53 protein-coding genes and 2 tRNA genes are annotated in these 56,247 nt (G+C 63.2%); 25 read left to right on the top strand and 30 right to left on the bottom strand.

Features of this window, described 5'->3' with window-relative positions:
- Positions 1–612 (top strand): AAA family ATPase (locus AX756_RS13365; protein ID WP_068312200.1); only part of this gene is annotated, 612 nt, incomplete at its 5' end.
- A 396-nt stretch (positions 613–1,008) separates the two neighbouring features.
- Here the strand turns inward: AX756_RS13365 and AX756_RS13370 are convergent.
- The 11 genes from AX756_RS13370 to murA all read right to left on the bottom strand — a co-directional run bounded on the left by AX756_RS13370 (position 1,009) and on the right by murA (position 8,612).
- Positions 1,009–1,083, bottom strand: a tRNA-Phe gene (locus AX756_RS13370).
- A 76-nt stretch (positions 1,084–1,159) separates the two neighbouring features.
- The gene (locus AX756_RS13375; protein WP_068312203.1) at positions 1,160–1,336 is read right to left on the bottom strand and encodes a DNA gyrase inhibitor YacG; all 177 of its coding nucleotides are present in this window, start codon (positions 1,334–1,336) and stop codon (positions 1,160–1,162) included.
- Positions 1,333–2,379: a ribonuclease E/G gene (locus tag AX756_RS13380; RefSeq protein ID WP_068312206.1), complete on the bottom strand. Its 1,047-nt coding sequence runs from the start codon at positions 2,377–2,379 to the stop codon at positions 1,333–1,335. The genes AX756_RS13375 and AX756_RS13380 overlap by 4 nt, the downstream gene beginning before the upstream one ends.
- A complete protein-coding gene (locus AX756_RS13385) occupies positions 2,376–2,954 on the bottom strand; it encodes a Maf family protein (RefSeq protein WP_068312209.1) in 579 nt (192 codons plus the stop codon). Before AX756_RS13385 ends, AX756_RS13380 begins: the two co-directional genes overlap by 4 nt.
- 10 nt (positions 2,955–2,964) lie before the next feature.
- A complete protein-coding gene (infA, locus tag AX756_RS13390; protein WP_021097168.1) occupies positions 2,965–3,183 on the bottom strand; it encodes a translation initiation factor IF-1 in 219 nt (72 codons plus the stop codon).
- A gap of 346 nt (positions 3,184–3,529) precedes the next feature.
- Positions 3,530–4,375, bottom strand: coding sequence for an SHOCT domain-containing protein (locus tag AX756_RS13395; protein ID WP_068312212.1), 846 nt, complete (start codon positions 4,373–4,375; stop codon positions 3,530–3,532).
- 162 nt (positions 4,376–4,537) lie between these two features.
- Entirely contained in the window at positions 4,538–5,002 is a 465-nt protein-coding gene (locus AX756_RS13400; RefSeq protein WP_068312215.1) for an arsenate-mycothiol transferase ArsC, read from the bottom strand.
- Positions 5,003–5,005: 3 nt separating this feature from the next.
- Entirely contained in the window at positions 5,006–5,494 is a 489-nt protein-coding gene (locus AX756_RS13405) for a UPF0262 family protein (protein WP_068312218.1), read from the bottom strand.
- Positions 5,494–6,801, bottom strand: coding sequence for a histidinol dehydrogenase (gene hisD / locus AX756_RS13410; protein ID WP_068312220.1), 1,308 nt, complete (start codon positions 6,799–6,801; stop codon positions 5,494–5,496). Before hisD ends, AX756_RS13405 begins: the two co-directional genes overlap by 1 nt.
- A gap of 69 nt (positions 6,802–6,870) precedes the next feature.
- On the bottom strand, positions 6,871–7,347 hold the full coding sequence (locus AX756_RS13415) for a DUF2948 family protein (RefSeq protein WP_068312223.1): 477 nt from the start codon (positions 7,345–7,347) through the stop codon (positions 6,871–6,873).
- Positions 7,347–8,612, bottom strand: a complete 1,266-nt coding sequence (gene murA, locus AX756_RS13420; protein WP_068312225.1) for a UDP-N-acetylglucosamine 1-carboxyvinyltransferase — start codon at positions 8,610–8,612, stop codon at positions 7,347–7,349. Before murA ends, AX756_RS13415 begins: the two co-directional genes overlap by 1 nt.
- 306 nt (positions 8,613–8,918) lie before the next feature.
- On the opposite strand from murA, the gene AX756_RS13430 reads away from it, so the two are divergent.
- Positions 8,919–8,993 (top strand) — tRNA-Thr (locus AX756_RS13430).
- Positions 8,994–9,782: 789 nt separating this feature from the next.
- On the opposite strand, the gene AX756_RS13435 is transcribed toward AX756_RS13430, so the two are convergent.
- On the bottom strand, positions 9,783–10,085 hold the full coding sequence (locus AX756_RS13435) for a hypothetical protein (protein WP_068312231.1): 303 nt from the start codon (positions 10,083–10,085) through the stop codon (positions 9,783–9,785).
- A 76-nt stretch (positions 10,086–10,161) separates the two neighbouring features.
- On the opposite strand from AX756_RS13435, the gene mgtE reads away from it, so the two are divergent.
- From mgtE to AX756_RS13465, 6 genes are all read left to right on the top strand, one after another.
- On the top strand, positions 10,162–11,523 hold the full coding sequence (gene mgtE, locus AX756_RS13440; RefSeq protein WP_068312234.1) for a magnesium transporter: 1,362 nt from the start codon (positions 10,162–10,164) through the stop codon (positions 11,521–11,523).
- Between the two features lie 10 nt (positions 11,524–11,533).
- On the top strand, positions 11,534–12,058 hold the full coding sequence (locus AX756_RS13445) for an ATP-dependent zinc protease family protein (RefSeq protein ID WP_068312237.1): 525 nt from the start codon (positions 11,534–11,536) through the stop codon (positions 12,056–12,058).
- Positions 12,055–12,960 (top strand): 30S ribosomal protein S6--L-glutamate ligase, encoded by a 906-nt coding sequence (gene rimK / locus AX756_RS13450; RefSeq protein ID WP_068312240.1) that lies wholly within the window; start codon positions 12,055–12,057, stop codon positions 12,958–12,960. The genes AX756_RS13445 and rimK overlap by 4 nt, the downstream gene beginning before the upstream one ends.
- Before the next feature lie 5 nt (positions 12,961–12,965).
- On the top strand, positions 12,966–14,003 hold the full coding sequence (locus AX756_RS13455) for a succinylglutamate desuccinylase/aspartoacylase family protein (protein WP_068312243.1): 1,038 nt from the start codon (positions 12,966–12,968) through the stop codon (positions 14,001–14,003).
- 279 nt (positions 14,004–14,282) lie between these two features.
- Positions 14,283–14,567 (top strand): hypothetical protein, encoded by a 285-nt coding sequence (locus tag AX756_RS13460; protein ID WP_068312246.1) that lies wholly within the window; start codon positions 14,283–14,285, stop codon positions 14,565–14,567.
- Positions 14,568–14,617: 50 nt separating this feature from the next.
- Positions 14,618–14,992: a hypothetical protein gene (locus AX756_RS13465; RefSeq protein ID WP_068312249.1), complete on the top strand. Its 375-nt coding sequence runs from the start codon at positions 14,618–14,620 to the stop codon at positions 14,990–14,992.
- A gap of 350 nt (positions 14,993–15,342) precedes the next feature.
- Here AX756_RS13465 and AX756_RS13470 read toward each other — a convergent pair whose 3' ends face one another.
- Both AX756_RS13470 and AX756_RS13475 read right to left on the bottom strand, forming a co-directional pair.
- A complete protein-coding gene (locus tag AX756_RS13470; protein ID WP_068312252.1) occupies positions 15,343–16,635 on the bottom strand; it encodes an MFS transporter in 1,293 nt (430 codons plus the stop codon).
- A gap of 254 nt (positions 16,636–16,889) precedes the next feature.
- Positions 16,890–17,093, bottom strand: coding sequence for a hypothetical protein (locus AX756_RS13475; protein WP_068312255.1), 204 nt, complete (start codon positions 17,091–17,093; stop codon positions 16,890–16,892).
- A gap of 390 nt (positions 17,094–17,483) precedes the next feature.
- On the opposite strand from AX756_RS13475, the gene AX756_RS13480 reads away from it, so the two are divergent.
- Entirely contained in the window at positions 17,484–18,350 is an 867-nt protein-coding gene (locus AX756_RS13480; protein WP_068312258.1) for a class I SAM-dependent methyltransferase, read from the top strand.
- Positions 18,351–18,371: 21 nt separating this feature from the next.
- Here AX756_RS13480 and AX756_RS13485 read toward each other — a convergent pair whose 3' ends face one another.
- Entirely contained in the window at positions 18,372–19,826 is a 1,455-nt protein-coding gene (locus AX756_RS13485) for an aldehyde dehydrogenase family protein (protein WP_068312260.1), read from the bottom strand.
- Between the two features lie 204 nt (positions 19,827–20,030).
- Here AX756_RS13485 and AX756_RS13490 point away from each other — a divergent pair, with 204 nt between their 5' ends.
- Both AX756_RS13490 and AX756_RS13495 read left to right on the top strand, forming a co-directional pair.
- Positions 20,031–20,741, top strand: a complete 711-nt coding sequence (locus tag AX756_RS13490) for a hypothetical protein (RefSeq protein ID WP_068312263.1) — start codon at positions 20,031–20,033, stop codon at positions 20,739–20,741.
- A 195-nt stretch (positions 20,742–20,936) separates the two neighbouring features.
- Positions 20,937–22,091 (top strand): iron-containing alcohol dehydrogenase, encoded by a 1,155-nt coding sequence (locus tag AX756_RS13495; protein ID WP_068312695.1) that lies wholly within the window; start codon positions 20,937–20,939, stop codon positions 22,089–22,091.
- A gap of 386 nt (positions 22,092–22,477) precedes the next feature.
- Here the strand turns inward: AX756_RS13495 and AX756_RS13500 are convergent, their stop codons facing one another.
- Positions 22,478–22,936, bottom strand: coding sequence for a hypothetical protein (locus tag AX756_RS13500; RefSeq protein ID WP_156461496.1), 459 nt, complete (start codon positions 22,934–22,936; stop codon positions 22,478–22,480).
- A 483-nt stretch (positions 22,937–23,419) separates the two neighbouring features.
- Complete coding sequence (gene glyA / locus AX756_RS13505; RefSeq protein ID WP_068312697.1) at positions 23,420–24,706, bottom strand: serine hydroxymethyltransferase; 1,287 nt, start codon at positions 24,704–24,706, stop codon at positions 23,420–23,422.
- A gap of 202 nt (positions 24,707–24,908) precedes the next feature.
- Between glyA and AX756_RS13510 the strand changes: the two genes are divergently transcribed.
- Positions 24,909–25,670: an NAD kinase gene (locus tag AX756_RS13510; RefSeq protein WP_068312267.1), complete on the top strand. Its 762-nt coding sequence runs from the start codon at positions 24,909–24,911 to the stop codon at positions 25,668–25,670.
- Between the two features lie 15 nt (positions 25,671–25,685).
- Here the strand turns inward: AX756_RS13510 and AX756_RS13515 are convergent, their stop codons facing one another.
- The 3 genes from AX756_RS13515 to AX756_RS13525 all read right to left on the bottom strand — a co-directional run bounded on the left by AX756_RS13515 (position 25,686) and on the right by AX756_RS13525 (position 29,958).
- Positions 25,686–27,077: a sigma-54-dependent transcriptional regulator gene (locus tag AX756_RS13515; protein ID WP_068312270.1), complete on the bottom strand. Its 1,392-nt coding sequence runs from the start codon at positions 27,075–27,077 to the stop codon at positions 25,686–25,688.
- Positions 27,074–27,922, bottom strand: a complete 849-nt coding sequence (locus AX756_RS13520; RefSeq protein WP_068312273.1) for a response regulator — start codon at positions 27,920–27,922, stop codon at positions 27,074–27,076. Before AX756_RS13520 ends, AX756_RS13515 begins: the two co-directional genes overlap by 4 nt.
- 143 nt (positions 27,923–28,065) lie before the next feature.
- Positions 28,066–29,958 carry a propionyl-CoA synthetase gene (locus AX756_RS13525; RefSeq protein ID WP_068312276.1) on the bottom strand — a complete coding sequence of 631 codons (1,893 nt, stop codon included), beginning with the start codon at positions 29,956–29,958 and terminating at the stop codon, positions 28,066–28,068.
- A gap of 332 nt (positions 29,959–30,290) precedes the next feature.
- Between AX756_RS13525 and cdd the strand changes: the two genes are divergently transcribed.
- Genes cdd through AX756_RS13540 form a run of 3 tightly spaced genes read left to right on the top strand, consistent with a single transcriptional unit; the run spans position 30,291 to position 33,217 of the window.
- Positions 30,291–30,695 carry a cytidine deaminase gene (gene cdd / locus AX756_RS13530; RefSeq protein ID WP_068312699.1) on the top strand — a complete coding sequence of 135 codons (405 nt, stop codon included), beginning with the start codon at positions 30,291–30,293 and terminating at the stop codon, positions 30,693–30,695.
- 3 nt (positions 30,696–30,698) lie between these two features.
- Positions 30,699–32,009 carry a thymidine phosphorylase gene (locus tag AX756_RS13535; protein WP_068312280.1) on the top strand — a complete coding sequence of 437 codons (1,311 nt, stop codon included), beginning with the start codon at positions 30,699–30,701 and terminating at the stop codon, positions 32,007–32,009.
- The gene (locus AX756_RS13540) at positions 32,006–33,217 is read left to right on the top strand and encodes a phosphopentomutase (RefSeq protein WP_068312284.1); all 1,212 of its coding nucleotides are present in this window, start codon (positions 32,006–32,008) and stop codon (positions 33,215–33,217) included. Before AX756_RS13535 ends, AX756_RS13540 begins: the two co-directional genes overlap by 4 nt.
- A gap of 235 nt (positions 33,218–33,452) precedes the next feature.
- Here AX756_RS13540 and AX756_RS13545 read toward each other — a convergent pair whose 3' ends face one another.
- The 6 genes from AX756_RS13545 to AX756_RS13570 all read right to left on the bottom strand — a co-directional run bounded on the left by AX756_RS13545 (position 33,453) and on the right by AX756_RS13570 (position 41,900).
- Positions 33,453–35,639, bottom strand: a complete 2,187-nt coding sequence (locus tag AX756_RS13545; RefSeq protein WP_068312288.1) for a ferredoxin — start codon at positions 35,637–35,639, stop codon at positions 33,453–33,455.
- 6 nt (positions 35,640–35,645) lie between these two features.
- Positions 35,646–36,632, bottom strand: coding sequence for a thiamine pyrophosphate-dependent enzyme (locus tag AX756_RS13550; RefSeq protein ID WP_068312291.1), 987 nt, complete (start codon positions 36,630–36,632; stop codon positions 35,646–35,648).
- Positions 36,629–38,560 (bottom strand): 2-oxoacid:acceptor oxidoreductase subunit alpha, encoded by a 1,932-nt coding sequence (locus AX756_RS13555; RefSeq protein WP_197431080.1) that lies wholly within the window; start codon positions 38,558–38,560, stop codon positions 36,629–36,631. The genes AX756_RS13550 and AX756_RS13555 overlap by 4 nt, the downstream gene beginning before the upstream one ends.
- Positions 38,561–38,576: 16 nt before the next feature.
- On the bottom strand, positions 38,577–40,085 hold the full coding sequence (gene gltA, locus AX756_RS13560) for an NADPH-dependent glutamate synthase (RefSeq protein ID WP_068312294.1): 1,509 nt from the start codon (positions 40,083–40,085) through the stop codon (positions 38,577–38,579).
- The gene (locus AX756_RS13565) at positions 40,085–41,032 is read right to left on the bottom strand and encodes a sulfide/dihydroorotate dehydrogenase-like FAD/NAD-binding protein (protein ID WP_082739102.1); all 948 of its coding nucleotides are present in this window, start codon (positions 41,030–41,032) and stop codon (positions 40,085–40,087) included. The genes gltA and AX756_RS13565 overlap by 1 nt, the downstream gene beginning before the upstream one ends.
- 196 nt (positions 41,033–41,228) lie before the next feature.
- The gene (locus tag AX756_RS13570) at positions 41,229–41,900 is read right to left on the bottom strand and encodes an SOS response-associated peptidase (RefSeq protein WP_068312706.1); all 672 of its coding nucleotides are present in this window, start codon (positions 41,898–41,900) and stop codon (positions 41,229–41,231) included.
- A gap of 312 nt (positions 41,901–42,212) precedes the next feature.
- Here AX756_RS13570 and AX756_RS13575 point away from each other — a divergent pair, with 312 nt between their 5' ends.
- Complete coding sequence (locus tag AX756_RS13575) at positions 42,213–43,004, top strand: TylF/MycF/NovP-related O-methyltransferase (protein ID WP_082739103.1); 792 nt, start codon at positions 42,213–42,215, stop codon at positions 43,002–43,004.
- Positions 43,005–43,209: 205 nt separating this feature from the next.
- On the opposite strand, the gene AX756_RS13580 is transcribed toward AX756_RS13575, so the two are convergent.
- On the bottom strand, positions 43,210–44,784 hold the full coding sequence (locus AX756_RS13580; protein WP_068312297.1) for a bifunctional metallophosphatase/5'-nucleotidase: 1,575 nt from the start codon (positions 44,782–44,784) through the stop codon (positions 43,210–43,212).
- A gap of 137 nt (positions 44,785–44,921) precedes the next feature.
- Here AX756_RS13580 and AX756_RS13585 point away from each other — a divergent pair, with 137 nt between their 5' ends.
- Together AX756_RS13585 and AX756_RS13590 are read left to right on the top strand one after the other, a co-directional pair.
- Positions 44,922–45,260 (top strand): DUF952 domain-containing protein, encoded by a 339-nt coding sequence (locus tag AX756_RS13585; RefSeq protein WP_068312712.1) that lies wholly within the window; start codon positions 44,922–44,924, stop codon positions 45,258–45,260.
- The gene (locus tag AX756_RS13590) at positions 45,257–46,303 is read left to right on the top strand and encodes a quinone-dependent dihydroorotate dehydrogenase (protein ID WP_156461497.1); all 1,047 of its coding nucleotides are present in this window, start codon (positions 45,257–45,259) and stop codon (positions 46,301–46,303) included. Before AX756_RS13585 ends, AX756_RS13590 begins: the two co-directional genes overlap by 4 nt.
- 3 nt (positions 46,304–46,306) lie before the next feature.
- Here AX756_RS13590 and AX756_RS13595 read toward each other — a convergent pair whose 3' ends face one another.
- From AX756_RS13595 to AX756_RS13605, 3 genes are read right to left on the bottom strand one after another with little or no spacing between them, the layout of a single operon-like run.
- On the bottom strand, positions 46,307–47,671 hold the full coding sequence (locus AX756_RS13595) for an MATE family efflux transporter (RefSeq protein ID WP_068312303.1): 1,365 nt from the start codon (positions 47,669–47,671) through the stop codon (positions 46,307–46,309).
- Positions 47,664–48,170, bottom strand: coding sequence for a PaaI family thioesterase (locus tag AX756_RS13600; protein WP_068312305.1), 507 nt, complete (start codon positions 48,168–48,170; stop codon positions 47,664–47,666). Before AX756_RS13600 ends, AX756_RS13595 begins: the two co-directional genes overlap by 8 nt.
- On the bottom strand, positions 48,167–48,598 hold the full coding sequence (locus tag AX756_RS13605; RefSeq protein WP_068312308.1) for a PaaI family thioesterase: 432 nt from the start codon (positions 48,596–48,598) through the stop codon (positions 48,167–48,169). The genes AX756_RS13600 and AX756_RS13605 overlap by 4 nt, the downstream gene beginning before the upstream one ends.
- 155 nt (positions 48,599–48,753) lie before the next feature.
- Between AX756_RS13605 and AX756_RS13610 the strand changes: the two genes are divergently transcribed.
- The 7 genes from AX756_RS13610 (at position 48,754) to AX756_RS13645 (ending at position 56,150) form a co-directional block, all read left to right on the top strand.
- Complete coding sequence (locus AX756_RS13610) at positions 48,754–49,122, top strand: MerR family transcriptional regulator (RefSeq protein ID WP_068312311.1); 369 nt, start codon at positions 48,754–48,756, stop codon at positions 49,120–49,122.
- 227 nt (positions 49,123–49,349) lie between these two features.
- Positions 49,350–49,751: a MerR family transcriptional regulator gene (locus AX756_RS13620; RefSeq protein WP_068312316.1), complete on the top strand. Its 402-nt coding sequence runs from the start codon at positions 49,350–49,352 to the stop codon at positions 49,749–49,751.
- A gap of 31 nt (positions 49,752–49,782) precedes the next feature.
- Positions 49,783–51,561 carry an acyl-CoA dehydrogenase C-terminal domain-containing protein gene (locus AX756_RS13625; RefSeq protein WP_068312319.1) on the top strand — a complete coding sequence of 593 codons (1,779 nt, stop codon included), beginning with the start codon at positions 49,783–49,785 and terminating at the stop codon, positions 51,559–51,561.
- Positions 51,562–51,576: 15 nt separating this feature from the next.
- Positions 51,577–51,789: a hypothetical protein gene (locus AX756_RS13630; RefSeq protein WP_068312322.1), complete on the top strand. Its 213-nt coding sequence runs from the start codon at positions 51,577–51,579 to the stop codon at positions 51,787–51,789.
- 240 nt (positions 51,790–52,029) lie between these two features.
- Positions 52,030–52,665 (top strand): glutathione S-transferase family protein, encoded by a 636-nt coding sequence (locus AX756_RS13635; protein ID WP_068312325.1) that lies wholly within the window; start codon positions 52,030–52,032, stop codon positions 52,663–52,665.
- Between the two features lie 25 nt (positions 52,666–52,690).
- Positions 52,691–53,902: an acetyl-CoA C-acetyltransferase gene (locus AX756_RS13640; RefSeq protein WP_068312328.1), complete on the top strand. Its 1,212-nt coding sequence runs from the start codon at positions 52,691–52,693 to the stop codon at positions 53,900–53,902.
- A gap of 52 nt (positions 53,903–53,954) precedes the next feature.
- Positions 53,955–56,150, top strand: a complete 2,196-nt coding sequence (locus AX756_RS13645) for a 3-hydroxyacyl-CoA dehydrogenase NAD-binding domain-containing protein (RefSeq protein ID WP_068312331.1) — start codon at positions 53,955–53,957, stop codon at positions 56,148–56,150.
- Positions 56,151–56,247 lie beyond the last annotated feature (97 nt).

Here is a 56,247-nt window from a genome sequence, read left to right on the forward strand (position 1 = left end):
TTGGGCAGACTCTACATTACGGTGAGGGACTTTCCGGGGGGCAGGTCAAGTGGCTATGACGAGGCCGGGGGCGGCAAGGGCTATCGCCCCGTCGATCACGCCCGCGCGATAGACCGGAGCGGTGCCGGGCTGGCCGACGCACTCCGGGCGAGCTGGCTCCCCAAGGTGACAAATGGCTGGTTCTTCAAGGCGGAAACCTTTTTCTCCGTGGCCCGCTACCTCGATATCGCCGCGCAGGACAGTGGCAATGCGCCCCCGGACTTTCTGTCATGGAGCCATGGCGAGGGCTTCGTGAGGTTCTTCGAGGAACGCATGTCGCGGCAGGGCATCTATTTCATGGACGAACCAGAAAGTGCACTCTCGCCGAAGCGACAGCTGGAGCTGCTGGCCATTCTCGACCGCATTCAGGAGAGGGCGATCTCACAGGTCATCCTCGCCACCCATTCACCGATCCTCATGGCCTTGCCAAACGCCCGCTTGCTCGAAATCACGCGGCACGAAATTGCCGAAACGACACTAGAAGAGACCCAGCACTTCAAACTCTACCGCGCCTTCACCCAATCGCCGGCAGAGTTTGTCGCCGATGCTCTTCGCGAAAAGAAGCCGGAATAGCTCCGCTCTACACTCGAAATGCAGTCTCGTCTTACGGCCGCAGTACATTAGCCGAGAGCTTCGGGATGAAACTCACCCGGCGGTCTCACAGGCCGACGCCAAGCTTCGAAAAAACCTTATGTCCGCTTTCATGTTTCGTGCCACGAAGAACACACATCCTCAGCGAATGGCGGCTGTCCGCCCTTTTTGCATCGCGAGCGGCCCACGCTGAGCGTGGCACGAGTGACCGAGAAAGGCTGATAACGGTCCTACGCTTCGTTGCACGGGGGTGGCGGCTGAATATGGGTTATTCCCGTCGAACTTACGCTGCAATTTCATAGCGTCGCACGGGACCAGCGCCCGCATCGTATGACGGCCGCATCGCGTGTCTAAATCATCTGAAGCTGTTTTTGAAAGTGGTGCCCGGGGGCGGAATCGAACCACCGACACGAGGATTTTCAATCCACTGCTCTACCCCTGAGCTACCCGGGCACGGGAACGCCATTGCGTTGGGTTCGAGCCTTCTAGACGGAGGGTTGGGGTAAGTCCAGAGGGTCCGGGCAAAAAATCAGTGATACTTCGGCTTTGTTTCGGACAGTTCCACAGCGGCTGTTTCTGCGGGTTCTTCGGTCGGGATTGCGTAGCCACCTTTCAGCCAGCGGCCCAGGTCGATATCGGCACAGCGCTTGGAGCAGAAGGGACGATAACGTTCCTCGGCTTGCTTGCCGCAGATCGGGCAACTCATTGCAAAGCTTTCAGTATAGCGGCGTCGAGCGGCAAGCGTTCGCGTTTGCGTTGCGCTTCGAAATTGCCCAGTGGCGTCCAGCCGGCAAGTGCGGTCTCGATCGGATCGCTTCGAAACGCGTTGCGCAGAACCTGCTCCATCTGGCGGCGATCCTTCTTTGACAGAGGCGCAAAATCGATGGTGATCTGCCCACCCAGGCCGCGCAGGCGCAGGCAGCGGGGCAGGGCGCGGGCGGCCTCGATATTGGCCTTCAACGCTGCAGCTAGCGAGAAATCCGTCCCCGAGTTCACGTCGACTGCAATGAGCGCTCGCGTTGGCTCGATCAGGATCGATCCGCCACTGGGCAGCGGGATTTGAGGTCCAACAGTTGTGGCGAGCGCATCGAGAATGCCCCGGCTGTCGAAGCAGCCTCGAGAGGTCTCTACCTCGTCGGGATCTCCCCATTCCCGCCAGGCCACCGCATGCGCCCCGGCGCCGTCCAGAAGGCGTTCGGGCGTGCCTTCGGTATTGGCCAGGATCTCTTCGGCCAGAGCCCGCATTTCCGCGATGTCCTCGGCAATTTCATCGTCCTCGGCCGACGCCGTTCCGGAACGCAGAATCAAGCCGTAAGCGCTGCCCTCCATCACGTCTTCGGCCAGGAACTTTAGGGCTGCGCGGCGTTCTTCGTCCTTGATCTGCCGGGAAATATTGTGGCCCGGCGCGTCGGGCGTAACGATGGCGTATCTTGATTTGAAAAGCAGCTTCAGCGTCATCGGTCCGGCCTTGCCCGGCTCTGCAAAACCGGTGGTCTGCACGAGCACGGCCTGGCCGGTGGCCAGCCCCTTGGCATGGCGCAGGAAGCCGGTTTCGCCGCCGGGGAGGCGCACGAAGACGCCGCCCTGTCCCTTTATCGGGCGGTCGACCACGGCGCGGAAAATCGTGCCGAGAGGGTTCGGGCCACCCTCGGGGGGATCTACCAGGAAATCTTCCAACCGGCCGTCGACCATCAATGCCGCGGCGGGCCGTCCGGCGATATGGTCGAGGAAAACGCTTGTTCCCTTCATGAGCGGCTCCGATAGAGCGGGTAGCCGGCTGCCATCAGCAGGCCGGCGGTTTCAGAAAGCGGCAGGCCGACGATCGCGGTATAGGAACCGCTGATCCACGGAATGAAGGCACCCGCGGGCCCTTGGATGGAATAGCCGCCCGCCTTGCCCCGCCAGTCGTCGGAGGCGAGATAGGCGTTCACTTCCAGATCGCTCAGCATCTTCATCTTGACCGCGCTCACGCTGTCGCGCTCCCAGAGCTTGTCGCCCAGGCGCACCGCAACAGCGGTGATCACCCGGTGGCGACGTCCGGACAGCGCATGCAGGAATTCGGCGGCTTCGCCCGCGTCGCGCGGCTTGCCAAGAATGCGGCGGCCGAGCGCAACGGTCGTGTCGGCAGACAGCACGATCTCGTCGGCCTCCGCCGGCACTGCCAGCGCCTTCTCACGTGCCATGCGCTGGCAATAGGGCCGTGCAAGCTCGCCCTTGAGCGGATCCTCGTCAATGTCGGGGGGACGGGTGTCGTCGGCCACAACGCCGATCTGGGCCAGCAGCTCGCGACGACGCGGGCTGCCAGAGCCTAGCACGAGGCGCATACGCTGCGCCTTACTTGAAGCGGTAGTTGATACGACCCTTGGTGAGGTCGTAGGGGGTCATTTCAACCTGGACCCGGTCGCCAGCCAGAACACGGATGCGGTTCTTGCGCATCTTGCCTGCCGTGTGAGCGATGATTTCATGGCCGTTTTCCAGCTCGACCCTGAATGTCGCATTCGGCAGGAGTTCCTTCACGACACCGGGAAATTCGAGCAGTTCTTCCTTGGCCATGGTCACTCCTAAAGTGGTTTCGTTCAGCACCCTTATTCAGGGTGGCCGTTACATGCGCCCTAAAGGGGGGCAAATCAAGGGCGTTTGTGGAAAAGCTGCGCTCTTCGGCCCTTCTGACACAAGCTTCGGGGATGTTTCGACAGTTCGGCGCCGCCGGTTGGGCATGACCCCACGAATCCTGCACGAAACATCGTGCTCAATCCCCTGCCAACGAATCGCTGCCTTGTTCCGTTTGCCCTCGCCAACCGGGGCAATAGGGCCCCTTCGCCCCTCCCGCAGCCTTTTGCGACGGGGAGGGGATTGAGCCCCGAAGAGCTGCACAGTTGCAGTTTATCTCTCGCGGGCGCTACAGGCGCGACAGCAGCTCCGCCTTTTTCTGATCGAATTCGGCATCGGTCAGGATTCCCCTGTCGCGGAGTTGCCCCAGCTTTTCCAGGCTGTCGAAGATCGCATTGCTATCGATCGTCGGTGCGTTCGCGACTGGCTGGGCCGGCTCCTGGGAGCTGGCGGGGAGATCCGCTTGCATCGGTGCAGGTTCCGGCTCCTGCGCATTGCCAAACTGCACGATTGGCAGGTCGGCCACCCGCACCAGGCCAAACTGGCTCGTGAATGTCAGCGACTGGTCGCCGCTCTGTTGCTGACCAAAGCCACCGATCTGGTGCGGACCGGTGTCATAAACGGTTGCCTGCCCGTTCTGCTGGATCGCCAGCCGGGATATCATCGGGAAATAGGCGTAGCGAAGGTCATTCTGCGCACCCGTCGAGCCGGGCTGGCCCAGTTCCTGCGGCCACCAGTTGCTCGAGCCCGAACCGGGTATGAACAGGCTCGATTGACCCATCCCGCCGGAGCTCTGCATCTGCATGCCGCCGCCGCCCTGGGATTGGCCCTGAAAGGACATCGGCTGGGGCGCGGGGGGCTTGAACAGGGCCGTTCCCATCAGCGCGTTTGATAGCTCCGAGCACAGCCCGTCCACGCGGGCCTTCAGGCCGTTGTTGAACATGTCCCCGATCATCGTCATTCCGCCCATGGACCACTGGCCCATGCCGCCCAGCTCGAAATGGTTGAACTGGGCCTGGCTGCCGCCGCCCTGATCCAGCGCGATCAGCACATGGGTGACGGCGTCCGGGCTGAAGCCATGACGGGCGGATACATCGTTTACGACGGCTTGCCCCTCGGGGCTGAGATGCGACATTGGAAAGCTCCTGGTGTGCCAGAAAAACTGGTCAAACGAATTCGATTCTTCATGAGATCACTCGGCACCTAACACAGCCCCGTGTCGCCCCACAGGGAAATCTTTTCACCGGGATGGCGCGAGCGATGACGCGTCTGTGGATCGTCGAGCGGTGCCTGAAGCTCAGCGGTGATCCTGCGAGACCGGCGGACCAAAACGGTTCACCAGCCGGTCGACGATCTGATCGCGCGCCTGCCGGTAGCGGTCGAGCTTCTGCTCACGCGTCTCGCCGAGGCCGGTCGGGTCCATGATCGGCCAGTATTCGACGTCCAGATGGTAGTAACGTGTCAGTTCCAGCGCCTTGCGCTGGCTGGCCGGCGAGAGCGAGACGATCAGGTCGAAACCGCCGAGGTCATCGCCCCAATCCTGCATTTCGTCGAAGGACCGCGCGCGGTGGCGGCCCAACTCCACGCCTATCTCGTCGCAGACCGCGATGCAGAAGCCGTCGATTTCCAGATCGTTCTTCACGCCAGCGGACTGGATATAAAAGGAATGACCGTAGTAGAGCTTGGCAATCCCTTCCGCCATCGGGGAACGCACCGCGTTGTGATCGCAGGTGAAAAGAACCGATGCCGGAAGATTGCCCATGTCTCAGCCCCCGAAATGCAGCACGCAAATGAGGGTGAAGAGGCGCCGCGCGGTGTCGATATCGATATCCGCCTTGCCTTCGAGCCGCTCCTGCAGCACGCGGGCGCCTTCGTTGTGGATGCCGCGCCGGGCCATGTCGATCGCCTCGATCTGGCTCGGCGGCATTGTCTTCACGGCCGAAAAATAGCTCTCGCAGATCTGGAAGTAGTCCTTCACCACCTGCCGGAAAGGGCCGAGCGAGAGATGGAATTCTCCCACCTCTTTCTTTGTCTCCGTCGTGATCTCAAAGACCAGCCGGCGGTTGCGGATCGCCAGCGTCAGTCGATAGGGGCCATCGGGAACCGGCTCGTCGTCATGCCGGGCGGGCAGGGCGAAGCTGTTATCCTCCAGAAGGTCGAAAATCGCGACCTTTCGCTCCTGCTCGATCTCGGGCGTCGGCGGGGCGAGGTTTCTGTCGTCGATCTCGATCTGGCAGATGCGATTGGGGTTCATCAACCGTCCTCGTTGAGCCGGTCGAGCCGCGCGCGCACGGACAGCCCATGCGCTTCGAGGCTCTCGGAAATGGCAAGGGTTTCGGCGGCGGGGCCTATGGCGGCAAGGGCGCCGGGGCTCATCCGGGCAAGCGTCGTACGTTTCATGAAATCGAGCACGGAGAGGCCGGAGGAGAAACGCGCCGAGCGAGCCGTGGGCAGGACGTGGTTCGGGCCGCCGACATAGTCGCCGATGGCCTCGGGCGTCCAGGCACCGAGGAAGATAGCGCCGGCATGCTTGATATTCGCGGAGAGCGCCTCGGGATCGGCCACGCAAAGCTCCAGGTGTTCCGGCGCCACCCGGTCCGACAGCGCGGCGGCCTCGTCGAGATCCTTCACGGTGATGACGGCGCCGTAGTCGCGCCAGGACGGACCGGCAATGGCCCGCCGCTCCAGCGTTTCCAGCCGCTTCTCTACCGCTTCGGCCACGGCACGGCCAAAGGTTTCGTCCGGGGTGATTAGGATCGACTGCGCGCTCTCGTCATGCTCGGCCTGACTCAGCAGGTCCACCGCGATCCAGTCGGGATCGTTCTGGGCATCGGCGATGACGAGGATTTCCGACGGACCCGCGATCATGTCGATGCCGACCTTTCCGAAGACACGTCGCTTCGCGGCGGCGACAAAGGCATTGCCCGGCCCGGTGATCTTGTCCACCGGGGCGACGGTTTCGGTGCCATAGGCCAGCGCGGCAATGGCTTGCGCGCCGCCGATGCGATATACGGTGTCGACGCCCGCGATCCGGGCCGCGAGCAGTACCAGCGGCTTCACGATGCCGTCCGGCGTGGGCACGGCAATGACCAGCCGCTCGACGCCGGCGACCTTGGCCGGGATCGCGTTCATCAGCACCGAGGAAGGGTAGGAGGCCAGCCCGCCTGGCACGTAGAGCCCCGCGGCCGAAACCGGCGTCCAGCGCCAGCCGAGCGTGGCGCCCGTTGCGTCTTGCCAGCTGGCATCCTCGGGAAGCTGCCTTTCGTGATAGGCGCGGATGCGCGCGGCGGCGAGTTCCAGTGCCACGCGTTCGGCGTCAGGCACCTGGGCGCAATACTCCTCGATCTCGTCGGCCGAGAAGGCCAGCGTCTGTGGCGTCAGAGGCAGGCGGTCGAAGCGTTCGGTCAACTCGATCACCGCCGCGTTGCCCCGCTTGCGGACATCGGCAATGATTGCGGCCACGGTCTCGTCCACGTCCGGCGCGTCTTCGCGCTTGGTGGTCAGGAATTCGGCGAAGCGCGCTTCGAAATCCGGATCGGCGCTGTTGAGAAACTGGGGCATGGGATCTCCTTGTCGGAGCTTCTGATACCGTTCCGACGTAACTGTCTCAAGCGTGGGTGTGCGCGGCGCTCAGTCGCCGTGATCGGGCACATGCCCGGATGGAGCGATATAGGGCCTTGAGACGTCGCGCAGCGAAACATTGAGGCACTCCACGTCGAGCGCGATCGCCCCGTCACCGGCCAGCGTCAGCTCGAGCCGCCCTGTGCCGTCCGGGCCTGCATAGAATTCGAGCGACAGCAGCGACAGGACAGTCTCTGTATCGGCCCGGTCGATGCCCTGGCTGGACACCTTGAGCACATCATCGACGATCAGCAGGCTTTGCACGCGCTCGTAGGGGCGCCCACGCTTCTCCGCGGCCTCGCGGTCCTCCCAGCGAAAACGGTTCAGCAGGAGCGCAAAGCGCCGTTGTTTGCTTTCCCAACGCATCTCGGTGATCGGGAAGATCGCATCCTGCGCCATGGCCGACAGGATTTTCAGATCCTCCGCATCCACCGCCGAAACATTGACCGGGCGTTCCGCACCCTCCTCGAATGTTGCGTCCGTCATCACTCACTCACCCGTTCGATCCGCGCCCCGACGGCGCCCAGTTTTTCCTCGACCCGCTCGTAGCCACGGTCAAGGTGATAGACACGATTGACCACGGTTTCGCCTTCGGCGGCAAGGGCCGCGAGGATCAGTGAGACGGAGGCGCGAAGATCCGTCGCCATGACGGGCGCGCCGCGCAGCTTCTCCACCCCGGTTACGGTGGCAATGCCGCCCTGCACGTCGATATGCGCCCCCATTCGAATCAATTCCGGCGCGTGCATGAAACGGTTCTCGAAGATGCGCTCTTCCAAGACACTAACCCCGTTTGCGGTGCACATGACTGCCATCATCTGTGCCTGCAGGTCGGTCGGAAAGCCGGGAAAGACCTCGGTGACGACATTCACCGCATCCACCCGTCCATTGCGGCGCTTCGCAATAAGGCCAGTCCCGGTTTCACTCAGCTCGATCCCGCAGGCGTCGAGCTTCTCGCAGAAGGCGCCGAGCAGGTCCATGCGGCCACCGACCAACTCGACCTCGCCGCCGGCAATCGCGGGCGCCAGCATGTAGGTGCCGGTTTCAATCCGGTCGGCCACGACGGGGTGAGTCGCTCCATGCAGGCGGTCGACACCCTCGATGGTGATCGTCGCCGTGCCTTCGCCCTCGATCTGGGCACCCATCTTGCGCAGGCATTCGACGAGATCGACGATCTCCGGCTCCCGCGCCGCGTTGCGCAGGATCGTCGTGCCCTTGGCCAGCGTCGCGGCCATCACGGTATTTTCGGTCGCGCCAACGGACGCAAAACGCAGCGTGATATCAGCGCCCTTCAGCCCGCCCTTGGCCTCGGCATGCAGGTAGCCGTCGCGCAGGTCGATCTGGGCGCCCATCGCTTCGAGGGCGGAGATATGCAGGTCCATCGGCCGGGCGCCGATGGCGCAGCCACCGGGCAGCGAGACCACCGCGTGACCGTGCCGCGCCAGCAGGGGCCCGAGCACCAGGTTGGAGGCGCGCATCTTGCGCACGATATCATAGTCGGCAACGTGATTGTCCGCTGCGTGGCTCGACATGGCAAGGACCTTGCCGTCCTGCATGGTCGAGATCTCCGCGCCGAGCGACTCCAGCAGCACCGACATTGTGCGGATATCCGACAGCCGCGGCGCATTGGTCAGAGTCAGCGGCTCCTCGCTCAGAAGCGTGGCGGGCATCAGGGCAAGACAGGCATTCTTGGCCCCCGAAATCTCGATACGCCCGGCCAACGGGCCGCCTCCCTTGACGACAATCCTATCCATCCTGCTCTGCCCCTTTGTCCGGCTGTCCGCCGGCCTCTTCTATGTTGCTTTCACTGTCCGCTCCCTTGGACCGCGCGCGCGCCTGCGCCTTGCGGCGTTGAAGGTTGGCCTTCAATGCCTGCTTGAGCCGCGCATCCCTGCCGCTTTCTCCGGAAGCCTTGTCTTTCTCATTCATGCGCCGCGATTACGCGACCGGGAAGATCAGGTCCAGCCTGCGTCGACGGCTTCCCGGGGATTTCCGCGACATGGTGCAAAAATCCGCTTGCACTCCCCTGCTCAGAATGTATATCCCGCCCTCACCCCGGCGCTGCCGTAGCTCAGGGGTAGAGCACTCCCTTGGTAAGGGAGAGGTCGAGAGTTCGAATCTCTCCGGCAGCACCATGAAAACAATCACTTGCATGAAAAAATGATGCCGGGCCCTTTGTTTGGTCTCGCACATGTTTCGCACCGAGAGTGACTTCGTGTCAGGTAGCAGTTCCTCTTGGAGCGTCAGAGGTGCCTGAGAGTTGATTTCGAAAAAGCTCGCTTCGATTGGGATGATGATCGGTTAGCGCGAGTTCATGTCGCTCAACGGGGTTTGCGTCGACGATCCTTGGGATGCCGACCTTAGTCGCAATCGAACACTTGGTCGGCCACTTCGTTCGGCATGTAGGTGGGATCATTCCATTCCCGTAACACGAAGCTCATGTCGCCGATCCGTTGCCCCGCGTTGTTGACTATAGTTGTGGTGTCGTTGGCGCGGTCCTTCAGGGGACTTTGATGAAGTACCGTCCCTCGACGGCATCAACGTGCCAAGCTGGGTCATGCATTAACAATCAAATCGGACCAGCCAGATCAGACTCCCGAGAATGCCGAGCTTGCGGCGGGTCAGTTCATCGAGCTCTGCCTTACCGACATGTTCCTGAAAGGCTTCGGGACCGGGAAGCCCGCAGGGGGATGTCCCGCTTCGGTGTCATGCGCGATCTCTTTCGGTGTCGTCCGGACCGGCCGAAACAGCTCGGGTATAGGTAATCTTGCGAATTGCCCGATTCTGCCGTTGCTGTAGGTTGGAGTCAGGTTTTGGCAAAGATTTGTCGTGAACCGTGAGCTCTGCCCGTAGCTCTTTGAACGCCTCGCCTCATCCCCAATATGGCGAGGCGTTCGCTTTTTCGACCTCTGGAACGGACTCCTTCAGTCTGTGTCGCGGCCCAGTGCCTGCTGGATATTGGCGTCGCCCACGCGCCGGTAGTTGACGAAGGAGTTCGCGCTCATCACCACGTAGAAACTGTCCATATCGATGAGCACAAAGCCGCGTTCGATCAGCGCGCGGGTGAGCGCGCCGATATCGGAATCGTAAAGTCGGCGCCGCCTCAGCAACATGCGCATCAGCTTCTCGGAAACGCGGTAGCGTCCGTTCTTCTTGCCTCCGAATTCCTTGCCATAAAGCTCGGCAAGAATTTCTGCAGCGCGGAGATAATGCTTGTCATGTGTCATGGCTTCTTCTAACTGGGCAAAGAAAAATTGTCTACGGACAAATATTACTCACCTTTTTGCGGATGAAAGGGACGACATGGAAGATCTGGCCGAACAGATGGACTTTGCCGGAGAGCTGCGTCGTGCGATCGAGGCGGAGGATGAGGCACGCCTTGACCAGTTGCTCGATCCGCTTCCGCCCAGCGAGGCGCTGCGCCTGCTGCTGAACCTCGGCGAGGATCTGCGCGACGACGCTTTCAGGGTCATGGCCGCAGATCTCGCGGCCGAACTGGTCGAAGAGGCGCCCAGCGAGCTTGCGGCCGATTTCATCGGTTCGATGGATGCCGAGCGCGCGGCTGAAGTTCTCGACGAGCTTGGTTCCGATGTGCAGGCCGACGTTATCGGCGAGTTGAAAACCAGTGCCGCCGATGCCGTTCTGGCGGAGATGGATGACGAGGACGCCGCCGATGTGCGTCGTCTCGTGGAATATGACGAAGACACGGCCGGCGGCCTGATGTCGACCGAGGTCTTTGCCTTTGCCGCCACTGCAACCGTCGGATCGGTCATTCGGCGCATTGCCGATGAAGAGGACGAATTCGACCGTTACCGCGCTCAGAACCCCTATGTGGTAGACGAGGAAGGGCGGCTGACCGGCGTCATCTCGCTGCGCGCGTTGCTGGCGTCCAAGCGGGCGTCGAAGCTCTCGCAGATCATGGTGTCGCCAATCACGGTGACGACCGACGCCTCGCTGGATGCGCTGGAAGACCTCTTCATCGAGCACAGCTTCCTCGCCGTGCCGGTTCTGGACGAGCTGGGGCGCCTGACCGGCGTCGTCACCCGGGCCTCCGTCACCGAGGCGCTGGCCGAGCGGGCCGAGAGCCAGAGCCTGCGCCGGCAGGGTGTTATCGGCGACGAGCTGCGCTCCATGCCGCTGCGCATCCGTTCGGGGCGGCGCCTGGCGTGGCTGTCGGCCAATATCGTGCTCAACATCATCGCCGCGAGCGTGATCTCGGCCTATGAGGAGACGCTCGCCGCCGTGATCGCCATTGCCGTCTTCCTGCCGATGGTCTCCGACATGTCGGGCTGCTCCGGCAACCAGGCCGTCGGCGTCACCATGCGCGAGCTGTCCCTTGGCCTCGTGCGCCCGGTGGACGCGTTGCGTGTCTGGCTCAAGGAGATATCCGTGGGCGTGGTGAACGGGATCGCGCTTGGTATTCTCATCGGTCTTGTCGCCTGGTTCTGGAAGGGCAACCCCTGGCTCGGGCTGGTGATCGGGCTGGCCCTGGCGATCAATACCGTAATTGCCGTGTCCATTGGCGGTGTCGTGCCGCTGCTGCTGAAACGTCTGGGCCAGGACCCGGCGGTCGCAAGCGGCCCGCTCCTGACCACCATCACCGATATGGCGGGGTTCTTCCTGGTCCTGTCTCTTGCTACCCTGATGATGCCATACCTGATCTGAGAGCCTGATCATGACGAACAAGAACATCCAGAGCGACCGGGCCAAGAAAAGACGCAAGGCACGTATCCAGCCCCCGCTTATCATCGGCTGGCGCGAATACGTGTCGCTTCCGCAACTCGGGCTAGACGACTTCACCGCGAAGATCGACACCGGCGCCCTGACGACGGCGTTACATGCGACCGATATACGGAGATTCACCGGCGAGGATGGCCGGGATTGGGTGGAGTTTCATCCGCCCGACCTTGGACATTCTGCACCCGAGATCTGCCGCGCGCGGGTCTCGGACCACCGTCAGGTCAAGAATAGCGGAGGCATTGCCGAAGACCGATATTTCATCCGGACAGACCTCAAGGTCGAACACCGGGTGTTTCTCGTGGAGATTTCACTGACCGATCGGGGAGAGATGAAGTATCCGATGCTCATCGGTCGAACTGCACTTCGTGGGCATGGGCTGGTCGTCGATTGCGGCCATTCCTGGCTTACACGGCCCAGAAAACCTAAAAAGAATCACAAGTCACAAGGAGTGACGAAATGAAGATTGCCATGCTGTCCCGGAACCCCGATCTGTATTCGCACCGTCGCCTGAAAGAAGCCGCCGAAGCGCGCGGACACGAGTTCGACGTCATCAACACCACGCGCTGCTACATGAACATCGCGTCGCGACGCCCCGAGATCTATTACAATGGTGAATTGTTGCCGGAATATGACGCCGTGATCCCGCGGATCGGGGCGTCTGTCACCTTCTACGGTATGGCCGTTGTCCGGCAGTTCGAGATGATGGGCGTCTATTGTCTCAACAAGAGCATCGCCATTGGCCGCTCGCGGGACAAGCTGCGGTCTATGCAACTCATGGCCCGCGAGGGGATCGGGCTTCCGGTCACGACCTTTGCCTATGATCCCAAGCAGACCGAAGAAGTGGTTCAACTGGCTGGTGGAGCGCCGCTGGTTATCAAGCTGCTCGAAGGCACGCAGGGCGTCGGCGTTGTGCTGGCGGACTCGGACCGGTCGGCCCGGTCAGTCATCGAGGCCTTCCGGGGCGCCAAGATCAACATCATGGCACAGGAATTCATCAAGGAAGCCAAGGGCACGGATATCCGCGCCTTTGTCATCGGCGGCCGTGTGGTTGCTGCCATGAAGCGTTCTGGCGCGGAGGGCGAGTTCCGTTCCAACCTGCATCGCGGCGGCTCCGCACAAGTCGCCAAGATTTCGCCGGAAGAGCGGTCCACGGCAATCCGTGCCGCCAAGACCATGGGTCTGAGCGTTTGCGGCGTGGACATGCTGCGTTCCAATCACGGACCCGTCGTGATGGAGGTCAACTCGTCGCCCGGCATCGAAGGCATTGAAAAGGCGACTGAAAAAGATGTTGCCACGATGATCATCGAGCATATCGAGAAAAACGCGGACCCGTCCAAGACGCGGGCCAAGGCTGTAGGCTGAGCGCGATGCGGAAGGCTTTCGAGATAGGGGGCGCGGCGATACAGCCGGGCTCCCGCCGGACCGTGGATATTCCGGTCTCTGTTCTCTCCGACCACACGCCGGTGACGATGTCGGCCCATGTTATCCATGGCCGCCGGTCCGGGCCGACCGTGTTTATCACCGCGGGGATTCATGGCGACGAGGTGATCGGGGCCGAGATCGTGCGGCGTTTGCTGGCCATCAGGACGCTGGACAGCCTGAAGGGTACCCTGATTACGATTCCGATCGTGAACGCCTTCGGCTTTCTCAACCAGTCCCGTTACCTGCCGGACCGGCGCGACCTCAACCGGTGCTTTCCCGGCTCGGCCAGGGGCTCGCTCGCGGCGCGGTTGGCGCATCTGCTGATGCACGAGGTTGTCGAACGTTGCGATCTCGGCATCGACCTGCACTCCGCGGCGATCCACCGAACGAACCTTCCGCAGGTTCGGGTCGCGGCGGGAGATCGCGAGTCCATCCGACTGGCGAAGGTGTTCGGCGCTCCGGTCGTGCTGCAATCCTCCGAGCGCGATGGATCGTTGCGCGCGGCGGCGCAGGCCAGCGGTGTCCGGGTTTTGCTCTACGAGGCCGGCGAGGGACTGCGCTTCGACGAGCTTGCGGTGCGGGCCGGCGTGGCCGGGATCCTGCGCGTTCTGCACGACCTGGGAATGATCACTTCGCGCGGCGTGCCCAAGGCACGGGGCCGTTCGATGCTGCTGAAAACCAGCCGCTGGGTGCGGGCGCCGGGCGGTGGCCTGCTCCGCGTTTATCGCGACACGGGCGATGTCGTCTCGGCCGGAGAAGTGCTCGCGGTCGTCTCGGACCCGTTCGGCGAGCGTGAGCGGGAGGTTATCGCTTCGGCCGACGGGATCGTCGTTGGCCGTGCGGTCATGCCGATCGTCAACGAGGGCGACGCGCTGTTCCATATTGCCCAGACGCCCTCCAACGAGGTCGCTGAAAACACCGTGCAAACGATCCGTTCGGATCTTGAAGGCGACCCGATTTTTGACGAGGACGAGATCATTTGACCCCGTCCCGATCATCCGGGGCAGGGGGGGGCTGACGCGGAAAACATGTGAATCGCAGTGCGAAAGCGACATGGCATGTCGCAAGTGTCCCCAGGACGGATCGGCAGAGGATCGCCGGCAAAAGTGACTTGATAATTTCATTTAAATTCAATGCATTGATGTCTGGTGGATTGTGTGGAAAATCTGATGTAACGCGAAGAATCCATCTTGTAAAATTGCCGCATTGACCGCAATAGTGAGGTATCGTGTTGGCGCAAATTCGCGTCTGGAGTAACGAAAATGGAATGGAAGGAAAGCTTCTCTGAAGGAGGGAAATGCTGGTGGCTCGCAACGGATCGCGCGCCATGCGTTGCCCAGGTCAGGAAAACGAATGGCACCTATGTGGTCGAGTTCTTCGACGCCTTGGGTGAGGGCTACAGCCAGTCAACCGGCTTCCGGAACCTGGTACAGGCAAAGCACGTCGCGGCCCGACGTTTTCGAGATGCTCTCAACCGTTCCGAAGCATGGCCGATGACACCGCCGGTGGACGCCATGATCGAGCCGGACTTCTTCTACATCCCCTGAAACAGCCCATTCGTTCAGAATGGAAACTGGGTTCCCAAGGACAACAGGAAATGGGACTTGCGTTTGAAACCGGGCTTCCCGGTTACAAGCTAACGGCGCGTCGCAGCGATCGGTTTTTCCCGTCAGCCGCCGCGCTTATTCGGGATGGCTTGCTGGTGGCCGGCACGGCGAGCGCTTTTGCTGGCGGTGCTATCCTTCGCTATGGCTGGGACGCCATGACGGATTCCGGCCGGACAGTCCGGATGCTCATCGAGTTCTCCGCCTTCTACATGTTCCTAGCCTTCGCATTGGCGAGCCTGTGGATGTGCGGGCGGTTTCTGGCCGGATATGGAAGCACGCCAGAGAAAACCTGGATGCACGGATTCCTGGCATCCATCATGCTGCTCCTCGTGGCGATTGCCCTGGTTCCTCCCATCTGGGATTGAGCCGGGGCAAGACGTCGCCGGCGATGGGAGGCGCCGAAGAGCAGCCGTCGCGCGGCGGGTCGGACGGCCGGCCGCGCGACCTCAACACGCGCAAGGGCAGCCGGGTAACATGCCTCTGCGGATGGAATTCTTCGCAAGTCATTTGAGACCGAGAGCGAGACCGGGAACCTGCAGGTGCATTTCGGCAGGCAAGGCGGTCGGGTGCAGACCGGCGGGAGAGTGGATCCATCGGTGGGCGTTGCGCCTGCTATTTTCAGGCGTGGCTGGCGAGGATGCAGAGGGGAAACCCCGGCGGTCCTCGCCGACCCTTTTGGCAAGGCCGTTGAAGTGGCGCGGCACGCGCGCTTCGATCACCTGTCTTCCGGCGTCTCCTGCGCGGTAGTTTCGGGTTGGTTGACGAGGGGGTTTTCCTCTTCCTCGCCTCCGGCCAGAGCCGCGGTCTCGGGCGTCGATACCCGTGCGGGGACCGACATCTGGAAGGCGCCCTTGTCCTTGTCGCGCACCGCCGGGCTGTACCGGATCCGCCAGAGCGTGAAGAGGATCAGCACGACATGCGCGGCGATTGTTGTCAGGAACAGGCCCTGCTTGCCGACAGAGGACATGGCGATGCCGGCCACCACCGGGCCGGCCACCGAGCCGAGCCCGAAGACCATGAGCAAGCCTCCGGATACCTGGATCGAGGTTCCGGGCGGGGCGTGGTCATTGGCATGTGCCACGATGATCGGGTACATCGCGAAGATCGCGGCCCCGAACAGGCTGGCAAGCGCAAGGTTCATCCAGCGCCCCTCGGGGGCCAGGAGGATGAAGCCCAGATCCGCCGCCAGAGCGAGCAGCGTCGTTGCCACCAGCACGATCCGCCGGTCCATCCGGTCGCTGGCAAAGCCAATCGGCACCTGGGAGAGCGCTCCGGCCAGAACCGGCAGGCTGGCAAACAGAGCAATCGAGGTCAGAGCCAGCCCGGCCCGGTCCGCATAGACCGCCGACAAGGTGCCGAAGGCCGCATTGGAAATGCCGATTAGGAAAACGGCCGCCACGGCAACGGGAGAGTTTCTCCAGAGCGCCGGCAGGTCGAGCGACACGGAGGTCAGCGGCGCGGGCGAGGGCGAGGTGGAGAGCGCAGTGGGGATGAGCGCGAGCGAGTAGAAGATTCCGCCAATGGCGAAAAACAGGAAGCCGGTCGTGTCGCCGAGAGCAATGGACATCTGCCCGGCTGTCGTCGCGCCGAGATTGACCATGGTGTAGATCCCGAAAATCCTGCCTCGCGTATTCGGTTGGGCCCGGTCGTTGAGCCAGGATTCTACGATCATTGCCGCGCCAGCGAAGCAGAACCCCGAAATGGCGCGGGTGGGAATCCACGCCCATGTTTCAACGAGCAGGGCCTGAAAGAGGATCGTGACCGAGGCCAGCGCGCACATGGTGCCGAAGGTCCGGATATGTCCGACCAGGCCCACCAGGCGCGGTGCCAGAACGCAGCCGAGCACATAGCCAATCGCCCAACTGGTTCCGAGCAGACCGAGCGAGCTGGCCGTGAACCCCTCGGCCGAGCCGCGCACTGGCAGCAGCAGCCCGTGCATGCCGCCCGCGAACACGAGCAGCGCGGAGCCAAGGAGCAGGGTGCTCACCGGGATCAATTGCCTGACCATCGTAAGTCGATCTCCTGGACGATTGAGGCGCTGTGCCCGCTTTTTTGAGTCCGGTCGTGTTGAGAGCTACCGCGAAAAATGCCCGGCGAAAAGTGTGTCATCCGGCCCCGGACGGGCCATGACGGTGCCTCCGGTTGGGTGGGCCCCGGTCGGTCTTTCGGTTCTGGACGCAATCCAGTCCGGAAAAACAAAAGGCCCCAAACGCCGTGCGCCCGGAGCCATGCTCGGTTCAGGAGAGGCTTTTCGCCCCGCCGTTAGTGTTCGCGGATCTCGCCATGCAGGGCAGCCAGCGCGGTGGAGAGGCGGCTGTGCAACTCCTGGAAGCGGGGATCGTCCTTGCCGCAGGTTTCGCAGGCGAGCTTGCTGGAGACCAGCGCATGACTGACGTCGTTGCGCAGTTGTTCCAGGGAATGCTGGGCGTTGCTCATGCGGGTGAACAGTTGGGAGGCGTTTTCCATTTCAATCCTCGATAGGGCGTCTAGTACGGGTCTGCGAATTTCCCCGACCCTTCGAGCGTTGCTGCCGCCCGAAAAGCCCTTGTGGAACTCCGGTATTTCGCGCGCGAATGCCGCATTGGAGCGTTCTTCGTGCACCACGGTATATGACAGACCGGGTTCTGAATTTCCATGAGTCGGGGGGCGCTGATCCTGCGATGCCGCTATGCTGTGAGGGTCTAGGTGGCTCCAAAAGCGCGGTTTTTGAGCCACAAATGCCGTTCAATGAGCCGAAAAGCGGTTTTCGCCTTTTTGCGGGCGGATTGTTGCCTGCTGTCGTTGGTTGTAGGAAAACGATTGCAATGGCGGCGGCGGTTAATGGTTCCTGTCACTGGCCTCTGATAAGGGCGAGCTATGAAACACCTTGAAGAAGCCCGAAATGCTGCCTTTGCGCGGGCGCCCTGGCGCCACCTGCACGACATGGCCCTTGGCCGGGCCCGACAGGTGCCGGCGATGCTTTCTGCGCAGGAACAGGCGCTCTATTTCTGGTTGGCGTCGCAATGGGCCGAGGGGGCCGGGGCGATCGTCGATCTGGGCTGTTTCGCGGGGGGCTCGACCGCGCGGCTGGCCGAGGGCGCTCAGGTGGCCGGGCTGGACATTTCCGTGCACGCCTATGACCGGTTCACCGCGCATGAGAAGGCCAAGCAGGGCTTGCTCTATGCCAATGGCATCGCCCCATTCGAGGGAGAAGATATTTTCGGTCTGGCGCAGGAATTGCTCGCACCTTGGCAAGATCGGGTCACGCTTCACCGCGGCGAGATCGAGACGCTTTCCTGGGAGGGGGGCGATATCGAGATCCTGGTGATGGACGCCTCCAAGGAAGCGGCAAAGATGGACAGGATGTCCGAGACTTTCCTGCCGCACCTGATCCCGGGCCGTTCATTGCTCGTCCAGCAGGACTTCCTGCATTGGAGCCAGCCCTGGGTGTCCGCTCAGATGGAGTTGCTGGCCGATTTCTTCCTGCCCCTCGCTCAGGTCCCGCGCGATACGATGGTCTACCTGTGTACCGAGCGTCCGGACGCCGCCGCGCTGGAAGCGGCGCGGACCGAAGCCTTGAGCGATGCCCGGATGCTCGACCTGATCAAGTCGGCCCAGCTGCGCTATGCCGCCCGCGGCTGGCGGCTGACCGACGCGCTGGAGGAAATGGTGTTGGCCCTGCTCGCCAATCCCGGCAAGCGGGCCGCCCACAGATTCGCGCGGCCCGCGCCGGTCGGCGGCTGATCCGCCGGACCGGAACCGTGGTCAGCCGAGCCGGATCGCCACGTTCTTGGTCTGGACGTAGTTCCAGAGCGCCTCGCGCCCCTTTTCCCGCCCATAGCCGGATTTTCCGAAACCCCCGAAGGGCGTTTCCACCCCGCCGGCAAACCACTCGTTCACGAAGACCTGTCCGGCGCGCATCCGTTGCGCGGCACGCGTGGCGCGATCGAGGTCGCGGGTGAATACACCGCCAACAAGGCCGTATTGGGTCGAGTTGGCGATCTCGATGGCGTCTTCGTCCTCTTGGAACCGGAGGACTGACAGAACGGGGCCGAAAATCTCCTCGCGGGCAACGGCCATGTCCGGCGTGACATCGGTCAGCACCGTCGGCTCCAGGAAAGCGCCGACATGGCGCTTGGGGCGCCGCCCGCCGGTGGCAAGATTCGCGCCACTGCCGATGGCTGCGGTGACCAGGGTCTCGGCCCGGTCACGCTGTTGCAGGCTCACCATCGCGCCCATGTTCGCTCCGATTTTCGGCCGGTCGATGCCGGGGCCGACCGAGAGTGTCTCGGCCATTTCTGCGATGCGGTCCACAAGGTCGTCATGGATGCTGTCATGCACGATGACACGCGACATGGCCGAACAGGTCTGCCCGGCGTTGAAATAGATCCCCCAGCGGACATCGTCGACAAAGGCGTCAAGATCGGCGTCCTCGTAGACGATCGCGGCCGATTTCCCGCCAAGCTCCAACACGCAGGGCACCACGTTGAGCGCGGCGGCCTTGGCCACGGCAATGCCCGTGGGAACCGAGCCGGTAAAGACGAGCTGGTTCACCTGCGGATGCCCGGCCAGCGCGGCTCCGGCCTGGCGCCCATATCCGCACAGGATATTCACCGCGCCATCGGGAAGGCCGACGGCCTCGGCGGCCAGTGCGAGCCATGCCAGGCTGATCGGGGTCAGTTCGGGTGACTTGATCACGCAGGCATTTCCCGTGGCCAGCGCGGCCGACAGGGAGCGGGCGGCCATTTCGAGCGGATAGTTCCACGGAATGATCTGGGCCGAGACGCCGTAGGGCTCATAGGTAGTGAAATCGAAATACTTGTCGCCCAGCGGGATCGAGCGGCCCTCGATGGTTTCCGCCTGATTGCCGTAATATTCGAAATAGCGCGCGGCCCCGGTGATCTCGACCCGGGATTCCCAGAGCGGCTTGCCCTGTTCGAGCGTCAGGACAGGGGCGATCTCGTCGATATTGTTCAGCAGGAACTGCCCCATCGCGCGCACCTTGCGCCCGCGATCCACCGGGCGAAGGCCGGACCAATCGCGGGACTGATGCAGGTGGCGCGCCGCCTGCACCGCGTCGTCCACATCACGCGCATCGGCCAGCGCATGTTGCGCGAGCGTCTTGCCCGAGGCCGGGTCGATCACGTCGATGCGGCCCGCGCCGCCATCCACCCATTCGCCGTCGATGTAATTCTGCCAATATTCCTTGATCTCGTTCATCGGGTCCCCGGTTCACAACGCATGAAATTCCGTCCGGTCGTAATGGGGTTTTTGCAAGACGGGAACCTGTTGCGGCCTTTCGAGAGGAAAAAAGTCCTGGCAGCAGACGGGCACCGCGCTTTTCGGTTGACCTTCAGAAGATATTCTTAAAGGTGAATGTAATTCGGCGGGCCGCTCCGCTCGTCCACCACTGGAGATATGAGAATGAATATCCTGCGTGCGAGTGCCGTGAGCCTGTGCCTGATCCTTCCCGGGCTCGCGGCTGCCGGCCCCTTTGCCGATTTCGAGGGCGAGCTGCGGCAGGCCTATGGGGCCTATCGGGCTGCATTGTTTCAGACAAACATGGGCAATGCCGAAGCGTCGACAGCGTCGATCAAGGGGTTTGTTGGCCAGTGGAAGGCGCTCGAGGAAGGCTGGAAGGCCAGCCCGCCGCCGCAATACGAGGATGATGCCGGATTTGCGGCCACTGTCGAGGCAGTGTCCCAGATCGCTCAACGCGCTGACGCTCAGATTGCGGCCGGCGAACTGGCCGAAGCGCATGAAACGCTGGAGGAAATCCGCGACCAGATTGGCGAGATGCGCCAGAGGAACGGACAGATCGGCTTCTCGGACCGGATGAATGCGTATCACGAGAAGATGGAGCATGTGCTGATGGCGGGATATGCCCAGAAGGGTCCGGACGCCCTGCCGGCGCTCGCGGCAGAGGCGGCTGTCTTGCAGTATCTGGCCGGAGAGATTGCCGCGAACCCCGCGCCCGATGCATCGGACCCGGCTTTTGAGAAACTGGTCGCGGGCTTGTTGGCCAGTGTGCAGGCTCTGGACGCCGCCGCCGCCGCCGGGGACTGGGATGCTGCGAAGGCCGCTGTGGCGGGTTTGAAAAAGCCCTATGCCATGCTCTTCATGAAATTCGGCTGATCGACTCTGCCCGGGCAACAGACGGAATGCACGATGGCCACGCAGACGCGTGGCCGTTTAGCTGAACGGGGGATGGCTGGCCGCTATTCAGGCCGATTTGTCACCTTCCAAGCCGATGGCGTGGGAGGCAATCAAGTCGGGTCCGGGCCTCGGCATGTTCGGGCGACCGCGTTTCGTCTTGCAAGGAATTTCACCATGACAGCCCGACCCACCAGCTTCGCCTTTGCAACTGCGACGGAGATCCTGTTCGGACGTGGAAAAGCGCGGGAAACCGTGCCGGCGCTGGCAGCATTGGGAGAACGGATCATGGTCGTCTGCGGTGCAGATGCCGGCCGCGCGGCCTGGCTCTGCGACGCGCTGGAAGCCGAGGGGCGCCACGTTCTGCGCTTCCAGGTGCCGGGGGAGCCGGACATGGATTTGATTGATGCCGGTGTTTCCGCCGCCCGCGCGGCTGCGGTGGACGCCGTCATCGCCCTTGGCGGCGGGGCGGCAATCGATGCCGGCAAGGCGATTGCGGCGCTCGTTCCCTCGGAGCGTCCGATGCTCGACCACCTCGAAGTTGTCGGGCGCGGCCTTCCGCTGGAAGCTGCGCCGCTGCCCTTCGCCGCGATTCCGACAACCGCCGGTACCGGCACTGAAGTCACCCGCAATGCGGTCATCTCGGTGCCCGAGGCGCGGCGAAAGGTGAGCCTGCGCGACCTAGCGATGCTGCCCCGTCTGGCCATTGTCGATCCCGCCCTGACCGATGGCTGTCCCCGTGGCGTCACGCTCGCCTCCGGCCTGGACGCAATCACGCAGGTGATGGAACCCTATCTGTGCACCCGCGCCAACCCGCTGACCGACGCGCTCTGCCGGGACGCGATTCCCGCCGGGCTGGCAGCGCTGCCGCGTCTGATGGCGGGCGAAGATCCGGAGGCCCGCGACGCGATGGCCTGGGTCTCGCTCTGCGGCGGGCTGGCGTTGGCGAATGCGGGGCTGGGGGTGATCCACGGCCTCGCAGGGCCGCTTGGCGGGCTCTCCGGCGCGGCTCACGGCGCGATCTGCGGTGCGTTGCTGCCCCATGGGCTGGCCCTCAATGCCGCCCGTGCGAAGGACACAGAGGTGCAAAGGCGGTTCGATGAAATTCGTGGCTGGATCGCATCGGCCATTCCGGCGGCGGAAGGCGATGCCTTCGGCGCCTTGGCGACATGGTCCACGCGTTGCGGCTTGCCGGGACTGGATGCGCTCGGGGTCAGCGCCGAAGACCGCGCCGCCGCCGCCGAGGCTGCCGCGACGTCCTCCTCGATGAAGGCAAACCCGGTGGCGCTGACGGTCTCGGAACTCAAAGCCATGATGGAGGCCGCGCGATAAGGGCCGCCAATTGCTGCAAGCGGCCCTTTGCGCCCTGTGAACCCTTGCGTCGGTAAACGTGGACGCGGTCAGAAATGGTGGCCTGTCACAAGCGCGGATCGGGCTAGCCGTTTTCTCTGCCGGGGCGCGGCCTTTGACAACGAGATACGAGGCCCCCAAGGCTCTCCCAAGATATCGCCAGCATCTGATTTCTCGGCTTCCGCTGTTTCGGCTTTGGTTGCTTTGCCGACTATCCGGACCTTCGCTGCGAATACGAAATCGCCTGCGCGAAAGGTCGGGGACCAACCGTCAGGAAGACAACCGGGAGCTCGTCGGGCATTCTTCCGACGTCCGGTTGCGGGAAAAAGCTGCCTCTTCAAACCGGCCTCGGGACACCGTTCAATTCATTATGGCTGGATTGGCTTTATCGGTGAATTGGGGCTGGCTCGCATGAAACGGGTAACAATATCCGCGCCCGCCGGAATCGCGTTGGATCGATCTTCTGCCATTGTGGTTACCAATGACGGCAACTTATCGCGACGAAGCTTTGTGTCCGAATACGTCAGGAAAACGATACTCACTTCAAAGAGGTCAATGTTCGTGTCGTGTCTGTCAACGATACCAAATAGATAGTCGGATCCCTTCTCAAGCACATCGTACAAAAACTGCATTGCCATTTGTTCACCAGAGTTAAGCATGTCGTAGGGGACAGCGATGGCTTGTTCAGGGCTCTGAGTTCTCGCACGGGCCGCAATGACAGATAGTGGTAACAACACCCAAGGTTTTTTCGTTGAAACGCCAAGCCTGTTTCTTGAAAACAAACGCCGGACACCTTGGACGGGTAAGGTCCCTGCAAGGTCACTCACCCCCTCATTATACGCTCCTACTGCCGAAAAAGTCATTTGTATGCGTGTATATGCCGGTCTTTGAACATCAACAGGGGGCTGAGCTATGCCCCGCTTTCAATCTTCCAGAATTTCCATGAAATTACGAACATTTTGTGATGGTTGCCTCAAACACTTAACCGGCATTTGCCGCATTTTGCTCCACCATCTGGTCACGAGGTAGGCTTCCCGCTGAGTTCATGCTGCACTCGCGAAGCCACAAGGGCGGCCCAATGGCGGCAGTGCGCTGATAGCGTCAGATACGACCTCCGTTATCTGTCCACGACGAGGAGGGTGGCTTTTCTGGAAAGCCCATTGGAATGGCCCTCAGCGCAGCCTGCAGCTTGGCGCCCCCTCAAAAGGAAACCGGCCCACAGCAAAACTGCGGGCCGATCCATCGTCAATTACGACCTGAAGGGCTTCGCCCCGGCACGGCCATCCCGCTTGCCGCAAGCGGGAAACCGATCACATGCCTTCGTAGAGCGGGAAGCGGGCGCAGAGTGCCTTGGCCTCGGCCTTGACCTTCTCTTCGACCTCGCCGTTGCCCTCTTCGCCATTCGCGGCCAGTCCATCGACGACCTCGACGATCATCCGGGCGATGGCGCGGAACTCTTTCTCGCCGAAACCGCGGGTGGTGCCGGCCGGGGTGCCGAGACGGATACCGGAGGTGACGAAGGGCTTTTCCGGGTCGAACGGGATGCCGTTCTTGTTGCAGGTGATGAAGGCCCGGCCGAGCGCCTTTTCTGTGGCCTTGCCGGTCACGCCTTTCGGACGCAAGTCCGCCAGCATCAGGTGGTTGTCGGTGCCGCCCGAGACCACGTTGATGCCGCCTTTCAGAAGCTCGTCCGCCATGGCGCGGGCATTGGCGACGACCCGGGCCGCGTAATCCTTGAACTCGGGGCGCAGCGCCTCGCCGAAGGCCACGGCCTTGGCCGCGATCACGTGCATCAGCGGTCCGCCCTGCAGGCCGGGGAAGACGGCCGAGTTCACCTTCTTGGCGATATCGGCATCATTGGTCAGGATCATGCCGCCGCGCGGGCCGCGCAGGGATTTATGCGTCGTGGTGGTCACGACATGGGCGTGGGGCAACGGCGAGGGATGCACGCCGCCCGCCACGAGGCCCGCGATGTGCGCCATGTCGACCATCAGGTAGGCACCGACCTCGTCGGCGATGGCGCGGAAGGCGGCCCAGTCCCAGACGCGGGAATAGGCGGTACCGCCGGCAACGATCAGCTTCGGCTTGTGCTCTAGCGCCTTGGCACGGATGTCTTCCATGTCAAGCAGGCTGTCCTGCTTGCGCACGCCGTAGGAGACGACATTGAACCACTTGCCGGACATGTTCACCGGCGAGCCGTGGGTCAGGTGGCCGCCGGAATTGAGATCCAGCCCCATGAACGTGTCGCCCGGCTCCAGAAGGGCCAGGAACACGGCCTGGTTCATCTGGCTGCCCGAGTTCGGTTGCACATTGGCGAATTCACAGCCAAAGAGCTGCTTGGCGCGCTCGATTGCAAGGTTCTCGGCGATATCGACGAAATGGCAGCCGCCGTAATAACGTCGGCCCGGGTATCCTTCGGCGTATTTGTTGGTCATCACCGAGCCCTGGGCCTCCAGGACGGCGCGGCTGACGATGTTCTCCGACGCGATCAGTTCGATCTCGTCCCGCTGGCGACCGAGTTCTAGGCTGATGGTTTCCGCGATCTCGGGGTCGCGGGAGGCGAGGGCCTCGGTGAAAAAGCCGGTATCCTGTGTCATGGCGGTTCCCTTGTAGCGCGGGCCCGGAGCGGGCCGCATGATTGCTTTGCGGGGGGATGTAGCTCAACATTGCAAAAGACAAAAGCCGAGAACAGGCCTCTTTGCCCGCTTGCGCGTCAATATGCGAGACTTGTGTTTCCGATGGCGGCGGGGGATGACGTTTGCGAAACCATCGTCGCGCCGCGGGAGGGCCCCGAGATCGATGAGCAGAATTGCTTTCACGGCCAGCCGGGCCGATGTGGCCGAAGAGGCGCTGGCGGAACTGGTCGGCATCTACGGGCAAACGCAACCCGACAATGCGGATTACATCGTCGCGCTCGGTGGCGACGGGTTCATGCTGCACACGCTTCATGACACCCAACATCTCGACACGCCCGTCTACGGAATGAACCGGGGTACGGTCGGCTTCCTGATGAACGAATACCTGGCCGAGGGGCTGGTCGAGCGGCTGGAGAGCGCCGAGGAAGAGGTCATCACACCCCTGGCCATGCGCGCGATCACTGCGGATGGCGAGATGCATGACGCCCTGGCGATCAACGAAGTGTCGCTCATCCGCGCCGGCCCGCAGGTGGCAAAGCTGCGCATTTCGGTCGATGGCCGGGTGCGGATGGAGGAACTCGTGGCCGATGGCGCGTTGGTCTCCACACCGGCGGGATCGACCGCCTACAACTACTCCGCCCACGGCCCGATCGTTCCCATCGGCTCGGAAGTCCTGGCGCTGACCGCGATGTCGGCCTTTCGTCCGCGCCGCTGGCGCGGGGCCTTGCTGCCGTCGACCTCTGAAGTGCGCTTCGACGTGTTGCAGCCCGAGAAACGCCCGGTAATGGCCGAAGCCGACAGCCGTTCCGCGGTTCGGAATGTCGTCACTGTTCTGATCCGTAGCGAGCCGGGGCTGCGCCACCGGATCCTGTTCGATCCCGGGCACGGGCTGGAGGAGCGGCTGATCCGGGAGCAGTTCGTCTGAGAGGCGAGGGCCGGCTCAGGCCTGCCCGTCGCGTTGCCAGCCCGCGCGCTTGCGATAGAGTGTCGAGGGGGCAAGGTCGAGTTCTCTGGCGGCCTCGGTAACAGAGCCGCCGTGGCGGGCAATGCAGGCCGTCAGGACGCTGCGCTCGATCTCGGCAAAGGTCAGGCCCACAAGATCCTCCACCCGCCCCGCGACGCTCTCCGGCTGCCCGCTCGAGGCCACGGGCGGAAGCTCGGCGAACGGCCCGAAGCCCTGTTCCTCCGGCAACATCTCCGGCGTCACCAATTCGCCGTCCTGCAAGACGGCGATGTTCTGGATCACGCTTGCGATCTGACGCAAATTGCCGGGCCAGTCATGACGCAGCAGCAGCTTTTTCACATCCTCTGAAAGACCCTTGAGCCGCTTGCCCTCGACACGGGCATGTTCGACCAGAGCGGCTTCGGCAATGGCCAACACGTCGGCACCCCGCGCGCGCACCGGCGGAACATGGATCGGAACGACATGCAGCAGGTGGAACAGGTCCTGCCGAAACCGACCGAGGCGGACTTCTTCCATCGGGTCCTTGTCCGTGGCGCACACGATCCGTGTGTTGACCATTTGCGGCGTCGATGCACCGAGGGAACGGATCATGGACGTTTGCAGAAATCGAAGGAGCTTGGCCTGGAGCGCCGGATCCATGTCGCAGATATCGTCGATGAACAACGTCCCGCCATCGGCCGCAATCGCCGCGCCGACCTGGTTGCCCAGGGCGCCGACAAAGGCGCCATGCCGATAGCCGAACAGCTCCGCTTCCTGCCGCTCTGGCGCGATGGCACCACAGCGGAACCGGATGAACGGGGCCTCGGCACGCGGCGAACGGTCGTGAATGGCCCGGGCGCAGATATCCTTGCCTGTGCCGGTTTCGCCAGTGATGAAAACCGTGGCCATGGAGAGCGCGGCCGAACGGATGCGCTCATAGACCTTCTGCATCGCCGGGGAAGTGCCGATGAAGCCGCCGAACCGGCCAGAATTTTTCGCGTTGTCCGGAAAGAGCGTAGGCTGTGCGCCCCTATCCGCCTGCGCGTTGCGGATGGCATCGAGAAACTGCTCGGCATCGAACGGTTTGACGAGGAAGTCGAACGCCCCTTTGCGAATGGCCTCGACCGCGATGGGGACGGAGCGATTGGCCGTCACGACAATCACCCTGCAGCGCGGCGCAAGACGCAGGCAATCGTCCATCAACGCCAGCCCGTCCCCGTCCGGTAGCCCGAGATCCAGCACGAGGATGTCGGGCAGGAGGTCGCGGAACAGGGCCAGCCCCTCGGCCGCGGTCTCCGCGGAGACGGTCTGGTGGCCGGCATTGCAAAGAACATTCTTGTAGATGCTGCGGAGCGCCGCGGTGTCTTCGATGAGGAGGATGTCCTTCATGTGCCACTCTCGCCCGTCAGCCGGCGCCTTTCGCGCATGATCTCCGAAAGCAGCTCCGACAGGCCAGCTTCGAGACGCGGGCTGAGAGCCGCGATCCGATCCTGGTCGGCGTCGTGGCCCGCGCGGTTCAATTCCTCGGATAGGCGTTGAAGACGGTCGGCCCCGGCCGCCCCGGTCAGTGCGATCAGGATGTGGGTTTGCGCCAAAACGCCCGCAAGGTCGCACGCATTTACGCAGGCGCGAAGCTCTCTCAAGGACCGCTGCAGATCGCTGTGCATCTCGTCGAGCAGCGATACCGCCTGATCCGGCCCGGCGATGCGGATCAGCGATCGCAGCGCGCAGCCAGCGCCGGAAGCCGCCGCCGCTGTGCCTTCGGCACTCGAAGGCACTACCGGCGGTTCATGGTCGCGGCGTTTCAACAGCCGGGCGAGGGCCGAGGCAAGGGGGGCGATCGCCATGATTGGTGTTGGCTGGACCGCGTCCGCACCCAGATCGCGCAAGCGCTGTTCGTCCTCTTTCGTCATGTTGGAGCAGAGCGCCATAACCGGCGGCCCACCGGGGGTGGCGGCGGCGTCGGACAGAAGTTCGAGCCCGTCTTCGCAATCCGTGTCGATTAGCAGAACGTCGTGGTCTTGAGCTTCCTGCGGGTCGCGAACGGGCCGTTCCCCGAAGACAAGATCGACCGATGCACCCAGATGGTTCAGGATCTGCACAAGCGGCAGGGTTGCGTGTGCATTCCCGGAAAAGACAAGCAGCCTGGCGCCCGCTATGCAACCGTAATCGGCGGGATTCGAATCGTCGCCTGTGCTCGGTCCATCTCCAGAAGGCGCCGGGAGTGTCGGCACGTCATACGTCTCCGCGTTGAACAAGGCTCAGCTAGCGCCTTGCACCCTGCATGCACTTGAGACAAGCCGTATCGAAGCAGTTGAGACAATCCGTCCGGCGCGAGGCCGGACGGAACGTGTATTTTTGCTTTTTGGTAAGGGGGTTACTTAGCGTAACCCGCCGTCTTCAGCGCTTCCGTGATCTCGTCGAGAATCGTCGGATCGTCGATCGTGGCGGGCATCTTGTACTCCTCGCTATCGGCGATCTTCTGCATCGTTCCGCGCAGGATCTTGCCCGAACGCGTTTTCGGCAAACGATCGACGACAACGGCGAGTTTGAAGGCGGCAACCGGGCCTATCTCGTGGCGAACCATGCCGACACATTCGGCGATCACCTCCTCGGGCGAACGCTCATGCGAGGCATTGAGGCAGAGGAAGCCGAAGGGAAGCTGGCCCTTGAGCGCATCGGCCACCCCGATGACGGCGCATTCGGCGACATCGGGATGCTCGGCCAGCACCTCTTCCATGGCGCCCGTCGACAGACGGTGGCCTGCGACGTTGATGACGTCATCGGTGCGCGACATGATGTAGAGATAGCCGTCCTCGTCCTTGTAGCCGGCATCGCCGGTCTCGTAGTAGCCGGGGAAGTGCTCAAGATAGGATTTCTTGTAGCGTTCCTCGGCATTCCACAGCGTCTGCAATGTGCCCGGCGGCAGCGGCAGCTTGATGGCGATGGCGCCCATCGTGCCGGCCCCTTCCACTTCGTGCCCGCCCTCGTCGAGGATATGCACCTCGTAACCCGGCATCGGCACCGACGGCGAGCCGAGCTTGGTTGGCAGTTCCTCGATCCCGATCGGGTTGGCGGCAATGGCCCAGCCGGTCTCGGTCTGCCACCAGTGGTCCACCACCGGCACGCCGAGATGCTCCTGCGCCCATTTCACCGTGTCCGGATCGGCCCGCTCGCCGGCCAGGAACAGCGCCTGCAGGTCATGCAGCTTGTAACGCTTGACCCATTCACCATTCGGGTCCTCGCGCTTGATGGCGCGCAGCGCGGTCGGCGCGGTAAAGAAGCTCTTCACGCGGTGGTTCTGGATGATCTTCCAGAAGACGCCGGCATGGGGCGTGCCAATCGGCTTGCCTTCGAAAACCAGGGTTTCGGCGCCCGCCAGAAGCGGCCCGTAGCAGATATAGGAATGGCCCACGACCCAGCCGACATCGGAGGCCGCCCAGAAACGCTCGCCCGGTCCGACATTGTAGATGTTTTCCATCGACCATTGCAGCGCCACGATATGGCCGGCCGTGGAGCGCACCACGCCCTTGGGCTGGCCGGTGGTGCCGGAGGTATAGAGGATATAGGCCGGGTGGTTGCCCTCGACGGGCAGGCAATCCACCGGCTTCACGCCATACTGGAAGGCATGCCAGTCGAAATCGCGCCCGTCGATCAACTTGGCGACTTCCTGCTCGCGCTGGAAGACGACGCAGAATTCCGGCTTGTGCTCGGCCGCCTCGATGGCGTTGTCCAGCAGCGGCTTGTAGTGGACAACCCGGCCCGGCTCCAGACCACAGGAGGCCGCGATGATCGCCTTGGGCTTGGCGTCGTCGATCCGCACCGCCAGCTCATGGGCCGCGAAGCCACCGAAAACCACGGAATGAACCGCGCCGATCCGGGCGCAGGCCAGCATCGCCTCGATCGCCTCGGGCACCATCGGCATGTAGATGATCACCCGATCACCCTTTTCTACACCGCGCATCTTGAGCGCGCCGGCGAGCGAGGCCACGCGGTCGCGCAGCTCGGAATAGGTGATGCCCTTGCTCGAATGGGTGATCGGGCTCTCATGCATGATCGCAAGATTGTCGCCGCGCCCGGCTTCTACATGGCGGTCCACCGCGTTGTAGCAGGTGTTGACCAGCGCATCCGAGAACCACTCATACATCGGGGCCTTGTCATCGAAGAGCGCCTTCGACGGCGGTTGGAACCAGTCCACCGCCTCGGCCGCCTTCATCCAGAACGCCTCCGGATCCTCTTTCCAGGCGCCATAGATGTCGGAATATCCCATGAGTTCTCTCCCTGCAAAACTTTGCGAGAGTTACGCAAATGGGGCGGTTTCGCGCAAGTCTGTTGCGCGGGCACTTCGTCGCGTTTTCGGCGCTAACGGATGCTGCAGTGCCGAGGCATGATGCCGCAGCGCAGCGTCGGGCAACATAAAACGCGGCCCATCCTTCCTCTTTCCCGAGATATCCTCGGGGGGAGCGCCCGCCGGGCGCCGGGGGGCAGACAGCCCCCCGCCCGGCCGGAAACATCGCGCGCTACGGCATGGCCCGCGTGCAGGCCGTTCCCGTCTTGCATCCTCGGCCCGTGCCGAACACACTGGCACAAACGGAGGTCCCCATGTCTGATACCCCCCTGATTGCGGCCGCGCGAGCTATCCGCGAAAACGCCTATGCTCCTTATTCGAATTTCAACGTCGGCGCTGCGATGCGCACCCCGACAGGTGCGGTCTATGCCGGCGTCAATGTTGAAAATGTCGCCTATCCCGAGGGCACCTGCGCCGAGGCCGGGGCCATCGCGGCGATGGCCGCCGCGGGCGAGTACGCCATCGCGGAAGTGGCCGTGATCGCAGACAGCCCGACGCCGGTTCCCCCCTGCGGCGGCTGCCGCCAGAAGCTGCGGGAATTTGCCGTGAATGGCGATGTGAAGGTCACCATGGCCACGACGGATGGCGCAACGCTGACCATGACCGTCTCCGAACTCCTGCCCGGGGCCTTCGGCGCCGAGCATATGGAAAAGGGCTAACGCATGGAAGCAAAACGTATTCTCGCGACGCTGCGGCTCGGCGAACAACCGACCGCCGATGAAATGGCCTGGTTTGGGGCCGCCATCGGCTCGGGTGAGGTAACCGATGCCCAGGCCGGCGCCTTCGCCATGGGGGTCTGCCGCGATCCGCTGGGCGAGGAGGCGCGGGTGGCGCTGACGCTGGCAATGCGCGACAGCGGCAAGGTTCTGGACTGGGCTTTGGACGGGCCCGTCGTCGACAAGCATTCCACCGGTGGCGTGGGCGACTGCGTCTCGCTGCCGCTCGCCCCGGCGCTCGCGGCCTGCGGCGTTTATGTCCCGATGATCTCGGGGCGCGGGCTTGGCCATACGGGAGGCACCCTGGACAAGCTGGAAGCCATCCCAGGCTATACCGCGGAGGTCTCCGAGACCCAACTGCGCGAGATCGTGGGTTCGATCGGCTGCGCCATTGTCGGCGCTTCGGCCAATATCGCCCCGGCCGACAAGCGGCTCTACGCGATCCGAGACGTGACCGGCACGGTGGAGAGCATCGACCTGATCACCGCCTCGATCCTGTCCAAGAAGCTCGCCGCCGGGCTCGACGCGCTTGTGCTGGACGTCAAGATGGGCTCGGGCGCCTTCATGAAGGACATGGTCGAAGCGCGAGCGCTTGCCCACTCGCTCGTGGACACGGCAGAGGGGGCAGGCTGCCGCGCCTCCGCGCTGATCACCGAGATGGGCCAGCCTCTGGTCGAAACCGCCGGCAATGCGTTGGAAGTGGCCGAATCGATGAAAACGCTGACCGGCGAGGCCGTTGCCACCCCTCTCTGGGATCTGACTGTGGCGCTTGGCGGCGAGCTCCTGGCGCTTTGCGGTATCGCAACCGACGAAGCGGAGGGGCGCGGGCGTATCGAAGCGGTGCTGCGCTCGGGCGAGGCCGCGGAAACCTTCGAGCGGATGATCCACGCACTTGGCGGGCCGGCCGATTTCGTCGGTGCCTGGCGTCGGCATCTCCCGGTGGCGCCGGTGGTGCGCGACATCTTCCCCGAAACCTCCGGTGCGGTTGAAGCGGTCGATACCGAGGCCGTGGGCATGGCGGTTGTCCTGCTCGGTGGCGGGCGCCTCAGGGAAGGCGACCGGCTCGACCCTTCGGTCGGCTTCGACCGGCTGGCCGGGATTGGCATGACGGTCTCCGACAAACAACCGCTTGCGCAGGTGCATGCCGCCAGCGAAGAGGCCGCCGAAGCCGCGGCCAAGGCAATCCGGGCTGCCTACCGGATCACGCGGGACGGCGCCCCGGCACCCGAGCTTATCCATGAAAGGATTACCGCATGACCCGTGCATTCCTGGTGGTGATGGACTCCGTCGGCTGCGGCGGGGCGCCGGATGCGGACCGCTTCTTCAACGACGGTGTGCCCGATACCGGCGCCAACACGCTCGTCCATATTGCAAGGGCCTGCGCCGAAGGTCGGGCCGAAGAGGGGCGAAGCGGGCCGCTGAAATTGCCCAATCTCGACGCGCTCGGGCTTGGAGAAGCCGTCAAGCTCGGTGGCAGTGAGGCCGCGCCCGGCCTCGCAGCCATACCGCAGGGCCGCTATGGCGCAGCCGAGGAAACCTCTCCCGGTAAGGATACGCCTTCGGGCCACTGGGAGCTTGCCGGCGTCCCGGTGCCGTGGGACTGGCACTATTTCCCGAAGCAGGAACCGACCTTTCCCGAGGCGATAACCCGCGCCGTCTGCGAGCTGGCCAAAACACCCGCGATCCTCGGAAATTGTCATGCCAGTGGCACGGAGATCATCGCGCGGCTGGGCGAGGAACACATGAAAACCGGCTGGCCGATTTGTTACACCTCCGCCGACAGCGTGTTCCAGATCGCCGCCCATGAAGACACCTTCGGCGAGCAGCGACTGCAGGATCTCTGCAAGCGACTCGCGCCCATGCTGCACGAAATGAAGGTGGGCCGGGTCATATCACGCCCCTTCGTCGGCTCGCCCGCGAAGGGCTTCACCCGAACATCGAACCGGCACGACTATGCCATCGCTCCTCCCGAACCGACTCTGTGCAACTGGGTGCAGCAGGCGGGCGGCAAGGTGCTCGCGGTGGGCAAGATCGGCGATATCTTTTCGATGGAGGGCATCGACGAGGTGCGCACCGGGCCGGATTCGGTGCTGATGACGCATCTCGACCATTACGTTTCCGAGGCTCCGCAAGGCAGCCTCACCTTCGCCAATTTCGTCGAGTTCGACAGCCTCTACGGCCACAGACGTGATGTCTCGGGCTATGCCCGTGCTCTGGAATGGTTCGACGTGGAAATCGGCAAGATCCTCGCGCGCCTGCAACCCGGCGACCTCATGGTGTTGACCGCCGACCACGGAAACGACCCGACATGGCACGGCACGGATCATACAAGGGAACGGGTTCCGGTTCTCGTGCACGGGGCAGGGCAGGGGAGCCTGGGAAATGTCGCCTTCGCGGATGTCGCAGCCTCCATCGCCGCCCATCTCGGCGCTGAAGCCAAGGGGCCGGGTCGGGGGTTCCTGTAAATCCCGCCCCAAGCGTCTTGAACACGACGCGCCACGCACGGGACGATCCAGCGCGCCGAAGTAACCATCTGCGGAACCCCAAAGCGGCCCCAAAACGGGAAAGACGAGGTTTCCATCATCTGTTCCAAAATATCCTGGGGGGAACGTCCGTAAGGGCGTTGGGGGGCAAAGCCCCCCAGCAACGAATCCAATTCAATCGTGGCGACACGGCCGCGCGAGGCCGTGTCGTTCCTTGTCAGTTGAACGCGGCTGCCCTCTCGATCAACTCCGGCAAGTCCGGCTCGTCCGGGTTGCGCGGCAGGCCGGGATGGATGATCGAGACCTGGCAGCTCTCGGCTGCTTCCACGAGCTGCCGGTACGTCCCGCCATCGGGGTCGGCCACATAGGCCTGCATGTTCTCGTTATAGGCGAAGAGCTTGTCATTCGTCTGAACGCATTCATTGCAGGTCGTGCAGCGCGGCGTCTCGATCCAGGCAGCGCCATCGGCACTCCCTTGATCGACCGGGGCCGCCGGTTCCGGAGCCGCGGGCGTCTCGACCGGCTTCGTAACCGTCTCAACCGCCTTCGCCGCTGGCGCCGCGTCCTGTGCGGCCGCGGCCTCTCGCTTCAGACGCTCTTCGGCCAGCGCCCGGCGCGAATGCGAGTTGTTGATCCCGGCCAGTTCCTGCAGACGCCTCCAGGCATCGATACAGCGGCTCGCCGCTTCGGCGATCTTGGTATCCACCACCACGCTGAAGAGCTGATCCTCCGGGTCGATCACCCGAACGCAGGGACTCCGCGTCGGGTCCGTGTCCGGCACGCAGCTGAGCCATTCGGCCGCCGAGATCCGATCCAACGCGTCTTCACAGGCATCGGAGAGATGGCAGAAGCGGGTGTAGCGCGAGTCGCAGATCGCGAAATCCGCGAAGGTAAACGCGAGCGTTTCCGCCTGCCGCTCCCCTTTCGCATTCTCGTAGACCACCTCGTGAACCGGCCAGTCCTTCTCCGCCTCCGGGTTGCCCGCGAGGCTGAAGCGCGACGCCCAGTCCGATCCGGCGGATGGATCGTAGGTGAAGCTGGGGAAGGCCCGCGCCTCGGTTGCCGCCGCCGAGAGGATATAGGGCTCGACATCGGGAACGTTCGGAGTGGCGCCGGAATAGATGCTGAAGAGCGCCGGCCCCTCGTAGCGCATCCCGCGTTCCAACCCGTCGATCATGCGGTTGATATGCGCGCTCGAGGTCTGGCAGACGAAGGCGTTGTTCAGCCCCATCGCCATTGCCGCAAGCCGCGCGGTGCCTGCGCCGAAGCTGTTGACCGGCGGCTCGGGCGAGGTCGGCCCAAGCAGGTCGTCGACCTGAACCAGCACCGTGATCGGCAGCCCGCAGGCCAGCGCCTCGAAGCTGCGGGCGGTCTCGGCCGAAACCGTCTCGCCGTCGCGCAGACAGACCAGCGCCGAAGGCAGCATGTTGATCTGTTCGGCCGACATGTCGCTTTCGTCGAACCGCGCAAGGATCTGGTCATGCAACTCCGGACGGTACTTGTTCTCGACCTCCAACTCCGCAATCGTCAGCGCCTTGGTGAAGGCGAGAACATCCGGCAACCGGTCCCGATAGGCGTCAAGCGCCGCCGAACAGGTATCGAATGTGTAATTATAGGGGTCGCGCTTGCAAGGCGTGGTGTCCGAGGCCCGCCCCGGCCCGTAGAAGGGCTGACCCTTGAGCACCTGCAACGCGTCGCGGATTCGGGCAACCCGGTCGACCGGCAACCGGTCCTCCGGCCGCGCGCGTTCCAGCACGGCCGAGAGCGCACCGAAATCGATCGAACCATCGGCGGTGGCGCCCATCGCCGCTTCCAGCGCCTCGGCACCATGCGCTTCGTCCGACTTCATGTGGTCGGATTTCAGGATATCCGACAGACGCAGGATCAGGCTGTCCACCACCCGGCGGAAGCGCCGCGCCTTGGCGGCCTGCTTGGCGCTCCAAGCGTGGCTGAGCACCTTGGCCGGCGTCTCGCCATTGCAGCCGATCACCAGCCCGTCATAGGGCAGGCGCTTGCGGGCGATCTCGAAATTGTTGTCCAGCCCGCCGAACGGGCCTTCTCCCTTCGCGCGGATCATCTCGGCGGTGCAATCGCGCCAGAAATCCGACAAGCGGGCTTCCTCGCCAGCGAGCACCCGGCCGCGAATATCCGCCTCCAGCTGCAACAACTGCTGGCGCATGGCCTCGCCTGTGAGGTCCTTCGGCGCCACCAGCCGCAGCGTTTCGTCGATGATGCGGCTGAGCGGGCGCACCAGCGGCCGCCCCTCGCCGAAATCGACCAGCACCAGCGGGTAGTCATGGCGCAGATTTGCCAGATCCGCATAGCGGGCGAAAAGTGCCGGGCGCAGCGTCGTGGTGACGGGCGCATGTGCGGCAGGGTTCGCAACGATTTTTCCGTGTTTCATGGCTCGTTACCTTTCGGCCTGCTCGGTTTCGGCAGGCCAGATGCCGACCTTGTCGAATTCCTCGTTGAGCACGGTTTCGACCAGCGCCGGGGTGCTCGGCCGCTCGCCTGCGCGTAGCTCGTCGTAGCAGGGCACATCCGGGTTTCGGTACAGCACGCCCACCGGTACCTCGTCACTGAGCGCGGCCAGCGCCAGCGCCCGCGGCATGTCACGGGGGTCATGCGTTTCCTGATTCTTGTAGACGCGCGAGATTTCCGGCTTGAGGCGCAACCCGTTGGAATGGGTCAGAAGCCGCGTGCGCGCCGGGTCCTGCATCCAGTTGTCGAAATGGTGGTCCATGAAGTTCGGGCACCGTTGCAGGATGCGGATGAAGGAGAACCCCTTGTGCCGATAGGCCATTTGCAGGGTCTCGTAGAGCAGGTCCGGGATCCAGTCGACGCATTGGGCCACGAAGGAGACGTTGGAGATACCCAGCGTCACCGTCAGCGGGTTGAGCGGGTTCAGCATTGCCCCGCCTGGCGTCGTGTTGGTCGAAAGCCCCTTGGGTGAGGTCGGCGAGGCCTGTTTCTTGGTCAGCCCGTAAACCTGGTTGTCATGTAGCATGACGACCATGTTCATGTTGTAGCGCACCGCGTGCAGCCAGTGCGCCGCGCCGATGGAGCAGTTGTCGCCATCGCCGGTGGTGACGAAGACATTCAGGTCCGGCCGGCGGATCTTGATCCCCTCGGCAATCGGCAGCGCGCGGCCATGGATGCCGTGGAAGCCATAGGCGTTCATGTAATGCGGCAGGCGCGAGGCGCAGCCGATCCCGGAGACGCAGACGGTCTTTTCCGGGGGAAGCTGCTCGTCGCGGCACAGCCGTTGCATCGCCGTCAGGATCGCGGTATCGCCGCAGCCCGTGCACCAGCGCGGGGCAATCTCGCTCTGGTAATCCTTCATGGCGTAGTCGGTCTGTACCATCTGGGCCAGGCACTGGCTCATCGTGGCATTCATTGCTCTTCTCCTCGTGCCTGAACCAGTTTGGCAAGGGCAGCGTCATGGATGGCGCCGGGTTTGAGCGGCTGTCCGCGCGCGTTGCCCCAGCAATCCACATCGACCAGCCAGCGCGACCGCAGCAGCATCGCCAGATGCGAGTAGCGGCGGTTGTTCTCGTCGATCAGCGGATCGGAGACCGGGTCGTTCCAGTTGTTCTCGACGGTCATGACGCGGTCGAAGCGCTTCATCACCTTGTCGATGCCCGACGCCATGGGCTGCAGGAACTTCAGATGCAGTGAGGAGACCTTGTGGCCTTCGGCACGTAGCCGGTCGACGGCCTCCTGGATCGCGCCGCGGGTGGACCCCCAGCCGACAAGGAGCAATTCGCCCTCGTCCCCGCCATGTACCGGCTCCAGCCGGAGCGTCTTCTGGAAGGCCGCGAGCTTGCGGGAGCGGTTGAGGAGCCCCTCCTCGTTGATCTGCGGATCATAGGCGACGTGGCTGTCGCGGTCATGCGCAAGGCCGGTAAGGCAGTGCATCCCGTTCGGCTGGCCGGGGATGAAGCGCGTGGCAATGCCGGTGCGCTCGTCCCAGTCATAGGGATGGGCATCCTCGGGCACCGCGCTCTGGTTCACCGGCGGGGCGAGCCAGTCGGCGCGGAATTTCGGCCGCTTGTAGGGCTGCTGCGCGGTGGCCAGCGCGGCATCCGACAGGATCACCACGACCATGTTGAAGGTCTCGGCGATCTTGCGGGCGGTGATGACCGAGTGGAAGCAATCCTCGATGGAGGAAACCGCCATGATCACCTTTGGCGCGTCGCCATGGGTGCCGAACATGGCGGACATCAAATCCCCTTGCTCGACCTTGGTCGGCAGGCCGGTCGATGGCCCACCGCGCTGCACGTCGATCACGACGAGCGGGATTTCGGACATCACGGCCAGCCCTATGGCTTCCTGCTTGAGCGAGAGGCCGGGGCCGGAGGTGATTGTCACCGCGCATTTGCCGGCATAGGAGGCGCCGATGGCAAAGGCACAGGCCGAGATCTCGTCTTCCGCCTGGTGCACGACGCAGCCGACCTTTTCGAAGATACTCGACAGGTAATGGCTGGCCGAGGTTGCCGGCGTGATGGGATACATCGCACAGACTTCCATGCCGGAGGCCACGGTGCCGAGCGCAAGCGCGGCGTTGCCGTTCATGACCACCTGTTCTTCGGCCACGGGCGGCGCGGGGATCGTGTAGGCGATGTCGAGATTGGCCTCGGCCCATGCGCGGCCCGCATCGAGAAGCTCGATATTGGCATTGATGATGCGCTGGTCCTTCTTGGCGAAGATGTAGCGCACCTGTGCCCGCGCCTTTTCCGCGTCGAGCGAATAGATCGCGCAGAGCATGCCGAGAACGAACATGTTCTTGCCCTTGCGCGGATCGGGCACGTATTTCTGGCATTCCGTTTCCATCGGAACTTCGATGAGATTATAGCCAGCTTCCCGCACTTCGGCGCAGACCTTCACATAGGCCGTCGCGATGGCGGGGTTGGGGTCATGCTCCCAGGCGTTCTCCATCAGGATCGTCGCGCCCGGCTTTACTTCGCCTGCCCGCAGGCGGCTCAGCAGAACCTGCTCGTTGAACGCCACCACCAGATCGGCCTCGTCGCCGATATTGGTGACGGGTTTGGCCGCCATGCGGACCCGGTTGCCCGAAGCGCCCGCGATGGAGCGGTGTGGCGGCTGGATCTCGGCGGGGATGATCTCCACCGTCCAGATCCCCATGCCCATCCGTGCCGCGATGGAGGCCAGCGACTGCCCGCAACGCTGCGCGCCTTCGCCAGAGTCCGAAACGATCTCGACGATATGTTCCTCGATCACCTCAGCCGGCTTGCCGGTCTTCGGTGGAACGCGGTCCATTGGATCGGCGATCTCGGCAAAAACCTGTGTGCCTTCCGTTGTCATTGCCCTGCTCTGCCTTTCAGATCTGCCGCACATGGACGAAGTTTTTCTCGGCCGCATCGATGCCGAAAAGCGTGTTCTCGAAGCCCATGTTCTCAGGTTCGTACACCACCATGGAATCGCGGATCCCAAGGTAGTCGCGGATGCTCGCCGCCGCGCGCCGTCCCGCACCCATAGCCAGGATCACGGTCGCTGCACCTGTCACGATATCGCCGCCGGCATAGACACCTGCCAACGAGGTGGCGAGGGTTTCGTCCGTGTCGATATAGCCCCATTTGTTGAGCTTGATGTCCGAGGTCTGGCCGAGGATCGGGTTCGGCGCGGTGCCGATGGCATAGACCACCGTGTCGGCCTCGAACTCGAACTCGCTGCCCGGGATCGGAACCGGACGCCGGCGACCGGAATCGTCAGGCTCACCCAGCTCCATACGCTGGCACCGGATGGCGCGCACGTTCTTGTTGCTGTCGCCCAGGATCTCGACCGGGGCCGTCAACCACTGGAAGTTGATCCCTTCTTCCATTGCGTGGTGAAGTTCCTCCAGGCGTGCGGGGCACTCTGCCTCGGTCCGGCGGTAAACGCAGGTGACCTCCTCGGCGCCAAGACGTTTCGAAACGCGCATGGCGTCCATCGCGGTGTTGCCGGCGCCGATGACGGCAATCTTGCGACCGATCTCCAGCGGCGTGTCGAAATTCGGGAACTTGCCGGCCTGCATCAGGTTGCAACGTGTCAGCAACTCGTTGGCGGACAGCACACCATTGAAGTTCTCGCCCGGGATATCCATGAAAGACGGATACCCCGCACCGGTGCCGATGAAGACGGCATCATAGCCCATCTCGTCCAGCATCTGCTCGACGGTGAAGAGGCGGCCTACCAGCGTGTTGCAGCGGATCTCGACGCCAAGTTTCTCAAGGTTGCCAATCTCCGCGTCCACCACCGAATTCGGCAGCCGGAACTCGGGGATACCGTAGCGCAGCACGCCACCGGGCGCATGCAGCGCCTCGAACACCGTCACCTTGCAGCCCGCCTTGGCGAGGTCGGCCGCGCAGGCCATGCTCGCGGGGCCGGAACCGACAATGCCGATACGGTAGTCGTTGGGTTCGATATGGCTTTCGTTCTTCCAGCCCTTCTCGATCGCCATGTCGCCGAGCCAGCGCTCCAGACGGCCGATGGCGACCGGCTCCAGACCGCCGCTCACGGCAACCGCACAGACGCCCTCGCACTGGTCCTCCTGCGGACAGACCCGCCCGCACACGGCCGGCAGGAAGGTCGAGTCGGTCAGCGTGTCCCAGGCGCCGTGGTAGTCCTTTTTCAGCATCTTGGAGATAAAGCCGGGGATGTCGATCTCCACCGGGCAGCCCGGAATGCAGGCCGGCTCGGGGCAGATCAGGCAGCGCTCGCATTCCACCAGGGCGTTCTGCTCGTCAAAGCCGAGCGAGACCTCTTCGAAATTGGTCGCGCGGTTTTTGGCATCGAGCACCGGCATGAAAGCGCGCTCCTGCGGAATGGAGCGGATCGTCTTGCGTGCCATCAGCGTACCTCCTCGACCTGCAACCGCCGACAGTTCTCAAGCCACTGTTCCATCGCCTCGGCTTCCTGCGGCCGGTAGCGTTGCAGTCGCGCCATAAGGTCGTCGAAATCCACCTCGTGACCGTCGAAATCCGGCCCGTCGACACAGGCGAACTTGATCTTGCCGCCGACGCGGACACGGCAGCCGCCGCACATTCCGGTACCGTCCACCATGATCGGGTTGAGGCTGACCATGGTCTTGATCTTGTGCGGGCGTGTAGCCTCGGCACAGGCGCGCATCATGATCGGCGGGCCGATGGCCACCACCTCGTCGATGTCGCCATGCTCGGCAATCGCCTGCTCGATACCCTGGGTCACCAGACCCTTGATCCCGGCGGAGCCGTCATCGGTGCAGATGATGAACTCGTCGCAGACCGACCGAAATTTCTCTTCCCAAAAGACCAAATTGGCGCTGCGGAACCCCACAACGCCAATCACATGCGCACCCGCTTCCTTGAAGGCGCGGGCCTGTGGGAAAATTGGCGCGACACCAAGGCCGCCTCCGACGCAGATCACCTTCTTCGCGTCCGAGACCTCGCTCGGAATACCCATCGGACCGACAAGGCCGAAAAGCGCGCCGCCCACCTGGCAGCGGGACTGCATCTCGCGGCTAGACTTGCCGACCGCCTGGATCACAAGCGTAATGGTGCCCTTGTCACGGTCGAAATCGGCGATTGTCAGCGGTATTCGTTCGCCGTGATCGTCAAGCATGACGATGACGAACTGCCCCGGCCGGGCCGCTCGGGCCATCTGCGGGTGCTCGATTTCCAGCAGGAAGGTCGTCCTGGAGAAATCGGTGCGCGCAACGATGGGAAATCCCGTCGTTGCGACGGTCTCCGCACCTGGCGTGGTTTCTTCTTGCCCCGGCTGGCCTGCCGCGGCGCTCTCATGCGTGTCGCTACTGGACATGCGCGTGCTCCTCCTTGGCTCGCGCGGTCCAGGCCGGGGTCGGGCGCCTTTCGGCGTGCGGCCCAGACCCGGACTCGACGTGCCTGACGCTATGCAGGCGGGGTTTCTATGCCTTGATACGGATCAAATTGGCAAACGTTTTCCCGGCTGTTGTACAATTGGTCGCAGAATATCGGATATTATTAATAGTGTATGATCAAATTGAGCTTGCATAACGTTCGATCAGATCTGCACCTGCGGCGCGATTCGAGTTGACCTGCGGGTTAACCCGGTGCCAGCGGAGGCTTCCCTCCGGTGCCGGTTTCATCAAAACAGCCGCCCCATGACCCGCCTCACCCAGCCAAAGCGGCCAATCCTGTTGCGCGAGGATGACCGGCATCCTGTTATGCAACTCTTCCATGCCGCCACCGGCCGCGCAGGTGACCACGGCCACGCTGCTCAACCGCTCGCTCGCGGCTTCCCAATCCTGCCAGATCCCGGCCATTACCATCGGCGCGTCGCCTGTCGGCCGGATGTACCAGGGCAGGCGGGCGCCGTCGGCACCCTTGGTCCATTCATAGAAACCATTGGCCGGGATCAGGCAACGCCGCTGCCGAACAGCGTCCCGAAAGGCGGGCTTTTCCGCGATCGTCTCGGCGCGCGCATTGATGATCAGCGGGCCATCGGTCACCGACTTGTACCATTGCGGAACGAAGCCCCAACGCATCGCCCTGAGCCGCCTGTGCCCCTGATCGGAGACCGCAACGGCGAGTGTATTCGTCGGGCAGATATTGTAGCGCGCGCCCTCGGGCAGATCGTTCGACGGCACGGCATCGAAGAGCCGCGCCATCGCCTCCACGGGCAGGAGATTGACAAGCCGTCCACACATGCCGCCGAGCTTACACAAGCCTGTGTTCCCGGCAATATGTGTCGGTCTACCCTTTCGGGCGCGGCATACATTGTCGGTCTCCCGTTTCCCAAGTACAGTTTGCAAAAGCCGTTGCGGAGCTGAGAACCGGACGCCCGACAGGCCGAGATCGGCGCTCGGGATAAACCCGTCTGCCCGGGGCAGCACAGCGCGCCAACCAAAGGAGAAAATGCTCTGAAACAGGATGAAGCCGAGAAGGCGCCCCAACCCGCAGCAGGCGAAACCGGCGTTCGGTCGCAGCTTCCCGAGGATTTCGATCCCGGCGCCTATCTTATGCTCAACCCGGATGTTGCCGCGGCGGGGGTCGACCCGGCTGAGCACTATTCCAATTTCGGAATCCATGAAGGGCGGTCCTACGTTACCACCTATGCGCAGGACGGCCTTTTCACGATCCATAACAGCGATTTCCGGCAGGATCCTGCCTTCGACAGGGCGTATTCACGCGGCCTGAAGGCCAATCAGGGGCTGGATTTCAAATGGCACTGGCGTGTCCATGTCGGGCTCTGGGCCGCGCGCACGGCTGCCCGCCTACCCGGTGATTTCGTTGAATGCGGTGTAAACCGGGGGTTCCTTGCCTCGGCGATCATGGAGGATTTGGACTGGAACCGGCAGGGCCGCAAATTCTGGCTTCTGGATACTTTCGGCGGGATCGATTTCGAAGGTGTCAGCGCAGAGGAAGGGGATTTCGCCCGGAGAGACCGCAATGAACGGCTTCTGAAAAGTGGTCTCTACACGTCCGAAGCCGAGAGCGTCCGCGAGAATTTCGCCGAATGGCAAAACGTGGAAATCGTCGTGGGGGCGGTTCCCGGAACCCTGGACCAGATCACCTCGGACCAGATCGCTTTTGCCAGCATCGACATGAACACGGCGGCGCCCGAAATCGCGGCGATGAAGTTCCTCTGGCCGCGTCTGGTACCGGGCGCGATGATCGTTCTCGATGACTACGCCTATCATGGCTACCTGCCGCAGAAACACGCCATGGACGCTTTCGCCCGGGAGTACGGAACCTCGGTTCTCTCCCTGCCGACTGGCCAGGGATTGATCATACGTCCGCCCGACGCTTGAGTTTCAAAACCACGGCCCCGCTTCTTTTGACCGGAAATGACGGAAGTGATCCTTGCTCACAGCCTGACGGTTGTCCGCCGCAGCTTTGCGGTCCAATCCTTGAAACGAAAAACGGGGGGCTGTCTGCCCCCCGCGCGCCTCGGGGGCGCTCCCCCCGAGGGAATTTCAGGAAAGAGGAAAAGGCATCCTCCTTCCAGTTCGGCGATTACTTGGTCGCGATACGGCCATCGGTATAGGGTTTGTAAGGCGCGGCCTTGGCAAGATACTCGGCCGTGACATCGGCGAGGTCGGGGCCGAAATCATAGGCATGGGCTGCATCGGTGAACATGCTGTAGCCGTCGCCGCCGCCGCGGATGAAGTTGTTGGAGACCATGTAGTAGGTCGCCGCCGGGTCGATCGGCGCCCAGTCGCCGCCATCCATCACGAGCACTTCCTGGATACGCCCTTCGTTCGGTGCAACCGTCGGATCCCAGGTGAACTTGAGGCCGGCCACCTGCGGGAAGCGTCCCTTGATCTCTTCAACCTGGCTCACGCCGTTTTCGAGCGCATCGATCACCGTCTGGCCGGAGACCTCGAAGGTGGAGAGCGTGTTCTGGAAGGGAAGCACGGTCAGCACTTCGCCCATGGTGACTTCGCCCGCGTCGATCGAGGCCCGCAAGCCGCCGGAATTGGCCAGCGCGATGGTCACGCCCTGATCCTTCACCCGGTCCAGCATGGCGTCGGCCACGAGGTTGCCCATGGCGCATTCCTGCACCCGGCAGACATCCTTGTCGCCGATGATCGGCTCGGCTGCCTCGGCCACGACCTTTTCGCGGATCTCGACCAGCGGCTTGGCCAGTTCGGCAATGCGCGCAACGGCTTCCGGGTTTTCGGCGACGGAAGCATCCATGATCAGCGGTTCTCCCACGGCTTCCTTCACATTGCCGTCGTCATCGAAGACGACCTTCAGCTCGCCCAGGAACTTGCCATAGGCATAGGCCTGTACGATCGCGGTGTCGCCGATCATGGTCGGGTAGGGGCCCTTCGCATCTTCGGAGACATTCGACAGGTAGGTGTTGGAATGGCCGCCAACGATCACGTCGACCCCGGTCGTGGCCTCGGCCACGGCCTTGTCCACGACATAGCCCGAATGGCTCAGCACGATGATCTTGTTGACCCCTTCGGCGGTGAGCTTGTCGACCTCGCCCTGCACGGCCTGGGCCGGTTCGGTAAAGACGATATTGGAACCCGGGCTGGCAAGCTCCGGCGTGTCGACGGGCGTCAGGCCGATCAGGCCGATCTTCTCGCCGTTGCGCTCGATCACGGTGGACTTCTGAAGCACATCGGCCAGAAGCGGCTCGGCGCCGACATCGGCATTGGACATCAGCACCGGGAAATCGACGCTGTCCATGAAGCCGCGGAGCACTTCGGGACCATCGTCGAATTCGTGGTTGCCCACGGTCATGGCGTCATAGCCGAGCTTGTTCATGAACTCGGCCGCGGCCTTGCCCTTGTAATAGGTGTAGAAGAGCGTGCCCTGGAACTGGTCGCCGCCATCGAAGAGCACGGGGTTATCTGCCCGGGCGCGCGCTTCCTCGACCGCCGTCAGCAGGCGCGCGGAGCCACCGAAACACTTGCCCTCGGCATTGTCCTCCGTGCTGCAGCCCGAGTCGTATTTGCTGATCGGCTCGAAGCGCGCATGAAAGTCGTTCGTGTGCAGAATCGTCAGCGTGTAATCGGCCGAGGCCGCCCCGGACAGGGCTGCCAGGGCAATGGCAGAGGTGAAAAGGCGTTTGATCATTGGAAACCCTCCAGTTGGCTTTGGCCACAGAGTGTCGGTCAAAGCGGGTTTCGTCAAATCCCGATTTGCTTGACCCGGGGTCGCCAGACGAAAGCGGAACGCTTGACCGCCAAGGCGCGGCGGTGCACACCGCGGCCATGTTGATATTCAAGATCTTCCGCCGCCCCGAATGGGAGGCTTTCCGTGATGCCGGTGAGACGGCCGGCGCGCCGGTGGACCTGGCCGATGGTTTCATCCATTTCTCGACCGCCGCGCAGGTGGACGAGACGGCGGCGAAACATTTCGCCGCGCAAAGCGACCTCGTTCTCGTCGCATTCGAAAGCGACGCGATGGGCGACGCGCTGCGGTGGGAGCCGTCGCGCAATGACCAGCTATTTCCGCATCTCTACCGCAAGCTGCGGCTTGAGGAGGTCGTCTGGGACAAGTCCCTGCCGCTCGGCGAGGCCGGGCATATCTTTCCAGAGGGCGTGGTGTGAGCTGGCTTGAGCAGATCGGGATGGCGGCCTTTCGGCAGGTCGATCCGGAGACCGCGCATGGGCTGGCGCTCAAGGCGCTGAACGCGGGGATAATGCGGCTTCCGGGCCAGATCACCTCGCCGCGGCTGAAGACCAAGCTTGCAGGGCTGCAATTGCCGAACCCGGTCGGGATGGCCGCCGGCATGGACAAGAACGCCGTCGCGCTGGAGCCACTCTCGCGCTGCGGGTTCGGTTTCCTCGAAACCGGTGCCACGACGCCGCGACCTCAGCCGGGCAACCCGAAGCCTCGGCTTTTCCGCCTCAAGGAGGACCGGGCGATCATCAATCGCTTCGGCTTCAACAATGACGGCATGGACGCCATGGCCGCGCAGCTTGAGAAGCGGCCACGGGATGCGGTGATCGGCCTGAACCTCGGCGCCAACAAGGACAGCGTGGATCGCTCCGCCGATTTCGCGCTTGTGCTGGAGCGTTGTAGCCCGCACCTGGATTTCGCAACGGTGAATGTTTCCTCGCCCAATACCGAGAACCTGCGCGATTTGCAGGGCAAGGCGGCACTGGAAGCGCTGTTGCGCGGCGTTCTTGAGGTGCGCGACGGGCTGGACCGCAAGATCCCGCTCTTCGTGAAGATCGCGCCGGATCTGTCCGAGGCCGAGATCGCCGATATCGCGGAGGTTGGCGGCACCGTCGGGATCGACGCGATCATTGCCACAAATACCATGCTGTCGCGCGACGGGTTGAAAAGCCCCTATGCCAGCGAGGCAGGGGGGCTGTCCGGTGCGCCGCTTTTCGAGAAATCCACCGCTGTTCTGGCCCGACTTTATCGCGAAACAGCCGGGGAGATCCCCTTGATCGGTGTCGGTGGCGTAGGCTCGGGCGCGCAGGCCTATGCCAAGATCCGCGCCGGAGCCACTGCGGTCCAACTCTATTCCGCGTTGATTTACGGTGGCCTGTCTCTGGTCGAGACAATTGTGCGGGATCTCGAGGCGCTTCTGGAGCGGGACGGTTTTGGCGATGTCTCCGAGGCAGTCGGCGCGGATCAATAGGCTTTACGTGGGGCCGGCGGATGCCGGTCTCGGCCTGACTGCGGCCTCCAATGCCGGATAGCGAAAGCCCAGCGTCGTCCCGCGTGCGACGAAGGACAGCGCCAGCGATGCCCACAGGCCGTGATTGCCGAAGATCGGGAACAGAATCGCCAAGGCCAGCGCATAGACGAGCGCCGACAGGATCATCATGTTGCGCATGTCGCGCGTGCGGGTGGCGCCGATGAAGATACCGTCGAGCATCCATGGAAGCACGCCAATGATCGGCAGCAGGGTCATCCAGGGCAGATAACGGCGGGCTTCGTCACGGACATCGGGGGCGGTTGTCATCAACTCGATGACCGAGTTGCCCAAAAGTGCGAAACCGAGCGCGAGCATTACCACGCAGACCGCGCCCCAAAGGCTTGTAACCAGGGCCGAGCGGCGCAGCGCGGTGCGGCTGCCCTGACCGATGGCCTGCGCCACCAGTGCTTCGGCCGAGAAGGCGAAGCCGTCCAGCGCATAGGCGGTCACTTGGAGAAACTGCAACAGCACCTGATTGGCGGCAAGCGCCACGTCGCCCAGATCGGCGGCGAGGAACAGGAAGGTGACGAAGATCCCCTGCAGCAGCAGCGAACGGATGAAGATGTCGCCGTTGACGGTGGCCATGTGGAGCAGGCGTTCGCGGTCGAAGATCCTCTGCCGATCCCGCCAGTGAGCGCCCCGGAACGCGTTCCGGCACAGCCAGAGACCAAGTGCGACACCGGACCATTCCGCGATGAAGGTCGCCGCCGCGACACCCTGCACGCCCCAGCCCATGCCAAGGACAAAGGCGAAATCCAGCCCGATATTCGCCAGGTTCATCACCACCTGGAGGACTAGGACGGCGCGGGTGCGTTCCAGCGCGATCAGCCACCCGGTCAGCCCGTAAAGCGCCACGGCCGCGGGGGCGGACCAGATGCGGATCGACAGGTATTGCCGGGCGAGGGTCTCCACTTCCGGACTGGCAGGGGACAGGCGAAAGGCGCCGGCAAAGAGCGGTCCCTGCAGCATTATGGCGGTGGCGCCTACCGCACCCGCCACCATGAGAGCGCGAACAAGCAGCGCCGAAACCTCGGCGGTGTTGCCCGCGCCGCGCGCCTGTCCGACCATGCCGGTCGTGCCCATGCGCAGGAAGCCGAACACCCAGTAGAACGCCGTCAGGATGATTGCACCGATACCGACCGCCCCGATCGGCGCGGCCTGTCCGATCTGTCCCACCACCGCCGTGTCGACAATGCCGAGGATCGGCACCGTGGCGTTGGACAGAACGATGGGCAGCGCGATGGCCAGAACACGCCGATGCGTGATCGCTCCTGTTCCCGCTGCGAATGCCGGTTCGCTCTCAGTCACGAGACGGCATCAGGAAATGCCCGGTCGCCTGGGCAAAGGGGCGCACGCGATTGTCCTGCCAGGCCTCCACATGCACGCTCGCGTAGCGGCGACCGGAGCGGTTGACCCGCGCCCGTGCATAGGCATCACGCGGCAGGCCGGTGCGCAGGTAATCCACCGTGAAATCGATCGTCTTGGGCAGCCGCGGCAGCGTTCCCGGCCCGATGGTGGTGGGGTCGACCTTGCCGGACTCGATCTCTTCCCACAGGATGGCCCAGCCGAGCCCGATGATCGCCGTCACCTCCAGAAAGGAGGCCGTGGCGCCCCCGTGCAGCGCCGGAAGCGCCGGATTGCCGATATGTGCGGCCCTGTAAGGCAGAACGGAGGTCAGTTCGTCGCCTTTGCGGTCGAACACGATGCCGAGAAAGCTGATATAGGGCACACCCTGCACCAGCGCCGAAAGCGCCCGGTCGCGCCGCTCCTTGATCACCTGTACCGGCTCCGGTCGCTTTGCGCTCATTGCCCGGCCTCCTTCCGCTCGAAGGTGAAGGCGCCGACGGCGGTGGCGACGGGCACGTCGCTGTCCTCCTCGTCGCGCGTGACTGCGCGCACGAAGGCGACCGACCGCGTGGCGTGGTAGCAATGCGCCTCGCAGGTCAGCCGCTGCCCCGGACGTGCCGGGCGCATGTAGTCGATCCGCAGGTCGATGGTTGCGGTAATGCCCGTCCCGTCCGGTCGCGCCATGACCGTTGCGCCCGCCGTAGTGTCCATGAGCGCGGAAACCGCGCCACCGTGAATGACCCCTGTACGTGGGTCGCCCACCAGTCGCTCGTCGTAGGGCATGGAGAGAACGGTCCGGCCGGGCTCGATTTCTTCCAGCCGCATTCCGAGGGCCTTCGAAAAGGGCAGGGCCTCGATCAGCTGTCGGGCCACCGTCTCGATTTTCATCGTTTATCCCTCTTCCTGTTGCTTCGATTGGTTTATCTGCACCGGCGCAATCCCGCGCAACCCCCTGAGTTTCGCAACGGGAACACATTCCTCCATTGAACATGACCGGCAGGGGTCTTACCCTTTGGTCAACAACAACAATGGAGTGTTAGGCGGTGTCACTCACCCGACTGAGCTTCAAGGAGATGTGTGCGAAGTTCGACGTAACCCCGCGCACGCTTCGCTACTATGAATATATCGAGCTGCTCCAGCCCGAAAAGGAAGGCCGCACTAGGTGGTATCGTCCGCGCGAGGTCGCGCGGATGACCCTGATCCTGCGCGGGCGCCGCTGGGGTTTCAGCCTTGAAGAGATCCGCCAGTGGCTGCTGATCTACGAGGAACAGGGCGAACGCCCGCAGCTCGATGCCTGGATTGAACTCGCCGACCGTCAGATCGCCGAGCTCGGCCGCCAGAAGGCGGAACTGGAGGAAGCGATTCTCGACCTTCAGAAAGTTCGCGACGATACCGCCGCAACTCTGACGTAGCGTGGAAACCGACATGGCCGGCCTGACCAGGAAAGATCCACACAAAGACCAAAGCGCTTTGGCGTCAATAGTCATTGGCCGCGCCATGGCGCACCCCGCCACTGAAGCGCTCTGGCGCAATGACGCAGCGTTTAACTTACGTTCACGTCAAGCAATGTTATATGAAGACCTCGAGACGCAAGCACCGGGGTCGTTTGAAATCCGCGGAAGGCGGAAAAGGTACTGAGATGAGCGACGAAAACCTGATGACCATTCGCCAGATGTGCGACGCCTACGAGGTGACCCCGCGCACGCTGCGTTTCTACGAGGCCAAGGAACTGCTGTTTCCGATCCGTCAGGGCACAAAGCGGCTTTACGCCCGCCGCGACCGCGCCCGGCTGAAGCTGATCCTGCGCGGCAAGCGCTTCGGCTTCTCGCTGGAGGAGATTCGGCAGCTTCTCGACCTCTACGATCTAGGCGACCAGCAGGCGACACAGCTCGCCAAGACCTATGAATTGGCAACCCAGCGTCTGGCCGACATGGTGAATCAGCGCGAGGAACTCGACGAAGCGATCGAGGAACTCAAGCAGCAGCTTGAATGGGGCGAAAAGCGCCTCGCGGAGCTGTACGCCTCGTCGGCTGCGGAGTAATTCGACGACCGAACCCCCAGGGAGGACACACATGCCGAGCTACACGGCTCCTGTGAACGACATACAGTTTGTTATGCACACGCTGCTCAAGGCCAGCGAGCAGGACATTCCGGGCTATGAAGAGCTGGAGGCCGATTTTACGGCTGCCGTGCTCGAAGAAGCCGGCAAGATTGCCTCCAACGTGATCGCCCCCCTCAACGAGGTTGGCGACAAGGAAGGCTGCCACCTGGAGAACGGCGTGGTGCGGACCCCCACCGGCTTCAAGGCGGCTTTCGAGCAGATGAAGGAAGGCGGCTGGACCGCGCTGGACTGCGATCCGGACTATGGCGGTCAGGGTATGCCCATCCTGCTCGGAACCGCGGTGGGTGAGTTGTTCTCGGCGGCCAACCAGGCCTTTACCATGTATCAGGGACTGACCCATGGCGCCTATTCCGCGATCCATGCCCATGGCACGGATGCGCAAAAGGCCAAGTGGTTGCCCAATATGGTCTCCTGCGAATGGACTGGCACCATGAACCTGACCGAGCCGCATTGCGGCACGGATCTCGGGCTCATGCGCACCAAGGCGGTGCCGCAGGAGAACGGTTCCTACAAGGTGACCGGGCAGAAGATCTTCATCTCCGCCGGCGACCATGACATGTCCGCGAACGTGATCCATCTGGTTCTGGCCAGGATCCCGGGCGGCCCCGAGGGCATCAAGGGCGTTTCGCTCTTCATCGTGCCCAAGTATCTCGTCGACGAGGACGGCAATGTCGGCGCCGCCAACGGCGTGTCCGTCGGCAAGCTCGAAGAGAAGATGGGCATTCACGGCAACTCGACCTGCGTGATGAACTTTGACGAGGCCGAGGGCTACCTGCTCGGGACCGAGCACAAGGGCATGCGGGCGATGTTCACGATGATGAACGAGGCCCGTCTTGGTGTGGCGATGCAGGGCATGGCACAGGCCGAGGCCGCCTACCAGAACGCCGTCATCTATGCCAAGGACCGCCTGCAGGGCCGTGCCGTGACTGGCGCCGAGAACCCCGACGGTCCGGCCGACCCGCTGATCGTGCATCCAGATATCCGCCGCAACCTGCTGGACCAGAAGAGCTTCATCGAAGGTGCCCGCGCCTTCATGCTCTGGGGCGCCAACATGCTCGACCGCTCGCACCGCTCCGGCGATGCCGCCGCGGAAGGCCTGGTCTCGCTGCTGACCCCGGTGCTCAAGGGCTTCCTGACCGACAAGGGCCTGGAGATGACCATCCAGGCGCAGCAGGTCTATGGCGGGCATGGCTATATCGAGGAATGGGGCATGTCGCAGTTTGTCCGCGACGCCCGCATCACCCAGATCTACGAGGGGGCCAACGGCGTGCAGGCGCTGGACCTCGTGGGCCGCAAGCTCGCTGCCGATGGCGGCAAGCATGTCATGGCCTTCTTCGATCTGGTGAAGAACTTCATCAAGGAGAACGAAGCCGACGAGGCGCTGAAAAAGGACTTCCTCGACCCGCTCAAGCAGGCCAGCAAGGATCTTCAGGCCTCGGCCATGTTCTTCATGCAGAACGGGATGAAGAACCCCAACGCGGCGCTGTCAGGCTCCTATGACTTCATGCACCTGTTCGGGCATGCCTGCCTTGGCCTGATGTGGGCGCAGATGGCAAAAGCGGCCAGCGAGGCCTTGGCTTCCGGCACGGGCGATGCGAGCTTCTACGAGACGAAACTCGCAACCGGCCGCTATTACATGGCCCGACAGCTTCCGGCGACATCCATGCACCTCGCCCGCATCCAGAGCGGCGCGGACCCGGTCATGACCCTGCCCGCCGAGGCGTTCTGAAAGTAGGGGAAGCACATGCCCAAGAGACTGCGGTTCACCCGACGGCTGAATATTGCCCTGAGCGAAGATGCCTATCGGCGGCTCCGGAAATTCAGCGACGAGGCGGGGATCACGCAGGACGAGGCCTTGTGCTTCCTTTTCGAGAATTTCGGCAGTGTCACCGATGACGATGCGCTGCCGCATCGGCTTCGTCTGTTCAAGGCGGAGCTGGAGGACAGGAAGAAGTAGTCGCGGCCAGCCGCGGGAGGAGATTTCGGGAGGGAAATTCGTCCAGGAAGAAGCGGGGATGCACCCATTCCCCGGCGGGAGGAAAACCGGGTCCTGCTTTGCAGGTCTTCTCCCTGGGCGGTCACCGGCGCCACGCCTACCGCAAGGTCAGATTGGCACGGGATTGGTAAAAAATGCGTAGGCCCGGCGTGCGCGTCCCCCCGATCTTCCTTCCTGCATGGGCGCATTGGAGGAATACGGATGACGATCAGACTTTATTGCTTTGGAGAATCCGGCAACGCCTACAAGGCGGCGCTCTCGCTGGAGCTGTCCGGGCTCGGCTGGGAGGCGGTCTATGTGGACTTTTTCCACGGTGCGACGCGCACCCCGGAATATCGCAAGCTCAACGCCATGGGCGAGGTGCCGGTAATGGTGGACGGGGATCTCACCCTCACCCAGTCCGGCGTGATCCAGGACTACGTTGTGGAAAAATCCGGTCGTCTCGGCTGGAACTCGGATGCCGAGCGGCGCGAGATCCTGCGTTGGATCCTGTTCGACAACCACAAGAACTCCGGTGTCGCCGGACCCATACGCTTCAACATGAACTTCCTGCCTGAAGACAAGCGCAACGCGGATGTGAACGCCTATCTGGTCTCCCGGCACAATGGCGCAATGAAGGTGCTGAACAGCTGCCTGGACGGGCGTGATTGGTTGGTCGGCTCAGGCCCGACAATCGCCGACATCGCCAATTGCGGCTACCTGTTCTACCCCGAGCCCTTCGGTTTCGACCGGACGGCCTTTCCGAACATCGACGCCTGGCTGGACCGCATCGCCAACCTGCCCGGCTGGAAACACCCCTATGAGCTGATGCCCGGCTCGCCCGCGGATCGCGCGTGAGCAACGGACCGAAAGAGGACACAGTATGACCGAAGCCTATATCTATGACGCCGTGCGCAGTCCGCGCGGCAAGGGCCGCAAGGATGGCTCGCTGCACGAAGTAACTGCAGCAGCGCTCTCGGCGCAGATGATGAACGCGATCAAGGACCGCAACGGCCTCGACGGCCATTTCGCCGAGGACGTGATCTGGGGCAACGCCACGCAGGTCATGGAGCAGGGCGGTTGTCTTGCCCGCACCGCAGTGCTCGCCTCCGATCTCGACGAGCGCATTCCCGGCCTGTCGATCAACCGTTTCTGCGCGTCCGGCATGGAAGCCGTGAACATCGCTGCCAACCAGGTGAAGGGCGGCGCGGGCGCGGCCTATATCGCCGGCGGCGTCGAGATGATGTCCCGCGTGGCCATGGGCTCGGACGGGGCAGCCATTGCCGTCGATCCCTCCATCGCGATGAACCAGTATTTCGTCCCGCAGGGCATCTCGGCCGATATCATCGCCACCGAATACGGCTTCAGCCGCGAACAGGCCGACGCGCTGGCCGTCGAGTCGCAGCGCCGCGCCAAGGAAGCCTGGGACGACAACCGCTTTGCGAAGTCCATCGTGCCGGTGCTGGATCAGAATGGCCTGACCATCCTTGACCGTGACGAGTACATGCGCCCCGGAACCAGCGTTGATGACCTCGCCAAGCTCAACCCTGCCTTCGAGCAGATGGGCAAGGTGATGCCCGGCTTCGACAAGGTCGCGCTGATGAAATACCCGCATCTGGAGGCGATCAACCACATCCACCACGCAGGCAACTCCTCCGGCATCGTGGACGGCTCCGCCGCCGTGCTGATCGGCTCCAGGGAATTCGGCGAGGCTAATAGGCTGACGCCGCGGGCCCGCATCAAGGCCACGGCCAAGATCGGCCTCGACCCGACCATCATGCTCACCGGCCCGGTCCCCGTGACCGAAAAGATCCTCGCCGATAGCGGCATGGCGATCTCCGACATCGACCTGTTTGAAGTCAACGAAGCCTTTGCCTCCGTCGTGCTGCGCTTCCTGCAGGCCTTCGACGTCGATCCGGCGCTGGTCAACGTGAATGGCGGTTCCATCGCCATGGGACACCCGCTTGGCGCCACCGGCGCGATCATCATCGGCACCCTGCTCGACGAGCTGGAACGAACGGGCAAGCAGACCGGCCTTGCCACGCTCTGCGTCGCCTCCGGTATGGGCGCGGCCACGATCATCGAGCGCGTCTGACGCCGCCAACAGGGACAGCCCTGCGGGGCAAAGATTTCAAGGACTACGCGAAATGAGCGATTTCAGCATGAAAGTAGGCGACGACGGCGTCGCCATCATCACCTGGGACACCCAGGGCAAGTCGATGAATGTCATGAACATGCAGGGGTTCCAGGACCTCGACAAACTCATCGACGAGGTGCTCGCCAATGAAGAGATCAAGGGCGCGGTTCTGACCAGCGGCAAGGAAGGTTCCTTTGCCGGCGGGATGGACCTCAACATCATCGCCAAGATGAAGGAAATGGCCGGCGACAACCCCGCCAAGGGGCTGTTCGATGGTGTCATGGGCATGCATGCCATCCTGCGCAAGATCGAGCGCGCGGGCATGGATCCCAAGACCAACAAGGGCGGCAAGCCGATTGCGGCGGCGCTTCCGGGCACCGCGCTGGGCATCGGGCTGGAAATTCCGCTCGCCTGCCACCGCATCTTTGCTGCCGACAACCCGAAGGCCAAGATCGGCCTGCCGGAGATCATGGTCGGCATCTTCCCCGGCGCGGGCGGCACCACGCGGCTTTCGCGCAAGCTGGGCGCGATGGGTGCCTCGCCGCTGCTGCTCGAAGGAAGGTTGAACGACCCGAAAAAGGCCAAGATGGCCGGCGTGGTGGACGAGGTCGTGGCCCCCGAGGAACTGCTCGATAAGGCCCGTGAATGGGTTCTGTCCAACCCGAACATCGTCAAGCCGTGGGACGAAAAGAAGGAAAAGATCCCCGGAGGCGCGCCCTACAACCCGGCGGGTTTCATGACCTATGTCGGTGCTTCCGCGATGGTGAATGGCAAGACGCAGGGCGTCTACCCGGCCGCGAAAGCGCTGCTCTCGGCGGTCTATGAAGGTGCGCAGGTCGATTTCGATACAGCCATCCGCATCGAGTGCCGCTGGTTCGTCAACGTGCTGATGAACCCGTCCTCCTCTGCCATGATCCGCTCGCTCTTCATCAACAAGGAAGCGCTGGAGAAAGGCGCCAACCGCCCCGACGTGGCCGACGAAAAGGTGAAAAAGGTCGGCGTTCTTGGCGCGGGCATGATGGGCGCTGGCATTGCGTTGGTCTCGGCCCAGGCCGGTATCGAGGTAGTGCTGCTCGACCAGAACCAGGAGGCCGCAGACAAGGGCAAGGCCTATACCGAGAGCTTCGCCGACAAGGGCATCAAGCGCGGCAAGACCACGCCGGAGAAGAAGCAGGCCCTACTCGACCGGATCACCGCAACGAATGACTACAACGCGCTCGCGGGGTGCGACCTGATCATCGAGGCCGTCTTCGAGGATGTCGGTGTGAAGGCCGAGGTGACGAAGAAGGTAGAGGAAGTCGTGGGCGAGGACTGCATCTTTGCCACCAATACCTCGACCCTGCCGATCACCGAGCTGGCCAAAGCCTCCAAGCGGCCGGAGCAGTTCATCGGCATCCATTTCTTCTCGCCGGTCGAGAAGATGTTGCTGGTGGAGATCATCAAGGGTGCCGAAAGCGGTGACCGGGCCGTCGCCAAGTCGCTCGATTATGTGCGCCAGATCCGCAAGACGCCGATCGTGGTCAACGATGCGCGCTTCTTCTACGCCAATCGCTGCATCATTCCCTATATCAACGAGGGCATCCGCATGGTCACCGAGGGCATCTCGCCCGCGCTGATCGAACACGCGGCCAAGCTCGTCGGAATGCCGCTGGGACCGCTGCAACTGACCGACGAGACCTCCATCGATCTCGGGGTGAAGATCGCCAAGGCGACCAGGTCCGCGATGGGCGAGGCCTATGACGATAGCTGCGACGAGATCCTGTTCTCCATGTTTGAGGCCGGGCGCCTCGGTCGCAAGGCGGGTGCCGGCTTCTACGACTATGACGAGAAGGGCAAGCGCACCGGGCTGTGGAAGGGGCTGGCCGAGAAATACCCGCTGGCCGATGAACAGCCGAGCGTGACCGAGGTGCAGCACCGCCTGCTCTTCGTGCAGGTTCTGGAGGCCGTGCGCGCGCTGGAAGAAGGCGTGTTGGAAGATATCCGTGAGGGCGATGTTGGCGCCATCCTCGGCTGGGGCTTCGCGCCCTGGTCCGGAGGCCCCTTCTCCTGGCTCGACATGCTCGGCACGCCCTATGCCGCCGAACGCACCGCCGAACTGTCCGAGACCTATGGCGCGCGCTTCAGTACGCCAGAATTGCTCAAGGAGATGGGCGCGAAGGGTCAGAGCTTTTACGGGCGCTTTGCGAAGCAAGCCAACGCGGCCTGATCCAGCAGCCGGAATTCAACGAGAAAGGGCGCGCCGAACAGCGCGCCCTTTCCACTTGCTGAAATCGCGCAAAGCCTTTCATCATCTGTTCGGAAAA

The organism is Aliiruegeria sabulilitoris (assembly GCF_001558155.1).
Lineage (GTDB): Bacteria > Pseudomonadota > Alphaproteobacteria > Rhodobacterales > Rhodobacteraceae > Tropicimonas > Tropicimonas sabulilitoris.

Bases quoted from the DNA above. Each gene is read 5' to 3' on its own strand.
- rimK (WP_068312240.1), top strand. From the start codon at position 12,055: ATGAAGATTGCCATGCTGTCCCGGAACCCCGATCTGTATTCGCACCGT.
- AX756_RS13645 (WP_068312331.1), top strand. From the start codon at position 53,955: ATGAGCGATTTCAGCATGAAAGTAGGCGACGACGGCGTCGCCATCATC.
- hisD (WP_068312220.1), bottom strand. From the start codon at position 6,801: ATGCCCCAGTTTCTCAACAGCGCCGATCCGGATTTCGAAGCGCGCTTC.
- AX756_RS13455 (WP_068312243.1), top strand. From the start codon at position 12,966: ATGCGGAAGGCTTTCGAGATAGGGGGCGCGGCGATACAGCCGGGCTCC.
- AX756_RS13545 (WP_068312288.1), bottom strand. From the start codon at position 35,639: ATGAAACACGGAAAAATCGTTGCGAACCCTGCCGCACATGCGCCCGTC.
- AX756_RS13580 (WP_068312297.1), bottom strand. From the start codon at position 44,784: ATGATCAAACGCCTTTTCACCTCTGCCATTGCCCTGGCAGCCCTGTCC.
- glyA (WP_068312697.1), bottom strand. From the start codon at position 24,706: ATGACACAGGATACCGGCTTTTTCACCGAGGCCCTCGCCTCCCGCGAC.
- AX756_RS13620 (WP_068312316.1), top strand. From the start codon at position 49,350: ATGAGCGACGAAAACCTGATGACCATTCGCCAGATGTGCGACGCCTAC.
- AX756_RS13375 (WP_068312203.1), bottom strand. From the start codon at position 1,336: ATGAGTTGCCCGATCTGCGGCAAGCAAGCCGAGGAACGTTATCGTCCC.
- AX756_RS13445 (WP_068312237.1), top strand. From the start codon at position 11,534: ATGACGAACAAGAACATCCAGAGCGACCGGGCCAAGAAAAGACGCAAG.
- AX756_RS13555 (WP_197431080.1), bottom strand. From the start codon at position 38,560: ATGACAACGGAAGGCACACAGGTTTTTGCCGAGATCGCCGATCCAATG.
- AX756_RS13535 (WP_068312280.1), top strand. From the start codon at position 30,699: ATGGAAGCAAAACGTATTCTCGCGACGCTGCGGCTCGGCGAACAACCG.
- AX756_RS13380 (WP_068312206.1), bottom strand. From the start codon at position 2,379: ATGAAGGGAACAAGCGTTTTCCTCGACCATATCGCCGGACGGCCCGCC.
- mgtE (WP_068312234.1), top strand. From the start codon at position 10,162: ATGGAAGATCTGGCCGAACAGATGGACTTTGCCGGAGAGCTGCGTCGT.
- AX756_RS13540 (WP_068312284.1), top strand. From the start codon at position 32,006: ATGACCCGTGCATTCCTGGTGGTGATGGACTCCGTCGGCTGCGGCGGG.
- AX756_RS13570 (WP_068312706.1), bottom strand. From the start codon at position 41,900: ATGTGTGGACGGCTTGTCAATCTCCTGCCCGTGGAGGCGATGGCGCGG.
- cdd (WP_068312699.1), top strand. From the start codon at position 30,291: ATGTCTGATACCCCCCTGATTGCGGCCGCGCGAGCTATCCGCGAAAAC.
- AX756_RS13475 (WP_068312255.1), bottom strand. From the start codon at position 17,093: ATGGAAAACGCCTCCCAACTGTTCACCCGCATGAGCAACGCCCAGCAT.
- AX756_RS13635 (WP_068312325.1), top strand. From the start codon at position 52,030: ATGACGATCAGACTTTATTGCTTTGGAGAATCCGGCAACGCCTACAAG.
- infA (WP_021097168.1), bottom strand. From the start codon at position 3,183: ATGGCCAAGGAAGAACTGCTCGAATTTCCCGGTGTCGTGAAGGAACTC.
- AX756_RS13625 (WP_068312319.1), top strand. From the start codon at position 49,783: ATGCCGAGCTACACGGCTCCTGTGAACGACATACAGTTTGTTATGCAC.
- AX756_RS13495 (WP_068312695.1), top strand. From the start codon at position 20,937: ATGACAGCCCGACCCACCAGCTTCGCCTTTGCAACTGCGACGGAGATC.
- AX756_RS13460 (WP_068312246.1), top strand. From the start codon at position 14,283: ATGGAATGGAAGGAAAGCTTCTCTGAAGGAGGGAAATGCTGGTGGCTC.
- murA (WP_068312225.1), bottom strand. From the start codon at position 8,612: ATGGATAGGATTGTCGTCAAGGGAGGCGGCCCGTTGGCCGGGCGTATC.
- gltA (WP_068312294.1), bottom strand. From the start codon at position 40,085: ATGGCACGCAAGACGATCCGCTCCATTCCGCAGGAGCGCGCTTTCATG.
- AX756_RS13415 (WP_068312223.1), bottom strand. From the start codon at position 7,347: ATGACGGACGCAACATTCGAGGAGGGTGCGGAACGCCCGGTCAATGTT.
- AX756_RS13575 (WP_082739103.1), top strand. From the start codon at position 42,213: ATGCTCAACCCGGATGTTGCCGCGGCGGGGGTCGACCCGGCTGAGCAC.
- AX756_RS13470 (WP_068312252.1), bottom strand. From the start codon at position 16,635: ATGGTCAGGCAATTGATCCCGGTGAGCACCCTGCTCCTTGGCTCCGCG.
- AX756_RS13565 (WP_082739102.1), bottom strand. From the start codon at position 41,032: ATGTCCAGTAGCGACACGCATGAGAGCGCCGCGGCAGGCCAGCCGGGG.
- AX756_RS13485 (WP_068312260.1), bottom strand. From the start codon at position 19,826: ATGAACGAGATCAAGGAATATTGGCAGAATTACATCGACGGCGAATGG.
- AX756_RS13525 (WP_068312276.1), bottom strand. From the start codon at position 29,958: ATGGGATATTCCGACATCTATGGCGCCTGGAAAGAGGATCCGGAGGCG.
- AX756_RS13585 (WP_068312712.1), top strand. From the start codon at position 44,922: ATGTTGATATTCAAGATCTTCCGCCGCCCCGAATGGGAGGCTTTCCGT.
- AX756_RS13435 (WP_068312231.1), bottom strand. From the start codon at position 10,085: ATGACACATGACAAGCATTATCTCCGCGCTGCAGAAATTCTTGCCGAG.
- AX756_RS13600 (WP_068312305.1), bottom strand. From the start codon at position 48,170: ATGAGCGCAAAGCGACCGGAGCCGGTACAGGTGATCAAGGAGCGGCGC.
- AX756_RS13515 (WP_068312270.1), bottom strand. From the start codon at position 27,077: ATGAAGGACATCCTCCTCATCGAAGACACCGCGGCGCTCCGCAGCATC.
- AX756_RS13630 (WP_068312322.1), top strand. From the start codon at position 51,577: ATGCCCAAGAGACTGCGGTTCACCCGACGGCTGAATATTGCCCTGAGC.
- AX756_RS13490 (WP_068312263.1), top strand. From the start codon at position 20,031: ATGAATATCCTGCGTGCGAGTGCCGTGAGCCTGTGCCTGATCCTTCCC.
- AX756_RS13405 (WP_068312218.1), bottom strand. From the start codon at position 5,494: ATGAACCCCAATCGCATCTGCCAGATCGAGATCGACGACAGAAACCTC.
- AX756_RS13480 (WP_068312258.1), top strand. From the start codon at position 17,484: ATGAAACACCTTGAAGAAGCCCGAAATGCTGCCTTTGCGCGGGCGCCC.
- AX756_RS13510 (WP_068312267.1), top strand. From the start codon at position 24,909: ATGAGCAGAATTGCTTTCACGGCCAGCCGGGCCGATGTGGCCGAAGAG.
- AX756_RS13640 (WP_068312328.1), top strand. From the start codon at position 52,691: ATGACCGAAGCCTATATCTATGACGCCGTGCGCAGTCCGCGCGGCAAG.
- AX756_RS13400 (WP_068312215.1), bottom strand. From the start codon at position 5,002: ATGGGCAATCTTCCGGCATCGGTTCTTTTCACCTGCGATCACAACGCG.
- AX756_RS13395 (WP_068312212.1), bottom strand. From the start codon at position 4,375: ATGTCGCATCTCAGCCCCGAGGGGCAAGCCGTCGTAAACGATGTATCC.
- AX756_RS13605 (WP_068312308.1), bottom strand. From the start codon at position 48,598: ATGAAAATCGAGACGGTGGCCCGACAGCTGATCGAGGCCCTGCCCTTT.
- AX756_RS13465 (WP_068312249.1), top strand. From the start codon at position 14,618: ATGGGACTTGCGTTTGAAACCGGGCTTCCCGGTTACAAGCTAACGGCG.
- AX756_RS13385 (WP_068312209.1), bottom strand. From the start codon at position 2,954: ATGCGCCTCGTGCTAGGCTCTGGCAGCCCGCGTCGTCGCGAGCTGCTG.
- AX756_RS13550 (WP_068312291.1), bottom strand. From the start codon at position 36,632: ATGAATGCCACGATGAGCCAGTGCCTGGCCCAGATGGTACAGACCGAC.